This window comes from Polaromonas eurypsychrophila (assembly GCF_014641715.1).
GTDB lineage: Bacteria > Pseudomonadota > Gammaproteobacteria > Burkholderiales > Burkholderiaceae_C > Polaromonas > Polaromonas eurypsychrophila.
On the sequence record NZ_BMIG01000008.1, the window covers coordinates 56738 to 105000 of the forward strand.

Below are 48263 nucleotides of genomic sequence, written 5' to 3' on the forward strand. Positions count from 1 at the left end.
GGTTGCGGACAATCAAAACTTGTCGGGACGAACAATTTCGACGTCCTGGAGAAAAGCCACCATCGCATAATTGTCGTAATAGCGGATCAGGAAATCTTGCAACACCGTTTCCGCCAGCGCGCGCGTGCAAATGACCTCGATGCGGATGTTGGCGGCCTCTCCCCATGCCGCGTCACGTACGCCACGGCTGCCCTGCCCGCGGGCATCCAGAACGGTGTAGCCGCGTACACCCAGCTGCTTGAGGTCGCGCAGCATGGTTTTTTCCATGGCCGCTTCGGTGATCACGGTGAGTACGGTTCTCTTTTCCAGCTGCAGGGTCATGGTGCGGCTCCGACGATTTGGCTGGCCAGCCAGTGGTACAGCGGAATACCGGCCAGAATGTTGAAGGGAAAGCTAACCCCGAGCACGGCGGCCAGCGACAGGGTCGGATTGGCTTCTGGCAATGCGAGGCGCATCGCTGCTGGCACCGCGATGTAGGACGCACTCGCCGCCAGGGTGGCGAGCAGCGTCGCGCCTCCCACCGACAGCCCCAGCATCACGCCGCAGCCCAAGCCCAGCAGCGCCGACAACACGGGCATGAGCAGGCCAAAAGCGATCATAAATACGCCGCGCTGGCGGAAGCCGCTCAGCTGACTGCTCACAATCAGACCCATCTCCAGCAGGAACAGCGCCAGCGCACCTTTGAACAAATCGTAAAAAAGCGCCTTGACAGGCGCAAGCCCCTCAGGACCCGCTGCCCAGCCGATCGCCATGCCGCCCATCAGCAGGAACACCCCTTTGCCCAGAAACGTCTCATGGGCCAGTCCTTTCCAGTCGGTTTTTTTGCCCAGGCCGCGCGCCAGCAAGATGCCCACCATGATCCCAGGCACCTCCATGACGGTCAGGAAAACCGCAACTTGCGGCTCGTAACTGATGCCACGGGCCAGCAACCAGTTGGCGCCCACGGCAAAGGTGGCCACGCTCACCGAGCCGTAATGGGCGGCAATAGATGCGGCGTCTGTCCGAGGGAAGCGCCCCACGGTGCGCAGGATGGCGAAGGCGATCAGCGTCAGCGCCACACCCAGCAGCATCACGGCACCCAGCTGCGGTAGTAGCGGGCCGAGTGCCTGGGTTGCCAGACCCTCGCCGCCTTTGATGCCGATGGTCAGCAACAGGAAAATCGACAGGGTTTCATACAGGCTGGAAGGTAGTTTCAGCTCCGAGCGGACCAGGCCCGCGGCAAGGCCAAGCAGAAAAAAGAGGATGACGACGTCGTTCATGATGCGGGGTTGCCGTGGAGGGATGTCGTCATGAAAGGTATTCTCACCTGCCGCGCCCCGTTGATTTACATTGTTTCGGCAAACAACTCGCGACCGATCAGCATGCGGCGTATCTCGCTGGTGCCCGCACCAATCTCATACAGCTTCGCATCGCGCCAGAGCCGGCCCAGCGGGTAGTCGTTGATATAACCGTTGCCGCCAAAAATCTGCACACCTTCGCCAGCCATCCAGGTGGCTTTTTCAGCACACCAGAGAATGACCGAGGCGCAGTCCTTGCGCACTTGGCGCACGTGTTCGGTGCCCAACATGTCGAGGTTTTTGGCGACGGTGTAGGCAAACGAGCGGCCGGCCTGCAGCACGGTGTACATGTCGGCGACCTTGCCCTGGATCAACTGGAACTCGCCAATGCTGGTGCCGAACTGCTTGCGGTCGTGAATGTAGGGTATCACGTTGTCCATGACCGACTGCATGATGCCCAGCGGCCCGCCGGTGAGCACCGCGCGTTCGTAGTCGAGTCCACTCATCAGCACCTTGGCGCCGCTGTTGAGCCCGCCCAGAATGTTTTGCGCCGGCACCTCGACATTGCTGAACACCAGCTCGCCGGTGTGGGAACCGCGCATGCCCAGCTTGTCGAGCTTTTGCGCAACCGAAAAACCCTTCATGCCTTTTTCGACCAGGAAGGCGGTGATGCTGTGCGCGCCGCGGTTCGCCGACGGGCCGCCCCTAGGCGAACCAGCCCCCCCGGGGGGCAGCGAAGCGTGGGGGCCGTCATCCCCGGGCTCGGTCTTGGCGTAGACCACCAGGGTGTCGGCGTCGGGGCCGTTGGTGATCCACATCTTGCTGCCATTGAGCAGGTAATAACCGCCCTTGTCTTCAGCCTTGAGCTTCATGCTGATCACGTCGCTGCCGGCGCCGGGCTCACTCATGGCCAGCGCACCGACATGTTCGCCGCTGATCAGCTGGGGCAGGTATTTCGCGCGTTGGGCATCTGTGCCGTTACGCTTGATCTGGTTCACACACAAGTTGCTGTGCGCGCCGTAAGACAGCCCCACCGAAGCGCTGGCCCGGCTGATTTCTTCCATCGCGATCATGTGCGCGAGGTACCCCATGTTGGCGCCGCCGTATTCCTCGCTGACAGTGATGCCAAGCACGCCGAGGTCACCCATTTTTTGCCAGAGGTCTACGGGAAACTGGTCATTGCGGTCGATCTCGCTGGCGCGTGGCGCAATTTCGGCCTGCGCAAATTCGCGCACGGCATCGCGCAGTGCGTCGATGTCTTCACCGAGCTGGAAGTTGAGGCCTGGCAGGTTGTTCATGGAGTCTCCTTGAGATTCAATTCTTGACGTCGTCACGGCCGGTGATGGTCATCAGCGTGGCGCCCAGGGTGGCGACCAGCTTTTCACGCCCGTCGTCGATGGCGTATGCCCGGCCTTCGGTGACGGTGACGGTGCGGCCGGGCTTGATGACCTGTCCGACCATGCGAAAACGCTGGCCTTTGGCGGGCGCCAGCAGGTTGATCTTGAATTCGATGGTCAATACACCGGAGCCCTCTGGCATCAGCGTGAAGCCCGCATAACCGCAGGCCGAGTCCAGCGCCGTCGCCACCATGCCGGCATGCAAAAAGCCATGCTGCTGGGTCAGGCCGGCGGCCCAGGGCAGCTCGATCACCACACGCCCGGGTTCGATCGCACCCAGCGAAGCGCCAAGAGTGGCCATCGCACCCTGCAGCGCAAAGCTGTCCCGCACGCGGGCCGCGTAACCCTCGTCTTTTGGCTTGAAGTCAGGCTGATCCATGCGCGGTCTCGCTTTTTTTGGTTGACGTTTACGTAAACGTCAATTATGGCTTATTTTGCTTTTTTGCTGGTCTTGGACAGCAGCGCGCGGGCCTCCTTCTCGTGCACTTTCACTTCTTCCAGGTTCGCCTGCAGGTCGGCCATCTGCTCTTCGAGTTGTTTGCGGTGCTGGGCCAGCACAGCCAGGAACTTGGTCAGTTGCGGCCCGGTGTCACGCGGGCTGTCGTAGGTGTCGATGATTTCACGCGCCTCGGTCAGGCTCAGGCCCAGGCGCTTGGCACGCAAGGTCAATTTGAGCCGGGTGCGATCACGGGTGGTGTACACCCGGCTGCGCCCGCCCGGCCCTTCGCGCTGCGGCTGCAGCAGCCCCATGTCTTCATAAAACCGGATCGCGCGCGTGGTCAGGTCAAACTCTTTGGCCAGGTCGCTGATGGAATAGGTGGTGCTTGCCATGTGTGTGAAACCGGGGTGACAGGAAATCAGGTGTAATGGGTCCTCTGTTTACGTTAACGTAAACGTCAATGAATCGGTGATCTTACAAGATGAATGCACAGGAAGCGCAACTTCTCTACCCCTGGGGCGACGCCTTGCCGGCCGCCGGCAGCACGCTGGAGGTGGCGCCTGGCGTCAAATGGATGCGCATGGGTCTGCCGTTTGCGCTGGATCACATCAACCTGTGGCTGCTGCGCGACGAGCTTGACGGCCCGCAAGGCAGGCGGCAGGGCTGGACCGTGGTTGATTGCTGCGTCAGCCGGGACGAAGCGAAAGCCCAGTGGGAACAGATTTTTGCCTGCGAGCTTGAAGGCCTGCCGATCCTGCGCGTCATCGTGACACACATGCATCCTGACCACCTCGGGCTGGCGCACTGGCTGTGCGAACGCTGGAAAGCGCCGCTGTGGATCAGCGCCACCGACTACAACACGGCCAGTCTGAGCATTCGCGGCAGCACCGGTTTTGGCGGTGAAAATTCAGCCGGGTTTTTTGCCTCGCACGGCTTGACCAACGCCGACTACCTGGAGCAGATTCGTGGCCGCAGCAACTACTACCCCGGACTGGTGCCGGCCGTCCCCAGCAGTTTTCACCGCATGATGGATGGACAGGTGATTCGCATCAGCGGGCGCGATTGGACCTGCATCAGCGGCTACGGCCACGCGCCGGAACACATCGCGCTGACCTGCGAGGCGCTCAAGGTGCTGATATCGGGCGACATGGTGCTGCCGCGCATCTCGACCAACGTCAGCGTCTATGACGTGGAGCCCGAGTCCAACCCATTGACGCTGTTTCTCGAATCCATCGACAGGTTCAGACCCCTGGATGCCGACACGCTGGTGCTGCCGTCTCATGGCAAGCCTTTTCGCGGCCTGCATACGCGGATTGACCAGTTGCATGATCACCACCGCGACCGGCTGGCTGAAGTAATGCAGGCCTGCACAGCCAGTCCCTGCAGCGGCGCCGACATCTTGCCAGTGATGTTCAAACGCCCGCTGGACCTGCACCAGACCACCTTTGCCATGGGTGAGGCCGTGGCCCACCTGCATACGCTGTGGTTCGAGGGCAAGCTGCGACGTACGCTGAACAGCGACGGCATCTACCGGTTTGAGCCCGCCTAGAAATATTGCCCCCACGTTCGCTCTACCAGGGACCCTCTGCATAACTCCCGCCATGCGCGTTCGGGTCCACAACGGGATGATTTGCTTGCCAACACCGTGCAGCGTGTGCTGAAGCACACGCAAGGGGTTTGGTGAGGAAAGCGCCCGTTTTGGTCCGAACCCGAAGGGGCGCGGTTTTGCGGGCGATCCGCTTCGTTACAAAACCAGGCAAGGCAGAAAGCCTTGCCTTGGGTTTTGCGCCTCACGGCTCGTCCCGCAAAAGCCTCGCCGCGCGCGGCGCGAGTTATGCAGAGGGTCCCCGCGTGTAGCTCTCTGCCCCGCCGAGGGGGCTAATTTTCCTTGGGGCGGCCCGGCGGAAAATCCCGGCTACCCCCTTGCGGCAGCGACATAAAGAAACTGGCACCGCCGTTGTCTGCGGTGGTGGCCCAGACAGCGCCACCGTGACGCTCGGCCACCCGTTTGACGATGGCCAGGCCCAGACCACCGCCAGGAAAATCAGCGGACGAATGCAAACGCTGAAAGGCGGTGAACAGTTTGTCAGCATAGGCCGCATCGAAACCGGCCCCGTTGTCCGCCACCATCAGCACGCGGTCACCCAGGGATGCGCCAGCCACCAGCGCGACTTTGATCCAGCCCTGTTCTTTTTTGGCGGTGAACTTCCAGGCGTTTTCCATCAGACAGTCCACCGCCGTGACCAGCAGATTCTTGTCGCCAAACATCGGCAACGTCTGCGGGATCTCAAGCACCAGTTGACGCTGCGGCTCGCGCTTGCGCCAGTCCTCGATCAGCCGGTGGCACAACGGAGCCAGGTCCACCGGCTCGGGGTTGAGCATCACGCCCGGCAAATGGGCCAGCGTACGCAGGTCGTCGATGAGTTTGGCCAGTTGGCGGGTGCTGACGCGGATACGCGCAAGGTAATGACGGCCCTGTTCGTCGAGCGCGACCGAATAACGCTCCGCCAGCACGGCCGCGAAACCGCTGACGACATGCAGCGGCGCCTTCAGATACTCGGACATCGCTTGCGTGAAGGTGTGGAGCTCCTGGCGGCTGCGGTGCAGGTCGGTGCCGCATTGCGCGATACGCTGCTCCAGCGTGTCGTTGAGCTGGTGCAACTGGATGTCGGCAAAATGCCGCGCCCCGACATCCACCACGCTGACCAGTGCGGCTGGCCGCTCAAACCATTGCACGGTGCTGCAGGCCAGCTCCACCAGCACCAGTTCGCCATTCATCTTGCGCTGTGTGCAGACCCGCATCTGCTGCTGGAAGTCACCGCCAGGCAGGCTGGCCAGCCAGCGCACCGCCTCTCCGTCCGGAAAAAAGGCCTCGACCTTCGGCAGGGCCGTGGTGTCGACCGGCAGGCCGTAGAAAGCAGCCGCGGCCTTGTTGAGCGCCAGCACACGCCGGGAATCGGCATCCAGCAGCCACATGGCTTGGGTGTTGCCGTCGAAAAGACTCTGGTTGCACAACTCACTGCCCTGCAGCAGCAGCAAAGCCTGGCGGGTGTCGCTGACATCGCGCAGGTTGACCACGATGCCGCAGGCATGCGGCCTGAGGCCGTACTCGATCCACTGGTCCTCGAACGAATCGTGGACAACAAAGGCATGCGAAAAACCGCCTTGCAAAGCTTGCTCGGAAAGGCTGCGGTGGTTTTCCGCAACCAGATCCGGGACGGCTTCCCAGAACTCCATTCCGGGCAAGCTGGCGCCGGACGAATGAATCAACGTCTGCGCCTGGCTGTTGAGCGCCACGATTTTCCAGTCAGCGTCGAGCACGATGATGCCCTGACTGGCCAGTTCCAGACTGGCCTGAAAACCCTTGCCGTCGGCCGATTCGCTGCCGGCGAGGGTGTGAGCCCAGACCGGTCGAGGTCGGCCCGACCGGAGCGCTTGCAGCCACGCGCGGAACACGGCCAATGGAGACTGCACGGTAGCCGCTTTTTCCAGGCGCCGGTGCGCGTTAGTACTGCAACCCGGAAGTAGCGGAACATGATGAAAGTGATGGATTCGTGCCCAGGGCAAGGCGCAAGCCGCAGCGAAGGCTGTACGCCTTCGCAAGGGTTGCAACGCCGCCATGGGTGCGAAGAAGCGCTTTCATGTTTCGCTATTTTCGAGGTGCAGTACTGTGCTTCAACGCCACTTCCGGTTGGCCACCAACAGTGCTGTCACGTAGCCGTGCAGCCAATCGAAGTTGATGGGTTTTTCGAGGTGATGCGAATTGGGTGGAAGCCCGCCGCGCTCTGCCACCGCCTGCCGGGGCAGGCCACTGATCACCAGGATTTGCATAGCCACCAGTTGCTGGTTGCGCTTGAGCGCGCGCAACATCTCCATGCCATCGACACCGGGCATGTTCAGGTCCGTGATCAACAGGTCCGGCCGCATGGTGGCGATGTCCATCAGGGCTTCGAGCGCGGAGGGCAGGAAGCTGCAGTCCACCGCCATGTCCCACTCCTCGAAATGGGCCTTGTAGAGCTCGCGCGCGTCTTCGTCGTCCTCCACCACCAGAACGCTCAAGCGGCTGCGCGGATCGGGGTCTGCGGGCGCCAGTTGCGGACTGTGTTTTTGCAGGTAGGCGTTGATGGCACGCAATGACAGCCGGCGGTGACCGCCCAGTGTTTTCCAGGCCTCAATTTCGCCCTTTTCAACCAGGGCCTGCACGGTAGCGACCGACAAGCCCAGCAGCTTGGCGGCATAGGTGGTACCGCAGTAGTCGTCGCTGGAGAAATCATTGGCCGTGATGGCGCTCTCAAAAGTCTGGGGTTCACGTGGCATAGGACTGACCCAAAAAAGTTAGAAATTCTAATTTAATAGATTTATTGAATTTAATCAATCGAATTGATTTTTATCAATTTAACTTCTTGTGCTTGAGCTTGTGCTTGTGCTTGTGCTTGTGCTTGGGCTTGGGCTTGGGCTTGACATCAGGACAGCGGCAGGACCGAGGGCAAGGTGAAAAAGAAGGTCGCGCCTTTGCCCGGCTCGGATTCGGCCCACACCCGGCCGTGATGACGCCCAATGACCCGGCTGACTGTTGCCAACCCCACGCCGGTTCCAGGGAACTCACTGACCGCATGCAGACGCTGAAAGGTATTGAAAAGTTTGTCCGCATACGCCATGTCAAAGCCGGCGCCGTTGTCCTTGACAAAAAAAGCAGGCACACCCGCGGCATCTGCAGCGTGTCCCACCGTGATCAAAGCTTGCGACCGTTGGGAGGTAAATTTCCAGGCGTTGCCAAGCAGATTTTCCATCACCACGCGCAGCAGGCGCCCGTCGCCGCGTGCCTGCAAACCATGTTCAATGCTGATAACCGCCACGCGCTCAGGGTTGCGGCCCCGGCATTCCTCGGCGATCTCACGCGCGAATGCACTCAGGTCGACAGTTTCATCACGCATTTGCATGCGCGAAACCTGCGCGAGGGACAGCAGGTCCTCGATCAATCGCCCCATCTGCGCGACGCCGGCCTGGATACGCGACAAGTAATGCTGCACTTTTTCACTGGCGTTGCCAGCATCGAGCTGCTTGGCCAGCAGGCGGCTGAAACCGTCCACCGTGTTCAGCGGTGAGCGCAAGTCATGGGAGACGGAATAGGAAAATGCCTCCAGCTCCTGGTTGGACAGGCGCAAGGCTGTCTCTGTCGCCTTGATTTCGGTCACATCCGCATCAATGCCAACCCAGAACAACACGTCGCCCTTGTCATCGAACACAGGAGACGCCCGGTAAGACATAGTGTGGTACGTGCCATCCTGGGCAAGCATGCGGCGCAAGCCAACGTAGGGCGTGCGGGTCTCGTAAGCAGCCCGCCAGTTGGCGGTCATGTCGTCCAGGTCATCGGGATGAACAGCGGCCAGCCACTTGTTGCCCATCCAGTCATCGGGCGTGCCGCCCATCAATTCATACCACTTGCGATTGGCATAGGTCACGCGGCCTTCAGGTTCAGCGTTCCAGATAACCTGCGGCGCCTGCTCGGCCAGCACCCGGAACAGGGCTTCCTGCCGCGCCAGGGCGGCGGTCCGCTCGGCGACTTTTTCTTCCAGCCCGAGGTTGAGCTGGTGCACCTGCTCAAACAACCGGGCATTTTCAATCGCAATCGAGGCGAGCTGCGCGAGCTCGACCGCCACATACTGGTCCTGCACAGTGAACTCACCCTCGTATTTGTCGGTGAGCTGCAGCAGCCCCACGTTCTCGCCATCGCGCCCGGTCAAAGGCACGGCCAGCCAGCCCCGCATGGCCGGGGCTTGCTCCATATTGCCAGCGAACCCGCGCCAGCGTGGATGCGCCTCCAGCTCCGCCTGGCTCAGGCGCACCGGGCTGTTGGTTTCACAGACGATGAAAGTGATGCCGCTCCCATGCGACTGGCCGACAAAGTCACGGCAGTTGGCATATTTGTCCGAGAAAGACACGGCATTCATTGCTGACGCCGACTCGCCTCGTGCCACCAGGCTCACCACCGCCTGGTGTGCGCCGACGACGGCCCTGACCTGGTCCACGGTTTCCTGCAGGGTGGCGTCCAGCGTGCGACGGTTGGTGATGGCCTGGGTCGCTTCGGCGGCGCGCTGCAAGGTGAACAGGTAGGCCTGAATCTCGTTCTCGGCTCTTACCTGGGCGGTCACGTCCAGCCCGACCACAAACCGCGCCGGTCGGCCGTCGTAATGCACGAGGCGGGAAACAGTTTCGACATGGAACTCGCTGCCGTCCTTGCGCTGGTGCAAGCGGCGGTTGACGTCTTCCCGCTGCCCGCTGGCAATTTCAGCCCGCAGGCGCCGGCCTTCGATGTCCGATCGGATGTCAAAGATGTCCATGCCGAGGAACTCCTCGCGCGTGTAGCCGTAACGCCTGATACACGCTTCGTTGACCGCCATGAACGCCTGGCTCTTGACATCAACCACCCACATCGGCGCCGGCGCGGACTCAAAAAGCGCGGCGTAACGTTGCTCACTGTCCACCAGCGCCTGCTCGGCCAGCTTGCGTTTGGTGATGTCGCGCTCCACCGCCACGAAGTGTGTGAACTGGCCCTTGTCGTCAGCGAGGGGGACCACATCGATATCAAGCCAAAACTCCTCGCCATTTTTTCTGTAATTGATCAGCTCCGCGCGCACCGGCTTCATTTGCTTGAGCGCAGCGCTTATGCGGTCGAGTTCAGCGCGCTGCGTTTTCGGCCCCTGCAGGAAACGCGGCGACCAGCCCAACACTTCCTCACGGCTGTAGCCGGTGCGGCGCACAAACGCATCGTTGACAAACACGATGCGCGGACCTGGGTCCTTGAGCGGGCTGGCCTCGGTGATCATCACAATGTCATTCAAGCGGGAAATGCTGGTTCCCAGCAGCCGAAGCTGCTCCTGCGATTCGTGTTTTTCAGTGATGTCCTGCAGCGCGCCCACCACACGCACAACTTTCCCGTCTTGCATCAACGCCTGCCCCTGAGTGCGAACCCAGATGCGTCGACCTTTGGCCGTCACCATTGGAAGTTCCAGGTCCCAGGGTGTGCCGTGCTCCATCGCTGCCTGCGCGGCTGCATTCATCATGGGCAGCACCTCAGGCGAATAAAACGCCATGGCCTCAGCGACGCTAACGGGAGTATCTATCTCCACCTCGTGAATGCGGTACACCTGCTCGGACCATATCGCCTGCATGTCGCCCAAGATGACTTCCCATCCACCGATTTTTGCCATGTCACCGGTGCGCCTGAGCATGGCTGTGGTTCGCGCAGCAGCTTGCTGCGCAAGTTTTCGCGTCGTGATGTCCTGCACCACTCCGGCACGCAACCTGCCCGAACCCGCACCGTCGCTGTGCGGCTCGCCAATCTGGTGGATCCAGCGGCTCTGCCCGTCCGGCGTGGTGATGCGATATTCAACGTCGAGTGGCAGGCCGCCCCGCACGGCCTTCTCGCGCAGACGCCCATACTCAACACGATCGTCCGCATGAATCAGACCCATCACGGTGTCGGGCCTGCCGTCGAACTCCTCGCGCGCCAGTCCGTACAGCGCATACACCGCGTCCGACCACCAGAGCAAGCCGGTTGTCATGTCCAGTTCCCAGTTACCGATGCGCCCCAGGCGTTGGGCTTTAAGCAGCTTGCGTTGGACTTCGCGCAGTTGGTCGTAGCTGCGTGTCTGCTCCATCTGCAGCCGCTCAAGGTGTGTGATGTCGCTGAACACCATCAAGGCGCCGACGATGCCGTCAGGGCCGCGCATCGGCCGATAGCTGCAACTGATCAAACGCCCCCCAGTTTCGTGCTGGTTGTTCACAAGGATGTGCAGGGGCCCACCGCTGTCGCCCTGCAAAGCCCTGAACAAGGGGAGCTGCTCGAAGCTGAACAGCGTTTGCGTGCCCGGCACAAACAGGCCCTGACGCTCTGGCCAGCGCGGGGACAGGACCATGGACATCTCGTCGATAGCAAACAACCGGGATGCGGTTTCATTGATCAGCAGCGGCCGCCCGGTGGTGTCAATTGCCATCAGGCCTTCCTGCATGCTGTTGACGGTCAACTCCAGCGTCGCGTAGGCCTGCCGGCTGCGGGCCAACTCATTTTCCACATCCCGTTCACGCTGCTCAAGCGAATCGGCCATCAGGTTGAAGCCTGCGGCAATCCTCGAGAACTCTCCCTGAGGGGTGTTGTTGCGAAGCGGGATGCGGACATTGAGATGGCCCGCTTCCAGCTGGCGCGTCGCATCGAGGATCTGGCGCGTCGGCCCCACAATGGCCGCGCCGCCTATCATCCAGGCCACCCACCCGCCCAGAAAGGCGACCAGCGCCAGCACCGCCAGCTCCAGCCATAGCTGACTTCGGCCCGGACCCACAATCAGGTTACGGTCCAAGCTCACGGACACAAAGACCGCCGTCTCGGCGCGGGCGCTGCTGGGCATGAACGCCCACAGGCGCTCGCGTCCGGCGCCGTCCACGCCCTCGCGCACGCCGGCGCGCCAGGCTTTCACGGCCTCCCGCAGAACCGGGCTGCGAACCTTGTCACCGACCTTGATCGGCAGCTGGGGGGTCCCGGCGAGCAAAGCGCCTTCGCGGTCCTGAACACCGAGGGCGGCACCGACCGGCAGCTGGATGCTGGCAATCGTTCTGGCCATCTGGGCCAGGTCGTATGAGGCAAACACAACGCCCGTCACCTGGCCTTCGGTGTTGATGACGGGCTGGGCATAGGTGATCACCGGCTTGTTGACCAAACGCCCGACCGTGTAAGTGCCGATCACAAAGCGGCGCTGGGTGAGGGCATCGCGAAAATACGCGCGGTCGCCGAGAAACGCTTTGGTGTCGCCGCTCAGCGCATGACAGCGGGTCTGCCCGTCCAGACCAATGACACCCAGGTTGGCATATTCCGGAAGACTGCGGGTCAGGCCCGCGAAGTAGTGGTCACAACCAGAGCTGTCCGTATCCTGCATGCCCGGCAGCGAAGCGAGCAGCGTCAACACCTGGCGCGCCGAATCGGCCACACGCTCCTGACTGACCGCAGCCAGCGATGTGGCGAACTCGAGGTTGCCTTTGGCCCGTTCCACCTCGGCGGCGGCGTTGTGCAGCGCCTTGATGATGGACATGCCGAACAGCGGAACAATCGCCACGACAACCAGCATGACAATACGCGCCCGCAAACTGATCCTGGCCTTCATGGTGTTTCCAGCTGTGTTGATTGACCCGACTGTGAGTCACCCGGCTCAGGCAGCAAAGACAGCCCCGGCACAAGCGAGGCCGGGCAGCGCGACCGGCTGGAGGCCGCGCTCAAACCGTCGCGATGGACTCGTTGACGCGGAGCCAGTAGTGCTGAAGGCGGCTTAATTTTTCGGTGAAGTCGCCGAAATCAATGGGCTTGCGGACAAACCCGTTGGCACCGCTTTGGTAGCAGGCAATGATGTCGGACTGCTCGCTGGACGAGGTCAGCATGACCACCGGCACCAGGGCGGTGAGGGGGTTGGCGCGCACGCTGCGCAGAACGTCCAGCCCCGACAGTTTGGGCAGCTTCATGTCCAGCAGGATGAAGGCCGGCTGCTTGTGTGTGTCACGGCCCGCATGCGCGCCCTGGCCAAACAAATAGTCGAGCGCTTCAGCGCCATCGCGCGCCGTGACGATAGCGGTGTCCGCACCTTGCTCCTGCAGCGTCAGCACAGTCAGTTCCAAGTGGTCGGGGTTGTCTTCCACTACAAGAATCGGGTTGTCGTTCATAAGACTTTCACTGCACCGGTTGTTCGCTACTTACGCTGCCTGTCATTAACTGTCATTTTTGTGACCTTTAGCATGTTACAGAGGTTCACAAATTTGTCCAGCCGTAGTTGTGCTTAATAACTTTTTCTGCGTCGTTTTTCCGCCGCCAATTTGCCCAGTGCCACTTACCAGCGGGGCACAGCTTCATCCTTCAATTGGCTGCGTAACTCGGCATAGTCGGGCACCACGGTGCGCACTGTATCCCAGAAGCGGGGGCTGTGGTCCATCACACGTAAGTGGCTCAGTTCATGGACCACCACATAGTCGATCACCGACAGCTTGAAATGAATCAACCGCCAGTTCAGCCGTATCGCGCCGTCGGCGCTGGCACTGCCCCAGCGGGTGCCCGCGCTGCTCAGGCTGAGTTTGCGCCATTGCACACCCAGATGCGGAGCAAAGTGATTCAGACGCTCGGTAAAGATTTGTTTGGCCTGCCGCATCAACCAGGCTTGCACCGAGTCGCGTATCTGCTCGGCCGTGGCATCCTGCGCCAGGCCAATGTGCAAGGTTTTCTGCGGGGCTGCGGGGTCGCCGGCAAGTTCGGCGATCTTGAGTTCACCGCCGATGCTGCCGAAGGCGTGGCGCGGGTCGATCACCAGCGTAACGGGCTCGCCGAGGAAAGGCAGCGACGCGCCATCGCGCCAGTCGATGCGGGCGGCTTCAAGGCGGTCGTGCCGCGCGCGGGTTTCCTGCAACTTGGCCACGATCCAGCCAGTTTTTTCCTGCACGGCCTTGTCGATTTCATACAGCGGCACCCATTTGGGCGCACTGACCACCAGCCCTTCGGCGCCCACAGAAAAACCGATGGTGCGGCGCTTGCCACGCCGAAACTGATAAGCCACCACCATGTCACCGAGCAGCGCTTCACGCGTGGCCGCCGGGTGACGGTAGGTGGCCGGTGCCAGTACCTGCTGCAAGGTCTGCGCGGGTAGCAGATCTTCAGGGGTCAGAATTGCTATCTTTTCAGGAGCTGCTTGCTCATGCAGAACATGGGCCGGAGGCCGATTTGACTGTATTTTTCGGGGTCGGCGAGGGCGTGAACCGGCCGGGCTGGCTGGCGCACTGTCAAACAGATCAAGCGTGAACTGGAGAAGCCTTTGCATCATGACAGTTTAGCGCTGCAGTCCCGAATTCAAACCCTGGCGCCAGCAGTTTCTGGATAGGCTTGCGGATCCAGCCGCCGCATCTCGGCTTCAATCCAGGCCTGGACTTCCTGCATCAGTTCTTCGGGCTTGCGGCCGACGCTGCTTATTGGCTTGCCTATCGAGATGTCAACGATGCCCGGCTTCTTGATGAAAGCCTTTCGCGGCCAGCATTTGGCCGAGGTCACCGCGATCGGGATCACCGGCGCGCCGGTCTCGATGGCCAGCCGCGTGCCGCCGGTTTTGTAGACGCCCTGTTGCCCGCGTTCTATGCGCGTGCCTTCGGGGAACATGATGACCCAGACGCCCTGGCTCATGAGCCGGCGACCCTGATCGACCACCTTGTTGAAGGCCTGGGCGCGCTGGCTGCGGTCGATGTGGATCATGTCCATGCGCGACATGGCCCAGCCGAAAAACGGCACGTAAAGCAGCTCTTTCTTGAACACATAGGCCAGCGGGTGCGGCATCAGCGTCGGCATCGAAAAGGTTTCCCAGGTGCTCTGGTGCTTAAGCAGCAGCACGGCGGCGCTGGTCTCCCCGGTCGGCAGGTTTTCCATGCCGGTCACCCGGTTTTGAATGCCCAGGATGACCGTGCCGCCGCTGACGGCCAGACGCAGCCAGCCGGCGCACAGCCAGTAAATCTGCGTGCTGCTGCCGAACAGCGAAAAAATCAGGACGGCGAGGCCCCACGGAATCACGGTGACAGTCATCCACAAAAGATGCAGGATGGAGCGGATCAGTGGCATGGTTTGTCTTCTCAATCAAATTTATACGTTTCAGGGCTCTAGCCCTTGTTCAAAGGGGGTGGGCAGCTATTGTTCTTATAGCATCAGGTATTCGCAGCGCGACTCAGGACGAACTCCACGAAGGCGCCCAGGTCTGCATGCAGGCGCGTGCCTTCAGGCAGGCCCTCGGGCCGTCCGCCATCCTTGTAGGGCTCGGACTTGCCGGTCAGCACCAGATGCGGCTCGCAGCCGGCCGCGGCGCCGGCGAGCAGGTCGCGCACCGAGTCACCGGCGGTCGGCACACCCTTGAGTGGCACACCAAAGCGCGCGCCGATCTGCTCGAACAGGCCGGGCAGCGGCTTGCGGCAGGTACAGCTTTCTTCCGGGCTGTGCGGACAATAAAACACCGCGTCGATGCGTCCGCCCTGTGCAGCCAGCAACTTGTGCATCTTGGCGTGCATGGCGTTGAGCGAAGCCACGTCAAACAGGCCGCGGCCCAGCCCCGACTGGTTCGACGCAATCACCACGTGCCAGCCCGCGTGTGTGAGCCGGGCGATGGCTTCCAGCGCACCCGGCAAGGGCTCCCACTCTTCCGGCGCCTTGACGTAATCGTCGCTGTCGCGGTTGATGGTTCCGTCGCGGTCAAGGATGACAAGTTTCATGCGGGCTCCGCCATGGGTCTAAAAATGAAATTGTTGTAATAGTCCGTGGCGTCCCGGAAACGCTCGCCCGCCTGCTTCTGGTGCAGCGCCTCGCGAAACTCTGCCGCTGGCAACTCCCCGATGCCGGGCATGGCCAGCGTCGCGCTATAACCAAACGACTCCACCAGCATGATGAAGTCATGCACGGTTTTGCCAGCCGGCAGGTGGCGGCCTTCGCACTCGATCACCAGCAACGGCTTGTCACGCCGGATCACCGCCAGCGCGCCCTGCAGCACCGCCAGTTCATGGCCCTCCACATCAATCTTGATCACGCGCACCGGTGCATGCAATTTTTCTGCCGCATAGGCGTCAAGCGTCGTAACACGCACCGTTTCCGTATGGCAGTCGGTCTTCTCAGCAATGCTGGCCTTCAGCGACGCGCCCGGCGAATGGCTGTTGCCCGGCACAAACAGCTGAAGCTTGCCCTGCTGGTTGGACAGGGCCAGGTTTTCGATGGTGACATTGCGCAGGCCAGAACGCCGACAGGCCTCAGTCAGATAACTCGCCAGCCGGCTCTGCGGCTCAAAGGCCACCACTGGCGATGCGCCGGCCCAGCCCGCCATCGAGTACAGGTAGCTGCCCTTGTTGGCGCCTACATCCAGCGCCACGCGGCCATGATGCAGCGCTTCGCGAATCGCGCGCAACTCGAACACCTGATCCCGGTAGCGTGTTTTCCACGCCCGCCATGCCAGTTTCAGATCCGTCATGGTGATCCGATCAAGTGGCGAGGCGGGACAAATCGGCCACGCGGTTCATGGCGTGGTGCAGGGTGGCGAGCAGGCCGAGGCGGTTCAGCCGCAAATCGGCTTGTTCGGCATTGACCATCACACCTTCAAAAAATGCATCGACCGGCGCACGCAGCGCGGCCAGGGTTTGCAGCGAGGCGGCGTAGTCGCCGGCCTCAAACTGCGCACTGGCCTGCGGCGCCACCTGCTGCATCGCGGCATACAGGTTTTTTTCGCCCGGTTCCTGCAGCAGCAACTCACTGACGTGGGCGTCGACACCGTCGGTTTTCTTGAGAATGTTGCTGATGCGTTTGTTGGCAGCAGCCAGCGCCGGGGCCTCGGACAGGGCCGCGAAGGCGCGGACGGCAGCCAGACGCTTGGCCACGTCACCGAGGTACTGTGGACGCAGCGCAAGCACGGCATCAACTTCCTGCGCGCTGTAACCCTGCTCGCGCAGCGAGCCGGCTAAACGGTCGTAAATGAAGTCAACCAGCGCCGCCGAAGCGTCCTGGATCTTGTCGCCGAACACGGGCGTTGCACCCGCCACCAGGTCGGCAAGCCCCACACGCAAATCCCTTTCAACCAGCATGCGAATCACGCCCAGCGCATGGCGGCGCAGCGCAAACGGGTCCTTGTCGCCGGTCGGCAAATTGCCAATGCCGAACATCCCGACCAGGGTTTCGAGCTTGTCGGCCAGCGCCACAACCACGCCAACATCGTTGCGCGGCAGGTCGTCGCCGGCAAAACGCGGTTTGTAGTGATCTTCAATCGCATCGGCCACCTCGGCGCTGAGGCCGTCGTTGAGCGCGTAATAACGGCCCATCGTGCCTTGCAGTTCGGGAAACTCGCCGACCATGTCGGTCACCAGGTCGGTCTTGGCCAGTTGCGCGGCCTGATCGGCGTGCTGCGCCAGCGCGTCGCCGCCCAGTTGCTGGCCGATCGCCTTGGCAATCGCACGCACACGTTCGACACGCTCGCCCTGCGAACCCAGCTTGTTGTGATAAACGACCTTGTCCAGCCCCGCCACACGCGAGGCCAGTGTTTTCTTGCGGTCCTGGTCGAAAAAGAACTTGGCATCGGCCAGGCGCGGGCGCACCACACGTTCATTGCCCTGGATAACGGCGCTGGCGTCAAGCGGGCTGATGTTGCTGACCACCAGAAACTTGTTGCTGAGCTTGCCCGAAGCTTCAAGCAGCGGAAAATACTTCTGGTTGGCCTTCATCGTCAGGATCAGGCATTCCTGCGGCACGTCGAGAAATTCCTTTTCGAATTCGCAGACCAGCACATTGGGCCGTTCGACCAGCGCCGTCACTTCGTCAAGCAGCGCGTCATCGTCAATGGCTTTGACGCCGCCCCCGACTATGGCAGCGGCTGCCGCCAGCTGTTTGGCGATCTCGGCTTTGCGCTTCGAATAACTTGCAATCACCTTGCCTTGCTCGAGCATCTGAGCTTCGTAGCTGTCCGCCTCGCGAATGGCGAAGGCCTTGACGTCCGATTCAAATCGGTGGCCTTCGGTCATGTTGCTGGCTTCGAGCCCGAGAGCCTTGACGGTCAAGGTAGTCGCGCCATGTAATGCGATGAGGCGGTGTACAGGGCGCACAAACTTCACGTCGCTCCAGCCGTCGGCGAGCTGGTAGGTCATGACCTTGGGGATCGGCAATTTGGTAATCGCTTCCAGCAGCGCTTTTTGCAGGCCTTCGGTCAGCGTGGCGCCTTTCACGGTGCTGTCGTAGAACAACGCCTCGGCCTTGCCGTCGGGGGCGCGCTTGAGGCCTGCCACGGCCGATGCATCGGTGCCCAAGGCCTGTAGCTTCTTGAGTAGAGCAGGTGTGGCATTGCCGGAAGAATCCAGGCCGACTGCCACCGGCATCAGTTTTTGCGAGACGGCCTTGTCTGCGCCTTGCGCGGCAACAGCGGTGACGTGGGCAGCCAGACGCCGCGGCGAGGCAAACGAGGTCAGCACGGAGTCAGCAGCCGTCAGGCCGTAGGCCTTGAGCTGCTCGAACAACACGCCGGCAAACGCATCACCGAGTTTTTTGAGCGCCTTGGGCGGCAGCTCTTCCACAAACAATTCGACCAGAAGGTTCTTCGTTGTCATGTCTTATGCAGCCTTCTTCGTCATCTGTTCCACCCACTCGCGCGGCGCCATCGGGAAGCCCAGGCGTTCGCGGCTTTCGTAATAACTTTGCGCCACCGCGCGCGCCAGGTTACGAATGCGACCGATGTAGGCGGCGCGTTCGGTCACGCTGATTGCGCCGCGTGCGTCCAGCAGGTTGAAGCTGTGCGCGGCTTTGAGCACCTGCTCGTAGGCCGGCAGTGCCAGCTGTACTTCGATCAGGTGTTTGGCCTGTTTTTCGTGGGCAGTGAAGGCGGTGAACAAAAAGTCGGCGTCGCTGTGCTCGAAGTTGTAGGTCGACTGCTCAACCTCGTTCTGCTTGTAGACGTCGCCGTAACTGAGGCCGTCCGTCCAGGTGAGGTTGTAGACGTTGTCCACACCCTGCAGGTACATCGCCAGACGCTCCAGGCCGTAGGTGATCTCGCCCGTGATGGGTTTGCAGTCGATGCCGCCGACCTGCTGGAAGTAGGTGAACTGCGTGACCTCCATGCCGTTGAGCCAGACCTCCCAGCCCAGGCCCCAGGCGCCCAGCGTGGGGTTCTCCCAGTCGTCCTCGACAAAACGGATATCGTTCTTTTTCAAATCGAAACCCAGCGACTCCAGCGAACCGAGGTACAGCTCCAGGATGTTGGCGGGCGCGGGCTTGAGCACGACCTGGTACTGGTAGTAGTGCTGCAGGCGGTTCGGGTTCTCGCCGTAACGGCCATCCTTGGGCCGGCGGCTGGGCTGCACATAGGCGGCTTTCCAGGGCTCGGGGCCCAGCGCGCGTAAAAACGTGGCGGTGTGGGAGGTGCCGGCGCCGACTTCCATGTCATAGGGCTGCAAAAGCGCGCAGCCCTGGTCAGCCCAGTAGGACTGGAGCTTCAAGATGATTTGCTGAAAGGTCAACATAGATAGGGTGTGGGGGCGATGCAGGGCCAGACAGAAAGACGAGGCAGGCCTGAACCCGCGAAAACCCTTGATTTTACGGAGCTTTGTCCGGTTTACCCTCAAAGCGCAAGGAAAGTGCATGACAACACAACAACTGATCCTGACGCTGGTCCTCGCGACCATGGTTTTTTCGGTCGCGCTCGAACTGCGCATCGAGGACTTCAAACGCGTGGCGCAGACCCCTCGCGCGGTGATCTGCGGGCTGATTCCGCAGTTCATCCTGCTGCCGGTCGGCACCTGGGCCGCCACCTTGCTGCTGGACCTGCCACCCAACATCGAGGCCGCGATGATCCTGGTCGCGGCCTGCCCCGGCGGCAGCCTGAGCAATGTGATCACCCATCTGGGGCGCGGCAACACCGCGCTGTCGGTCAGCGTGTCGGCCGTGGCCAGCGTGATCGCGCTGGCGGCGACGCCTTTCAACTTCAGCTGGATGATTGCCACCAACCCGGCCACCGCAGCCTGGATGCGCGAACTCAGCATCGACCCCTCGGGCATCTGGTTGAGCCTGCTGCTCTTGCTGGCCGTGCCCATGACGCTGGGCCTGCTGTTTTCACACAAGCTGCCGATGCTGACGGCGCGCATCCGCAAGCCGCTGGGAAATTTTGCTGTGATCTGCCTGCTGCTGTTCATCGTGGCCGGCTTGGTCAAGGAGCGCCAGTTGCTGACGCTGGGCCTGCTGCCGACGCTGATGATCGTGGTGTTGCACAACGCCTGCGGCTTGTTTTTCGGCTGGATCACCAGTGTCGCCATGCGGGTCAGCGAGAAAGACCGCCGCGCCGTGATGATCGAGGGCGGCATGCAAAATTCGGGGCTGGCGCTGGGCATCATCGGGGTGCAGTTCAGCAGTGACCTGGGGATGGTCACGCTGGCCAGCCTGTGGGGCATCTGGCACATCGTGAGCGGCCTGTCCCTGGCGTATTGGTGGAGAAGAAAAGATGCTTGATCTGCTGATTCAGGGTGCCACCGTGGTCGACGGCGGCGGAGGCGAACCTTTTGTTGCCGACGTCGGCGTGAAGGGCGGCCGGATTGTCGAAGTTGGAAAAATCACCGAAGCTGCGAACGAGACCGTGAACGCCACCGGCCTCTGGCTCACCCCCGGTTTTGTCGACATCCACACCCACTACGACGGCCAGGTGACCTGGGACGCCAACTTCACGCCCAGTATTTACCACGGCGTGACGACGTTGGTGATGGGCAATTGCGGCGTCGGTTTTGCGCCGGTGCGGCCCGGTCACCAGGACGACCTGATCAAGCTGATGGAAGGCGTGGAAGACATTCCGGGCGCGGCGCTGCACGAGGGCATACGCTGGGACTGGGAAAGTTTTCCGCAGTACATGGACGCGCTGGAAAAAACCCCGCGCAGCCTGGACTACCTGGTGCAGGTGCCGCACGACCCGCTGCGCATGTATGTGATGGGTGAACGCGCGTTAGCCGAAGAGGTGGCGACGGCAGACGACATCGCCGCCATGCGCAAGCTGCTGCACGAAGCACTGCGGGTCGGCGCTGTCGGCTTCAGCACCGGCCGCAGCGACAACCACCGCACCTCCGAAGGCAAGGAAACCCCGGCCGCCGAAGCCACGGCGGCCGAACTGGTGGGCCTGGCCCGCGCGTTTGAAGGCATTCCGCACGGCGTGTTGCAGGTGGTCAGCGACTTCGACCTGATGCAGGGACCTCAAAGGTTTGATGCCGAGTTCGACCTGGTCGAACAGATGGCGCGTGCCAGCGGAAAACCTCTGTCCATGACCTGGCTGCAGCGCGACCCGGGCGGCGAGCAGTACGAGGCGATACGCGAGCGCGTCGATGCTGCCGTGGGCGCCGGCCTGCCTTTGTTTCTGCAGGCCGCCGTGCGCGGCATCGGCGTGATCAACGGGCTGGATGCCAGTTTCCACCCCTTCATGGGTTTCCCCGGCTACAAGGAAGTCGCCCACCTGCCGCTGGCCGAACGCGCCGCCGCGCTGCGCGAGCCAGCGCGCAAGGCGCGCATCCTGGCCGAGAAGTCGGAACGCCTGGCCGGCGACGGCACGGCGATCCCGCCGCTGGTAGACATCTTGCTGGCCCGCATAGACATGATCAGCGGGCGTATGTTTGCGCTGGACGACCAGCTCAACTACGAGCCATCGGTCATGCAGAGTTTCCTGGTGCAGGCCAAACAGCGTGGCGTCGCGCCGCTGGAGGCGCTGTACGACCACCTGGCCGGTAGCGACGGCAGCAATCTCATTTATTTCCCGATCTTCAACTACAACAGCGGCTCGCTGGACGCGGTGCGACAGATGCTGGACCATCCGCGCGTCTTGTCCAGCCTCAGCGATGCCGGCGCGCACGTCGGCACCGTCTGCGATGCCAGTTTCACCACCTTCATGCTGACGCACTGGGTGTTGGGCCGCGCAGAGGGCAAACTGCCGCTGGGGCGCGCGGTGGAGATGCTGGCGCGGCGCAATGCGCGTTATCTGGGCCTGATGGATCGTGGCGAGATCGCGCCCGGCCAACGCGCCGACCTGAACCTGATAGACCCGCAGCGCCTGAGCGTGGGCACGCCGGCGCTGGTGCGCGACCTGCCGGCTGGCGGCAAACGGTTTTTGCAGAAGGCCGGGGGGTATGTCGCGACCTGGGTCGCCGGTGTGGCCGTGCAGCGCGAGGGCGAGATCACGACAGAGCGGCCAGGGCGACTGGTTCGCATGGGCCAGCTTGCGCGCTGACGTTTAAAGCCAAATCGGCCTCCAACCCATAACCACCTGGCGTGAATAGCTCCTTTTTTTATAGCGTCTGCTGCGCGCTAGCGGCGTCGCCTCACCAGCCAGGCCAGCAGCACCAGCACGCCTGCACCGCCCCAGAAGGGCCAGAGCCCGAAGCGCGACACCCATTGCGCATAAGGCGTCATGCCGTTGCGGCCCTCAACCTCGCCGACCAGCGCGCCGCGGGTATGGCGCGGCAGTTCATGCGTGACCTTGCCGGTGTGGTCAATGATGACGGTGGCGCCGGTGTTGGTGGCGCGGATCATCGGGCGCTCAAACTCCAGCGCGCGCATGCGCGAGATGTTCAAATGCTGGTCAATCGCCACCGTGTTGCCGAACCAGCCGATGTTGCTGACGTTGACCAGAATGGTCGGTGCGGTCTTGGGGTCGGCAAAGGCCGCTGCCAGCTCTTCGCCAAACAGATCCTCGTAGCAGATGTTGGGCGCCAGCCGCTGGCCCTGCCACTCGAAAGACGGCTGGCCGAGCGGGCCGCGGCTGAAGTCACCCAGCGGAATATCCATCAGGTTGATGAACCAGCGAAAACCAGTCGGTACAAACTCGCCAAAGGGCACCAGGTGGTGTTTGTCGAAGTGGTAGCTTTGGGCCGCACCCGAGGTGGATGCCGGCTTGAGCCCAACCACCGAATTGGCATAACCGGCGCTGGTACTGCCCAGGGGGACGCCAATCAGCGCGGCCTGCCCGCCCGAGGCAAAGCGCGATTGCAGCGCGCCCCAATACCCTTCGGGCAGTTGCTGCGGCAACAGCGGTAGCGCGGTTTCGGGTGCGACCACCAGCGCGGTTTTAGCACCCTGCAACTGTTCACCGTACCAGCGCAGCGCCGTCGCCATGCCGCTACCGGGCTGGAATTTTTCGTTCTGGGGAATGTTGCCCTGCAGCAGCGTCACCGGCAGACTGCCTGCCGACGTGGAGGTGGGGCGACCCGCCAGCAGGGACACGCCGCTGATGGCCAGGGCCATCAGCGGAAATAGCAGCACCTGGCGCCGCGACTGGCCCCAGCCCGCGAGCCCCGCCGCCAGGAAGGCGGCCAGGAAGGTGATGCCATGAACCCCGATCCAGCGCGCGTAGTCGTCGAGCCAGCCGCTCAAATGGGCATACCCTGCCTCGCCCCAGGGAAAGCCGGTAAAAAACTCGACGCGCGCCAGCTCGGCTAGCAGCCACAGCGCCGCAAACACCAGCGCGCGGCGGGTGCGGCTGGCCGGCGCGAGGACCACAAACACGGCGCAGGCCAGCGCGTAATACGTGGCCAGGAAAACCGCCAGCCCGACCACCGCCAGCAGCGCCAGCGGCGCGGCCAGCCCGCCGTAGGTGTGCAGCGAGATGAACAGCCACCAGAACGTGCCGCAGAGCCAGGCGGTGGCAAACAACCAGCCGAGCGTCAGTCCCTGGAACAAGCTCCTGCATCGGTCCAGTTGCCAGGCCAGGCCGCCCAGCGCCAGCAATTGCAGCCACCAGACCGGCTGGCCCTGCAGCAGCCCGAAGGCGAACGGCCACGCAATGCTGGCCGCGTGTGCGCCGCCGGCCAGCAGCACCAGTGTCAGTTGCAACACCGACAGGCCCTTATTCTTCTGTCTGGGGTAACCAATATGTTCAAGCAGTGCCGGCAGAGTCGGCATCGATGACATCATGCTGTCGATGGATTGCCGTGCCATGCTGAGCGGTATTTATGGAGCCGGGGTGCTGGCCGTGGTGACCGGCGAGACCTTGAACCAACGCACGGCGCCGCCCTTGGTGTGCAGCACGGTGAACTGCAGGCTGGCCAGCACATAGACCTCGCCACGTTTGGGCACATGGCCCATCTCGTGCGCGACCAGGCCGCCTATGGTTTCAAAGTCGGCGTCCAGCAGCTTCACGCCGAATGCCTCGCTGACACGCTCGATCGAGGTGTCGCCGCTGACGCGGTAGGTCTGATCGGTCAGGCCGAAGATGTCGCCGTCGTCCTCGGCGATGTCAAACTCGTCCTCGATCTCGCCGACGATCTGTTCCAGCACATCTTCAATCGTGATCAGGCCGGCAACGCGGCCGAACTCGTCGATGACGATGGCCAGGTGGTTGCGGTTGCCGCGAAACTCGCGCAGCAGGTCGTTCAGGCCCTTGCTCTCGGGCACAAACACTGCCGGGCGCAGCAGCGCTCGGATATTGAGCTCGGGCGCGCGTTGCAGCTTGAGCAGGTCCTTCGCCATCAGGATGCCGATGATGTTTTCCTTTTCGTTTTCGTAAACGGGAAAACGCGAGTGGGCGGTGTCTATTACCAGGTGCAGCAACTCGTCAAAGGGCGCGTCGATGTTGACGGCGTCCATGCGCGGCGCGGCCACCATCACATCACCGGCCGTCATGTCGGCCATGCGGATCACGCCCTCCAGCATCTCGCGGCTTTGCGCGCCAATGACATCGTTGTCCTGAGCTTCGACCAGGGTCTCGATCAGTTCGTCTTTGGAATCCGGCCCCGGGTGGAGCATCTCCGCGAGCTTTTGCAGAAAGCCGCGTTTGTCTTCCGGTTTGGAAGATCTACTGGGGGGGTTGTCGGACACTGAGGTGCGCTGTAGTGGGTAAGCCGCAAGGATAACGTACTTCGATGACGCGACAGCGCGCGCGGCCGTGAAGGTATCTCGGTTCAAGCAGGGGCCGCGGGTCCGGCTTTGCCGGCCCGCAGGCGCAGCGCCCCCTCAGGGGGCAGCGATACGCGTAGCGATGAGCGTGGGGGCCCTTACATCGGCATGCGGTCGCGGCTGTCGCGCACGCCGCGCCGCACTTCCTGGACCATTGCCAGAATGCCCCAGAACTGCTGGGCCTGGACCTTGAGGCGGTAGTCGGTCTGGGCAATCTGCTCTTCCACCAATTCGGTCATGCGCGAGTCCAGATCAGCTGGGGGCAGCTTGAGGTAGGCCTCGCTCTCAGAGCCGTCGCGCTCGATCACCGCGCCAGCCTTGCGGGCGATGTTGAGCATGGCGGTGTTTTCGCTGAGCGCGTGGATGAACATCATGCTCACACCTTCATTGCGTGCGTGTATCACAGCGCGGTCAAACAGCCGTGCGCCGTAGCCGCGGCCGCGCGCATGCGGCAACACCGACACGCCGAACTCGGCGCAGCTTTTCAAGTCGGGGGCCACCGACAGCGCCAGGTGCGCCATGGCAATCAGCTCCAGCTTGCGGTTGTAAATTCCGAAGATTTCGTCACGTTCGAAGTTGAGGCTGGCGACGTAACGGCGAACCTGCTCGTCGCTGGCGACGTAACCGAAGCGCAGGTAGCGGTCGTGCGGTTCCAGCGCGAGCAAATGCTTTTCAATGCGCTCGCCGTGGCTCGGGCCCATCGAACGGATAGGCACCATCACGGGCGCTTTGTGCGGCGGACGTACGCTTTCATCCAGAGGCGGGCGGAAAAATTCTTTGCCTGCATTCAGGGAAGCTTTGAAAAGGGCGCCTGGAGTAACCATAGGTTGAATATAAGGGTTTTCCCTAGGAAGTCCAGCTTGCAGGGCCTCTGCGCAAAATAATTCCCGCATCAACTTCAAATACCAAGCAAAATTGGCCAAAAGCCCATGACCAATGGGCATTGTTCGCTATGAAATCAGGAGCAATCGACCGCTTGCAGGTCGCGTCGGAGTGGCATTGCGCAACGCCCAAACCGGTAGCTGCCCTTAATTCATCCCGGATTAAGCACCCAAGCATTGCCAAAAACAAGCCACGCGCAGCAGAGCTCAAACCGGCACAGCCGTCGTCGCCTTGACGCGGTCCAGCACAAAGCTGGTTTTGCAGTCCTGCACGCTGGGGTGTTTGAGTAGAGTGTCCATGATGAAGCGGCTGTAATGGCCCATGTCTGCCACCACCACCCGCAGCAGGTAGTCCATCTCGCCAGTCAGCGCCGCACACTCCACCACCTCGGGCCAGGTCTGCACACTGGCGCGGAACAGGTCCATCGGGTTGCGCTTGTGCGATTCGGTGTGTTTTTCCAGCCGCACATTGATGTAAGCGGTCAGCCCCAGACCGACCGCTTCGGGTTTGACCAGCGCCACATAGCGGTCGATGACGCCGCTTTCTTCCAGGCGTTTGACGCGGCGGAGCACCGCGCTGGGCGACAGGCTGACCTGTTCGGCGATCTGGTCGTAGGTGGCGCGTCCGTCCGCCTGAAGGCTGCGCAATATAAGTCTATCCAGCTTGTCCAATGCTTCCATCTCATATATTTTGCAGGTTTAATGCGTCGTTGCCAATATAGACGCCTCAATTTGCATAAAAAATGAGGCTTGCTGCCTTTACAGTGAGTCATCTGTATCCTTTAAACATGCTGCCTAGAGAGACCATGACTTCAACCGCCACCCCCGCAATCAAAACCGCCACCGCCCGTTGGGACAACCCCATGGGCACCGACGGTTTTGAATTCATCGAATACGCCGCGCCCGATCCGGCCGCCATGGGCGCGGTGTTCGAGCGCATGGGGTTCAAACCGATTGCGAAACACCGCCACAAAAACGTCACGCTGTACCGCCAGGGCGGCATCAATTTCATCATCAACGCCGAGCCGGACTCGTTTGCCCAGCGTTTTGCCCGCCAGCATGGCCCCAGCGTTTGCGCCATCGCCTTCCGGGTACAGGACGCCAAGGCCGCTTATGAGCGCGCGATCAGCCTGGGCGCCTGGGGTTACGCCCACACGGCAGGCCCGGGCGAACTGAACATCCCGGCCATCAAGGGCATTGGCGACTCCATCATTTATTTCATCGACCGCTGGCGCGGCAAGAACGGCGCGAAAGACGGCGACATCGGCAACATCGGCTTCTTCGATGTGGACTTTGAGCCTCTTTCCAATGGGTCGGGCGCCGGGCTGAACCCGGCCGGCCACGGCCTGACCTACATCGATCACCTGACCCACAACGTGCACCGCGGCCGGATGGCCGAGTGGTCGGGCTTTTACGAGCGCCTGTTCAACTTCCGCGAGGTGCGCTACTTCGACATCGAGGGCCAGACCACCGGCGTCAAGAGCAAGGCCATGACCAGCCCCTGCGGCAGGATCCGCATCCCGATCAACGAAGAGGGCAATGAAAAAGCCGGCCAGATTCAGGAGTACCTCGACAAATATCAGGGTGAAGGCATCCAGCACATTGCAATGGGCTCCGACGACCTGTATGCCACGGTGGACTCGCTGCAACTCAGCGGCATAAAGCTGCTCAGTACCGGTGACACCTATTACGAGCTGCTCGACAAACGCATCCCCGGCCATGGCGAAAACGTGGCCGACCTTCAGGCGCGCAACATTCTGGTGGACGGCACGCCGGGCGAGTTGCTGCTGCAGATCTTCAGCGAGAACCAGCTCGGTCCGATCTTCTTCGAGTTCATCCAGCGCAAGGGCAACCAGGGTTTCGGCGAAGGCAACTTCAAGGCGCTGTTTGAGAGCATTGAGCTTGACCAGATGCGCCGCGGCGTGCTCGAGAAAGCGTAAGCATCAATGACAATTGAAGTCTGTCATTGCGGGCTTGACCCGCAATCCATGCCTCGCAGGCCAGGACGGTGGTGCATGAAACATGGATCCCGGATCGGGCCTGCCCCGGACTTGATCCGGGGTCCGGGATGACGGACAAATCCGAATTTCGGGAGTTTCTGAATGGCCGTTGATCCTGTTGTTTATGGTGCCAGTGACCGCCAGCCACGCGGTGACTACACGCGTGCCGGCGCCGATTACACCTGCCCGCAAGACTACGACAGCTACACCGCCGTCGACCACGACACCTACCGGCGGCTGTACGCCCGCCAGGCCGCATTGCTGCCGGGCTTGGCCTGCGACGAATTCATCGCCGCCCTGCCCTCGCTGGGCGCGAGCGACCACATCCCGCGTTTCGAGGAGATCAACGATCGGCTACGCAAAGCCACCGGCTGGGAAATCGTCACCGTGCCGGGCCTGATTCCGGAAGTGCCATTTTTCACGTTGTTGGCGAACCGCAAATTCCCGGTGACCGACTGGATACGAAAACCCGAAGAGTTCGACTACATCGTTGAGCCCGACGTATTTCACGACCTGTTCGGTCATGTGCCCTTGCTGTTCAACCCGGTCTTTGCCGACCACATGCAGGAATACGGCAAGGGCGGGCTCAAGGCGCATGGCCTTGGCGCCTGCGAGCAGTTGAGCCGCCTCTACTGGTACACCATCGAATTCGGGCTGATCCAGCAACAAAACGGGCTGCGCGCTTACGGCGCCGGCATCCTGAGTTCATCGGGTGAACTGCAGCATTCGGTGCAAAGTCCCGAGCCGCAGCGCCTGCCGCTGGACATCGAGCGTGTTATGCGCACCCGCTACAAGATCGACAGCTTCCAGCAGACCTACTTCGTGATCAACAGCTTTCAGGAACTGTTCGACAAAACCGCGCCGGATTTCACGCCGGTTTACGAGCGACTACAGGGACTGCACGACATTGCGGCGGATGCGCGGCTGGCTGAAGAGGAAGCGATTCAGCACTAAAGCAACGCCTCCGGGGCAAGGCCTCCAACTCTGCTCACGCATTTCACCGAGACGGCCTCTCCTACAAAAGGAGGAGGTAAAATTTTGTTACGCCGTTTACGATTGAGCTCCCCTTGATTGAACTCCCGCCTTCCATGACAAGGAGCACGAAAGTGCTGTTGGTGATGGACGTGGTCGAGTCAGTCAGGATCATGGAGCAGGATCAAGATGACTTTGTACGGCGATGGCAGCAACTGGTGCAACATGCAGAGCAGCAAGTGCTGCCATTGCACGGTGGTCGCATTGTCAAAAGCCTCGGTGATGGCCTGATGCTTGAATTCGCCACCGCTCAAGGCTGCGTCAAGGCGGCGTTCGCCTTGCACCACTTCAGCGCCCATGCGAACGAAGACCAGCCGCCGGAGCATCATATGCATCTACGCATGGGCGCACATCTGGCTGAGTTTGTTACTGACAAGCATGACATCTACGGTACGGATGTCAACCTCACGGCCCGTATAGCGACACTTGCCGGACCTCGTGAATTTGTTGTTTCAGCTGGTTTGCGTGACCACTTGACTGCGGGGCTTGACGCAGACATTGAAGACCTGGGTGAATGCCATCTCAAGCATGTCAAGGAACCACTGCGGGCGTACCGCGTGGGGCACGCGGGTCATGCGCCTGTAGTGCAGCCCACCAACGCCGCACCGCCAGATTTTCGTCCCACCATTGCCGTCATTCCGTTTGAAGCTCGAAGCAACGAACCAGAGCATTTTGTGATTGGCGAATTGGTAGCCGATGGCATCATCGCTCAACTCTCTCGCAGCGCCGATATACGTGTCATCTCACGTTTATCGACCACCGCTTTTCGGGGTCGTCCAAACGCCATTGCAGAAATAGAATCCCGCCTAGCCGCGACTTTCGTTTTGTCTGGAAGTTATATCGCCAGCAGCGGCAAGATTCTCATCATGGCTGAGCTGGCCGATGCCCGGAATAACCAGATCATCTGGGCAGATCGCGTGTCGGGTGGCACGATGGATCTGCTTCAGGCACAAAGCGAAATACTCAATCGTATTTCTAATGCCGCAAGTAGGGCTCTGATCGACTCCGAAGTCCAGCAATCGCTAACGCAACCGCTTCCGCGATTGGATAGTGGCTCGCTCCTGTTGGGAGGTATTACTCTGATGCACCGCTCGTCCCTGCGGGATTTTGACCGCAGCCGGGAAGTACTCGAAACATTGCTGGAGCGCCACAACCGGGCACCAGCCCCACGCGCATGGCTGGCTAAGTGGTACACCATGCGGGTGATTCGGGGAATGAGTGACAAACCGGAAAAAGACACGCAACTCGCGCTTGAGCAAACACGCAGAGCACAAGATCTTTCTCCTGACGACGCTTTTGCCCTTGCCATTGAAGGGTACGCAAGGTGTCAGTTACTTGGTGATGCAGAAGTGGCGCATACCTGCATCGAGCGCGCGATTGAACTAAACCCAAACGAGCCGCTGGCATGGTTATACAAAAGCGTTTGGTCTTCGATGTGGGGTGGTGCAGGAGATGCGGTAACCGAGGCCGAACATGCCGCGCAATTGTCTCCGATAGATCCTTTGAAGTATTTTTTTGACGTGATATTAGCCGCCAGCTATTCAACGAATCGAGACTACGCGCGAGCGATCGAAGCAGCAAATCGATCTTTGAAAAACAACAAAAATCACCTTCCCACTTTACGCGTATTGCTGGGCGCTCAAGGGGAAGCTGGTTTCACAAATGACGCCAAGGCGACGCTTTCAGAGATTCTTCGGATCGTTCCAAACTTCACTGTTCAGGGCTACATAGCCATGGGCAGTTCAAATAGCCCGGTACGGCAACGTCAAGTTGCAGTACTCCGAGCATTAGGGGTACCTGAGACTTAACGTAATTTAAGGAGCATGCGATGTCTGAGTTTAGTGCGATGGGTGGTGGCTGGGGCGGTGGCTGGGGCGGTGGCTGGGGTGGTGGCTGGGGCGCCCCACCCAACGCTCTGCCGATGGATGCAGCAGCGCTTTCAATCAATCGTGGTGCACTCGTAGGCCCCTTTCAGGGCGCAACGATCCCTTTTGCCTTGCCAAGTCCTCTGGATAAGCCTGCGCGGCTGGCCGAATGGGCAGTGGGCCCGCGAATGTCCGTCTGCGAGCTCGAGCTGCTCGCTGGCCTGCATTTCAATGTCAATCAGAACAAGACTTCGATGACCCTCGGCTTTGTGGATCTAGACAAGAAACCCCTTAAAGACTTAGCCTTGGCCAGGTTGGTTCGCCCCACCGAGAAAATCTTCAAGCAACAACTTGACCTAGTCGCCAACTATTCCGAGCTGCGGGAAGATCGCGGCGCAGAGATTCTGGCGCAGATCAATGGGGGCGGAGCCTTCTTCTCGTCCGTCATTGGCTTGACCGCACATCGCCACAAATACACGGTTGAGTTGCTCGATTTAGCTATGTCCCTGGCGACCCATGTTGAGATGCGGTTCAAGCATGGTTTTGCATGCCAGCGCCCAGTGGAGCTATCACCTCAGATTCAGCCGGCGATCCCGACACCGGGTCACGCCAGTTGGCCCAGCGGGCATGCGACGGAAGCCTACCTCGCCTGCGCGCTGCTCCAGTCGCTGCTGCCGCACGGCTCCAAGTATCGGGAACAATTGGAACGGCTGGCGGCGCGCATCGCGGTCAACCGCACGGTTGCAGGTTTGCACTACCCGGTAGACAGCGCGGTCGGACGACTGTTGGGTACGGCGCTCAGCGACTTCATGGTAGCCCGCTGCACCGGGGCCAAGCTGCACGAACGGGGATTCGACGGCCGCAAGTTCCATGGTGCCCAAGGTACGGTGATCGATTTCGATCCACGGGTGTCGATGGCCGACAACCAAAGCCGCTATTACGAGCTGTCCTCTGGTTCTGCTGCTGTTGCGGCTTCGCCGCTGCTCCACTTCATGTGGAACAAAGCCGTTGCCGAATGGAAACCTATCCAATAGGTCGGCCATGTATTGGACTCCACTACCCAAAGGCAGTTTCACGGGAATTGACTGGGCGAAGCCGGGCGCGACATCCGGCTTTGATCCCTATCTGATCTGGGCTGAGGCAGACAACTTCGCCGGCTATGGCCTGGACAAACCTCCGAAGTGGCTGCCGCTGCTGATCGAGCTTAAGCCAGGCGTCAGCGTGGCGCAATTGAAAGCAGCCGCATCACCCAAGTGGTTCCATGTACCGCCGGTGTACACCTCCCCTGCCGCGCCCGCGGGGCTAAGCTACTGCACAGCGCGGGTCAGGCCAGCATTCTTCAAACACATCCGGGTTGGTGGGAGCTTGCATGCGCTCGTGCAACGGTTTGAACTTGGTTTATCCGCAGACCATCACGCGGATGACCCGCATGCGCCAGTTGTGCCCGGCCCCTCGGCGCCGCACACGCTGCTTCAGGGCAAGGTAGTGGGTTTGATTGACGGCGGCCTGGCTTTTGCCAATGCCAATTTCTTGCGCAACGGTAAAGCTCGAACCCGGTATTTCTGGCACCAGGACGAACAAGGCACAGGCCCTGCGCCGGCAGACCTGGGCTATGGCCATGAGTTAACCGCGGCTGATATCAACCAGGCGATGCAGCAAAATACCTTCGGTGGGTTGGTCGACGAAACTGCGGTGTACGACCAGTTCAAAATGGGTATGGAGTTGAACAAGCGACTAAACCATGGCACCCATGTGCTGGACATCGCTTGTGGCCCGCGCACCGTGTTGGCCCAAATCGCGGGCGTCCCACCCGCCCTAAACGCGCCACCCACCTGGGCATTAGCTGATGACGACGCGAGTAGCTGCGACATTGTTGCGGTGCAATTGGACTGGGACACGGTGGTGGACACATCAGGCGGATCGATGAACGTCCACATCATGGACGGCCTCATGTACATCCTTTCGCGATGCGCATCCAACGCAAAAGTAGCTGTCAACCTGAGCTGGGGCACGCTTGCAGGACCGCATGACGGAAGCTCGGTGTTAGAGGCGGCGATGGACCAACTGATTACCCTGAAAACTGGGCGCCTGCAAATTGTTCTGCCTGTCAGCAACAACTACCAGAGCCGCACGCACGCGAATCAAACGCTGTCAAAAGGGGAGAAATTTACCCTCAATTGGCGGGGGCAACCTGGCGATTCAAGTCAGAATTACCTTGAGCTCTGGCTCCCGCTTGGTGCGCAAGGCATTGAAGTGCAACTTACTCCGCCGGGCCAGGCTAGCCTGCCTGCTTTGGCCTGGGGCAAGTCAGGGACCTGGAACACGAGCAGCGGCAAACCTCTGTGCGCAATGATTTATCCCAAATCCGTGGCGACGGGTACCAACGGAACTTGTGCGCTGCTTGCAGTCGCACCCACATTCGGCTTTAAGAAGTCCGTTGCCACCGCGCCTAGCGGGGTCTGGGAAGTCAAAATAACCAACACCCAACCGGGGAAAGTCACGGTAGATGCGTATGTGGAGCGTGATGACGAGATCATTGGAGTCAAAACAGGTGCGCGTCAGTCTCACTTTGAAGACCAGTGGTATGACACCAGCGGCAACCCTGGCTCATTTATTGACCACCCAAACAATTCGTCACCCATTCGCCGCAGCGGCAATTTCAACAGCATTGCAACCGGGACTAAAACGATATCGGTGGGGGGTATTCGAGTGGAAGGCCCCATGTGGGCGAAGTATTCACCTCGCAAGCCGGACCCAGATGCCAGCCGACCGGAGAGGCCAGGTGTAGTGAAGGTGCCTGACACCCAGGCTTACAGCGACGAGAACCCCATACTGCTTGGACTCAAGGCTGCGGGTACGCGAAGCGGTGGCGTAGCGCGCCTGGTTGGCACCAGCGACGCTGCGCCGCAGATAACCCGAAAGATATTTAACGCGCTATAAAACCACCGGGCCGCTACCAGCGGCTCGGCAGTTTCTTAAGCAGCGTAATACGCCGGATACCCAGCTCGATATAGCCGCCTTTTTCGAGGTCTTTGAGCAGCCGACTGACCATCTCGCGCGAGGCTCCCACACGGTTGGCGATGTCCTGGTGGGTGATGGATTCCAGCGTCGCGCTGCTTCCCTCGCCCTCGGTAGCGCCTTCACGACGCTCTTCCAGCAAGGCCACCAGCCGGCCGTAAACATCGAGCAAGGCCATGTTTCGCGCGGTTTCCGTCGCGGCTCGGGCACGACGGATCACCTGAACCACCAAATTGATGGCAAATTCGGGCTCCTCGACCAGGTGCTCGCTCACGTCAGTGCGGCTCAACACGGCGCAAGTGCAGGGTTCCAACGTCATCACAGAGGCAGACCGGGGGCCGCCGTCGAGGGACATTTCACCGAAATAGTCACCAGCGTGGACGGTGCCATAGGTGATTTCACGTCCACTTTCGTCCATCGCGAACACCTTGACACTTCCCTTGAGAAGCACAAAGAGGCTGTCGCCAGACTCACCTTCGTTGATCAAGACTGCATTTTTTCGGTAGGTACGCTGCACGCCACGGTGCGCCAGCGACCGCAATTCGGGAACCAGCGATGTGTACAGGTCTTCAGCAGTAGGGGTTGACGTGCTCATGATGAGCCGTAATCTAGCACGTGGCGTGTCGCCAGTGTGGGCGTCAGCGCCCCTCGCTAGGAATTTTTAGTGGATTTGTACCAAGTGTAGGGGTGCAACCGGGGGCAAAGCGGCAACCCTGTTCACCAATTCGCGTACCCCGCTGGAGCCTGTTTTCGCGCAAAGACTGCGCACATGACTGCGCACCGTGGACACTGCGACCTTCATTTGAAGGGCAATCTCCGGCGTACTCAGCCCCCGGCACAAGATGATCAACACCTGCTCTTCAGTTTGGGTCAACCCATAACTGCGGGCGAAAAATCCGAACATTCCGGATTCACACACCTCAGCCCGCGAAAAAAACAGCGCAATACGGGTTTCCCTTGCGCCAATTTCAGGCTTGAGCGGAACCACCGCCAGCATCAGGCTCAGGCCGCCGCCGCTTAAGTTAACCAAGCTGCGCTTTCCACCCGCCGCCTTGATCAAGGCCATTTGCAAGGTTTTATCATCTGTCGATTTGATGGCATGGACTTCATCGCCGACCTTTCCGAGTACTCTGCAGCGGTTGAGTTCGACCCGGGCTGCCTGGTTGGCATGAATAAGCTGGCCGCGTCCCCCCACCACGATAACGCCATGCGCCAGAACATCGAGCAAGACACGGAGTTCATCTGCGCTCGAATCAGATAGTTCGGGAGCGGCAACAAGCGGAGCCCGGTCCGCAAATCCGGCATTCAACAGGGTAGTCATCTTCACGCGCCTTGTGACCGTTACAGTTTGTTAAGCGTATGAACCCTTTCCCAATCTGGATAGTGAATATGCCTCGTCATATGTGTGAACAATTTCACAAATATGGGCGAGTGGACACGGCAGGCGATTCTGAATAGTTAGCGTGTGCACACTGACATTAGTACCGATCCGCCACTTGTGAGCAAGCCGGGCTGGCGAACTCAAACCCAAGTACTCAAGATGACCTTGGTTTTCTCCCAATACGCCTGAAGTCTGTCGAATTGCTGCGCAGCGTTGAGGGGCACTCGGCCTTTTTTTGCCTCAAGCTCAAGTTCAACACAAACAGTCTGCATCGCCACAGCGCCTACATTGCTGGTCGCGCCCATGAGCGCATGTGCCGCCCAAGCCAGCGCAACAGGATCATCGGCACGAATGCTCTGGTCGATGGCCTTGAGCCGCTGGGAAGCGTCGGCAACAAACAAGCCAATCACCTCACGGGTCATGCTCAAGTTGTCGTCATCAAACTCCTTGAACTGCGCCAGGCGCTCGAAGTCCATCAACTTCACTTCCGGTCCAAAAGCCGCTTGGCGTCTTTCCAGCTGCGGCATGGCGTGCGAAGCGGGGCCGGCTGCCTGAGCGCGCGCGGGACCCGGCTTGACCGGTTTGCCAGAGCCCTCGGCGGCCGAGGCCATTCTGGGCAACCAGCGCTCGAGCGCGTGCGCCAACGCGGCCACATGCAAGGGCTTGGTCAAGTAGTCGTCCATGCCGGCGGCAGCACAACGGGCGCGATCTTGGGGTGATGCGGCTGCCGTCAAGGCAAGAATCGGTGGGGCTTTTTGACCCATCATGGCTTGAATCTGTTGTGTCGCCTGAAAGCCATTCATGCGCGGCATGTTCACATCCATCAAAACCGCGCCAAAACGCCAACCTGCACCATGCGCACGTGCCACAGCCTGCACGGCCTCCCTACCGTCAAGGGCGGTTTCGGCCTGATACCCCAATTTAGCCAACATCGCGCAGGCAACCTTGAGGTTGACGGAATTGTCGTCAACCACCAGCAAGGTCATGTTTTTCGCAATTGCCGTTGCGGCGCTGGCTTTGAGCTCGGCCGGATGCTTCTCGCTCCCATCGATCGACAAACAGCGAGCCAGCGCGTCGAACAGCTGCTTTTGACGCACGGGCTTGAGCAAGCGTGCTTTAAACAACTGTGCCGCCTCGTGACCAGGTGGCATGAAGCCTGAAGTGAGCAGCATCAGCGGCACATCTGCCAGGCCCGCCTTTGCCTTGATAACTCGCGCCAGCGTCACACCATCCATTTCAGGCATATGCATGTCGGTAATGATGATGTCGGGCCGCGCAGATTTTTCCTCCGCAAGGACTAGCAAGGCCTGCGCCGCGGATTCGGCGCTGCTGACCTGCATGCCCCACATCTGAAGTTGTCGCGTCAGGACGCGCACGTTGGTCAGGTGGTCATCAACGACCAGGACCTGCTTGCCATACAGGGCAGTGGCATCCACCGCGCCAAGGACGGCGGGCAATGTCGCTGACGGCGCCCGGATGGTAAACCAGAACGTCGAACCTTTGCCAGGCAGGCTATCCACGCCTATCTCGCCGTCCATCAACTCGACCAGGCGCTTGCAGATGGCCAACCCCAAACCGGTTCCTCCATACTTTCGGGTGGTCGAAGCATCGACTTGGGTAAACGCCTGAAACAGCGCATCGACCCGGCCTGGCGGTATGCCTATGCCAGAGTCAGTCACACGAAATTCAAGCAGCACGCGTGCTGCATCCATGGGATTGGGCAGCCGCCGAACGCTGACTGCCACCTCGCCCTTTTCAGTGAACTTGACGGCATTGCTGATGAGGTTGATCAACACCTGCCGGATACGTGTGATGTCTCCAGCGATGGCCACTGGCAGCTCTGGAAAGCCAGGACCTGCCGTTTCGGGTACATCGACTATCAACTCAAGATTTTTTTCGCGGGCCCGCGGAGCCACCATATCGCAGGCCTCTTCGATGGCGCTGCGCAGACTCAGGGGTTCAGATTCCAGGTCAAGCTTTCCCGATTCAATTTTTGAGAAGTCCAGGATGTCGTTGATGACCGCCAGCAATTGATCACTCGACAATCGGATGGTCTGGAGATAATCGATCTGCTCATCATCAAGCGAGGTTTCGGCCAGCAGGGTGCTCATCCCCACCACGCCATTGAGAGGCGTGCGGATTTCATGGCTCATGGTCGCCAGAAACGAAGCCTTGGCCCTGGCCGCCTGCAAGGCCTCCTCGCGCGAGGCCAGCAAATCAACAGTGCGCTGGGCGACACGCTGCTCCAGCATTTCGTTGGCCTCTTCGATGGCACGGGTCTTGGCTTGCACCTCCATCCGGTAAGTCCGCAACTGCTCTGCGCTGTCGTGCATGACCTGAGAAAGCTCCATTACCTCCCGCAAATGGGTGCGCCTGTCGATGCGCGGCACCTCGCCGCGACCCAGTTGTTGCGCTGCCACGCTCAGGCGGCGCAACCGGCGGCCAATGCGGTTCGCCACATACAGCGCGGCCAGTGCCCCCATAAGAACCAAGCCACCGATCAGCCCCAGGGACAATTTCCAGGCGCGGTCAATGTCGGCCGTGAAATCGCTTTCAGGCGCCGCAACCACCAGGGTCCAGCGCAAACCCAGCGACTCGCCAAACGGCCGCTGCACCATAATCAAGGTATCGCCCTGCATGGTCAGCCTCTGCAGCGTGGCGGTGCTGGCCACCGAATCCTCGCGCTTGCGGGCGCGCTCAAGCTGCAGCGCCGCAAAGCTTTCACGGATGACCGGATTGGCACTGTTTTCGGGGCTGCGCCGGATCTGCTGGCCTGACTGGTCCTGCAACAGGGCATCGCCCGCTGAGCCGGCGACCAGCATGCCAGACTCATCGACAATAAATGCAGCGCCCCGTGCGCTGATGCTTTGCGTTTGCAGCAGGTTGGACAGTTGTTGCAGGTGCAGGTCCACGCCGAACACACCCGCCGCACCTTCATCCGTGTCGTACACGGGCTGCGACAAGGTAACCAGCAGCTGCGGTTTTCCCGGAACCGCCTGGATGAGAGAAAAAACGCGCCCCTTGGCAATCAGGGCACCCTGATACCAGTTGCGGGTACGCGGCTCGAAACCTGGCTGTGCAACTGTCAGCGGCCTCGTCCTGTCACCGGGCCGCCGGGTCGAAAAAGCCTGCATCGCCGTATCGTTGGGTCCGCGCAGGTGGACCGTCGCTGCGCCGCCCGAGCTTTCGACAGAGAAATACTCGCCGCGACTGTTGCCAAAATACAGGTGCGGAACATCCGGGGATTGCCGGGTCAATGCAAAAGCAATGGACTCGAAAGCGGCGCCATGACGCAACCAGTCCCGCGCCTGTTCGGTTTGCGACGCATTCAAGCGCTCGGTAAAAAGTCCGTTCAGGACATTGTGTGCCTGAGCCAGGTGCGCCTGTGTACCAGCTTGGATCTTTGCCGCCACATTAAAAAGAATTTCTCCCGCCAGGTCCTGTACTGCCTGGGCACTGCTACGCGCCATAAGCCCAGCCACCAGCCCGGCCGGCACCAGCGCAAATAACAGAAGGCTTACGACCAGAGTGCGGCGCAATGAAAGCGTTTTTTGGGGCATGCGACCAGGTTGGGGGGCTTTGTTTGTTCGTCCGCTCGGGGGCGACGTCAGGTCTGCAACGCCAGACCCAGCAACTCGGCGGCGTCAAGCGCTGCCGTGCGGCCAGGCAATGAAATGAGCGCACGCGCGCCTGTATTTACCGCGCCGGTCACGCCGCGCAGCATGGCAACGCTTGCAGCAATTTTCCAGCCGGCCTTGCTGGCCTGTTTCTGCAGCAGCAAGGTAACGCTGACGGTGTCGCCTACCGGCAGAACATGTATGCCGCCATGCAGCGGATCTTCGAGCTTGGCCAGCGCGACGGGCCCACTGTTCAATGCCACGCTGACATCGAAGCGAGGAAGTCCATACGCGGGGAACTGGCTGTTGAGAAACTTCTGCACGCGCTTGGCCGCATCCACCAGCCCCAAGGCGGCACGGGCGGCACGCAGTCCATGATTGACGGAGGACGTGTCTGTGCTGTCGACAAATACAACCAGCAAACCTTCGCCCACGAACTGCATGTGGCGTGCACCGAACAAATGAACGGTATCTCCAGCGTTGTTGTAAAACTGGCGCACGACATCGCTGAGTTCTGTGCTGGACAGTTTTTCGGCGAGCCCCGCGTAATTGAGCACATCGACAAAAAGGACGCTGGCATTGGAGAATTTTTCGTCCTCACTCGCCGCGTCGGCTGCAGGCCATTTATCGCTCAACTCAGAGGCCAGTTTTTCCTCATAGAGGCGGGAGAGATGGTGTTTCTGGTCCACCAGGGCCGCTTGAACCGCCGCCTCCACCGCCATGGTTTGAAGGGCGGCCTGCATCTCGCGCTTGTTGAGCTGGGCAGCAGCCGCTTCGCGCAGCTCGCCGGGGCGGAAAGGCTTGGTAATGTAGTCGTCCGCGCCACTGGTCATGCCGATGCGCATGTGAGCGCGTTCCTGCAACGAGGTCAGCAAAATCACCGGGATGGTCATGATCGCCGGGTCCGCGCGCAAAGCCTGCAACATCGCAAAGCCATCCATCAGCGGCATCTGGACATCGCTGATCACCAGATCAGGCTTGTTTTGCCGCACCAACTCTAGCCCGGACACGCCGTTGTCGGCCGACAAAACTTCGTAACCATCTTTCCTGAGCACCGACGCAACCAGGGTACGCGTGGCAGCATCGTCTTCCATCAACACAATCAAAGGCATTATTTATTCCAAGCGGATACCCCAAACAGGGAGCTACGCCAGCATACACAATTTGTTACCGATCAACAAAACCGACTGGTACCAATGCGTACTTTTCCTTGAATCAATCATCCTTCAGCGCCAGGACTTCATCCATCACCTGTGGCAAAAAAGCCAGCTGGACGTGTGCAGCGCCTTGAACCAGTCGATTATTGGCCCCAGGCAAAGTGGCGGTGGCGCTTGGAAACACAATGTTGTCGCAGTTCGAATACCAGCAGGTAAACAAGGCGTGCCGATGCGAAGGCATGCCCACGTCAAGCGCCTGATGCCACTGACCTGATAACTGCATCTGGCGTCCGTTGGCAACTTGGCTGAAACGGGCCAACCAAGTCCCGCGATGCGGTGTTCCCAAGGTCACCACATGGTGAACGCGATCCTCCGCCTTCATGCACTTGAGCCAAGCCCGGGCAGCCAGACCGCCCATGCTGTGGCACACCAGCAGCGGGGGTCGGCCGGAAGCTTCCGACACCTGCCGGACGGCGGCTTCGATGAGCGGGGCATAGTCGTCGATAGAGGCAAACGGCGGCTCCAGATTGACCGCCACGTAGGCGTGACCGCTTCCCTGAAGGCGTTTCAGCCACGGCGCCCAAAAGCCGCGATTACAAAAAAATCCATGAATGAACACCACTCCACGGCGCCCTCGGACCACGGATTGCTCTGACAACTGGTCTGGAAACATGGAAGAGCGAAAAGGTTGCCGCCAACAAAACACTTGGGGTGCCGCCAATGTTTCGCCGAGCCAGGCCTTCGTGAGTTCTGTCCAGGACGGCTGCGGAACCGGGTCATCGCGATTGACGAATCGCAAAGCGAGAAATTCGATTGCAAGAAACCCGGAGTAGCCAAAGATCAAGGCGGCAAAACCGGCGAATGCCAGCACCGTGGAAATGTTCCAGAAAAAAACCAACCACGCAACTGCGGCAGCCAGCAGGGTGCAAGTGATTAGCCGTTGAAGACGTGCCAGCATGAGCCAGACTTAAGCCAACACAAGCTCTCGCCCGGTCAGTTTTTTGGCCAATCCCTGCGCCAGCCTGTTAACGACGCCGTAAATCGATAACTGGGGATTGGCACCTATGCTGGTCGGAAAAACAGAGCCGTCGTGAATCGACAAATTTTCAAGTTGCCAATGCACTCCGTCAGGACGGACCACCCCTGTCTTTTCTTGGCCAGCCAGGCCACATCCACCCATGACATGCGCGCTCACCACCTTGGTCAACATAGGTTTCATGGGCAAGGCGTTGACAGCATCGCGGGCCTGGCGCCATGTGGTGTAGGGTTCTGCCATTTCATGCAGTGGCAAGACTTGGCGCGCGCCAGCGGCGAACTGGATTTCCATCATCGACAGCAGGGCGCGGCGCGCACCGTCCATCACAAAATCCGTGAGCGGATAGGCCAGCACGGCCGACCCATCACCACGCAGCTTGACCTGTCCGCCAGGCGATTTCTCATGAAAACCGTCGCGCAGCAACGCAAGCAGGGTGTGATTGTGAGGGAAAGTCTTGAGCAGGTCGCGCTGGCTTCGGCCCATGCCCGGAACGGTCGATGCAAAAATTACCGGATGCAGTGGCGGCGCTTCAAGCTTGTAACCAATCGGTCCATCAATCGCGTGCGTGTCCAGAAAATGATCGGTGTAGATGGTTTGCGGCGCGCCGTTCCAGGCTTCCACTTTCTGCGAAAACACTGCCGAACTCATCACCACCGGATGAAGAAAAGTCCGGGCGCCCAGCACACCGTGCGGATCGGGTGCACCCGAGCGCAAAAGCACTGCTGGAGAGTTAATGGCGCCGCCTGCCAACACATAGTGTTTTGCTATTATTTTGGTAGCTACTTTCGCCCGCCCGATATGGGCTAGAGCCCCATTTGGCATCACACTTTGGCAATACAGAGCTGACACCTTGCCATTGGCCAATTCAAACTTTTCTACCCACATTTCAGTCAGCAACTGAGCCCCCAGGTCAAGCGCCGCCGGAATGGTGGTCACCAGCATTGATTGCTTGGCATTGGTTGGACAACCGAGTCCGCAGGACCCCAGATTCCAACAACCTTTGACATTGCGCGAAATCGCCGCTGCCTGAATATTGAGCTTGGCCGCACCGCGCCGCAGCAAGTCATTGTTTTCGTTTGGCGGCGTCAGCCAGGGCAGGATATTCAGCCGTCTTTCGGCCTGCTCAAAATAGGGGGCAAGTGCATCCACGCTGTAATCGGGCAGATCGAAATGGGTCTTCCAAAAGTTGAGCGTGGGTGCCGGGGTCCGAAAGGAACTGGTCCAGTTGACTGTGGTGGAGCCGCCCACGCAGCGCCCCTGCAAAATATTGATCGCCTTGTCTTCGGTTTTGCGCGCCGCACTTTCTTGATAGAGCTGCGGATAAGCCTCGGATTCCTTTTGGTTGAAATCGCTGCTGCTTTTGAGCGGGCCTTCTTCAATCACCACCACGTGCAGGCCAGCCCTGGTGAGCAATTCGGCGGTAATGCCGGCGCCGGCGCCAGAGCCGACGATGGCCACATCACAGACGATTTTTTCCGGCGCCGGGCCCAAGGCACCTCCGAAGACTTTCCAGCCGCGCTGAAGGCCGTCGCGGATCGGGTCTTGTAATTGACTCATGCAGTTTTCAATATTTTTAGAGTTTCGGCGGGCCAGGATAACCAAGCTGCGGCCAGGTTGATTCGTCCGTAAAGTAAGCAGCGGTCGTGATGTCATGCAGCGCCGCATAGGCCTGCTGCCGCAACGCCAAAGCTGAAAGCCGCATGCCCTGTAGCGCAAGTTGAATATCCGCATCGGAAGCCACTGGCCACGCCTGACTCAAACCGGCCATCAGGTGCCGCCCGGGCGCGCTCGCCAACAAAGACAACAACTGCGACAGTTCTTCCTGCGCATGGGTTGGCAATGCCAAGGTCAGTTCGTCGATCCGCCCAAGCAGATCATCAAGGGCGACCTGCCTGGCAGCATCGTCGGCCGGCAGGCTTCCCTGCAGCACCGCGCGGCCGACCGCCCGAAAGACCTCGCGGCCGGCCTCATCCAACTTGCCATTTCGTAGTCCGGCTTGCATCAGCGCAGCAACGCCTCCGCCCAGGGCGAACACCGCCGCTGAGGCGACGCCCAGCTTGAACAAGGTTCTTCTTTGCATCGGACAAGTTTCGCACGCGCTCCTCGAATTTCCATAGAGGGCAGCACCTAGATAAACTCCGTGTTTATATGGACCCTGCCGCATCCCGCATTCGTGAAGCCATGCAGGCTGTTTCACTGCTGCGCGCGAGCCGGGCGGGCCAGCCCTTACTCGAACAGGCCTGCCTGGAGGTCAAGCGTTTTCAGGCACAGCGCGTCAAGGCCACCTATTCCGACCTTTTGCACAACCTTCGTTACAAGGGCGCCGCAGGGTTTTTTCTGCATGAGCTGTATGGCGAGCAGGACTATGCACAGCGCGATCAGCAGTTCGCCCGTATCGCCAGCACCATTGCCCGCCTCTTTCCGCAAGCGGTTGTCGAAACGGCGGCCGCACTGGCTGAAGTGCATGCGCTGACAGAACAGCTCGACGACCTGATGGCCCGGCAATGGTTGGCGGCCCCCACAGGCAGTGCGCATGTCCGCTATATTCAATGCTGGCGGGCGGTCGCCGACCGACCTGCAAGGCTTCGCCAGGTGGAGGTTGTGCTGCAACTGGGGCGTGAGCTGAATCGCCTGACAAGCATGCGTGGCCTGCGCAGTCTGCTGAAAATGATGCGCGGACCCGCTGCTGCGGCTGGCCTGAGTTCATTGCAGGGTTTTCTAGAGAGCGGTTTCGACGCTTTCGGCAGCATGAGAGGCGCTTCAGAATTTTTGACGCTGATCAAATGGCGCGAATCAGACTGGATTGCCATCTTGTTTGACGAGGATGCTGTCACCTGCGAGACGAAATTGCTTCAACTCCTTGCCAGCGCAGACGTGGATTAGGGACAAGCCCCATACGCCAGCACTCAGCATGCTTTCACAATGGGGCATAAGGAGTTTTCATGGACAAGTTTTGGCTCAAGAGTTATCCCGAGGGTGTTCCGCATAGCGTTGACCCGGAGCAGTTTCGCTCACTGAACCAGTTGCTGGAGGACTCATTCAGGAAGAATGCATCGCGACCGTTTTCAGTCTGCATGGATCGCTGGATGTCATATGGAGAACTTGATGATTTGTCCTCCGCGATGGGGGTATGGCTGCAGGCCCAGGGGCTGGAGCCCGGCGCCCGGGTGGCCATTATGCTGCCCAACATTCCGCAGTTTGCTGTCACCATGGCCGGCATCCTGCGCGCTGGCTACACCTGCGTCAACGTCAATCCGCTCTACACAGCTCGTGAGCTGGAACACCAGCTCAAGGACTCAGGCGCGACAACCATCGTCATTCTCGAAAATTTCTCAACAACCCTTGAAGAAATCATCGACAGGACCTCGATCAGACGTGTGGTGGTTGCGTCCATGGGTGATTTGCTGGGCTTCTGGTACGGGCAATGGATCACATTTGCGGTACGTCATCTGGCCAAAATGGTCCCTGCCTATCAATTGCCACTGACCAACGGGCGCACCGTCACGCCCTTCAAGCGCGTGATAGCTGAGGGGATGGGCAAAGCCCTCAAGCCGTCTCAGACTAATCTGGATTCCATAGCTTTTTTGCAGTACACCGGCGGCACCACCGGTTTGTCCAAAGGCGCCGTGCTGACACACCGAAATATTGTTGCAGCCGTTCTGCAGGCAGAAGCCTGGTTCACGCCAGCCATGCGCCATATCGGTGATGTCAGCAAGACCAATGGCATCGCCGCTTTGCCTCTTTATCACATCTTCGCGCTGACGCTGTGCCTGCTGGCCATCCGCTGGGGCTCCCACCTCACCCTGATCCCGAACCCGCGCGACTTCGGCCAGTTCATCAAAGTTCTGAAAAAGCGACCCTTTCATATGCTGCCGGCTGTAAATACCCTCTTCAATGCCCTGCTGCTGCACCCTCAGATCAGGTCAGTGGACTTTTCCAGCCTCTGCGTCTCGCAGGCAGGCGGCATGGCGGCATCCGAGGGCACGGCGAGGCATTGGCTGGAAGTGACCGGTAGCCCCATGATCGAAGGCTGGGGCATGAGCGAGACCTGCGCAATCGGCACCAACAATCCGGTGCTGAATCGGGAGTTCACTGGTACGATTGGATTACCCTTGCCGGGAATAGACATCGCGATCAAGGACGATGATGGGCATTCGCTACCTTTGGGCGATCATGGGGAAATCTGCATCCGCGGGCCACAGGTCATGACGGGATATTATCGACAACCCGCAGAAAACGAGAAGGCATTCACGCCCGATGGCTTCATGCGTACGGGCGACATTGGAATCATGGATGACAAGGGATATACCAAAATCGTCGATCGTAAGAAGGACATGATCATTGTTTCCGGATTCAACGTATTTCCCAATGAACTGGAGAATGTCATTTCATTATGTCCAGGCGTTGTGGAATGTGCGGCCATTGGTATCGCTGATGAAAAGCAAGGTGAGGCGATCAAGGTTTTTGTCGTGAAGAACGATCCAACACTGACTGAAGAAGCTGTGGGCGAATACTGCAAACAAAATTTGACTGGTTACAAACGCCCGAAATATATCGAATTTCGTGATGATTTGCCTAAAACAAATGTCGGCAAGATCCTCAGGCGTGAATTGCGCTCCACGGCTTGATGGATCGACAAGCGACAGCCATGACTGGCGAGCGACTGCCGGCAGGTTTGCTGGTTTTTGAACGTGGATGGCTGTCATCCAACAATATTTTATTCCGGGGCACTGAATCCAGCGCTATCGTAGACAGCGGGTATGCGACGCATGCCGAACAAACTGTCGATCTTGTCGAAGTCGCATTGCAAGGGCGCAGTCTCGACACCCTTCTCAATACCCACTTGCACAGCGACCACTGCGGAGGTAATTCTGCTCTTCAGGCCGTGTACCCTGGGCTTCAAACGCTGATTCCGCCCGGGCAGGCGCATCTTGTTTCGCCTTGGGATCCCAGCGCGCTCACGTATGTTCCTACCGGGCAGTTATGCCCCCAGTATCAATTCACCGGCGTAATAACGCCAGGCTGCGAAATCGAACTCGCCGACAAACTTTGGCAAATTCATGCCGCACCAGGCCATGATCCTGATTCGGTCATTCTCTTTGAACCACAGTCCCGTACCCTGATTTCGGCCGACGCTTTGTGGGAAAGTGGTTTTGGCGTAGTCTTTCCCGAGCTCGAGGGAAGTAATGCTTTTGACGAAGTCGCGGCAACATTTGACCTGATCGAGAACTTGGCTCCGCGCACGGTTATACCCGGCCATGGCCCAGTGTTTGGCTACCGCCCCCAAGTGCTGGCATCTGCGCGTCAACGTTTGAATGCTTTTGTCAACAATCCGAGTCGGCATGCGCATCATGCGGCCAAAGTACTGCTTAAATTCAAGCTGCTTGAACAGCAGAAACTTCTGTTCGTGGACTTCCTCGAGTGGGCGAGGCGTACCAGCTACTTCCAGCAAATACGCGAGGCGTTTTTTGCATCTATTCCATTTGAAGATTGGGTCGCCCAACTAACCGCCGAACTGGAGCGCTCTGCCGTGGCCCGCCGGGATGGAGATCTGATTCTTAACGCATGATCAGAGGATGACATAGGCGCCGTTTTTTTTAAACATCCAAATCACCACGGTCAAGCGTTCGAAACTTGGCAGACATGACGCCCAAATCACCGTGCATTTCTTTCGCCCAAAAGAAAACGCCCAGTTGATTGAATCAACTGGGCGTTTCTTGCTGTAAGAGCCTGACGATGTCCTACTTTCACACGGGAATCCGCACTATCATCGGCGCTAAGTCGTTTCACTGTCCTGTTCGGGATGGGAAGGAGTGGTACCAACTTGCTATGGTCATCAGGCATAACTTTTTGATCGGCTGTCACAACGACAACCCATCGAATTTATAGAGTAAATCAGCTTTTATTTAATGTCTTGCGCTCTTGCGAGCACAGTATTTTGAATGCGTCACTTGGGCATAACAACCTTGAATCTAATCAAAGTTATAGGGTCAAGTCGCACGAGCAATTAGTATCAGTTAGCTTAACGCATTACTGCGCTTCCACACCTGACCTATCAACGTCCTGGTCTTGAACGACTCTTTAGGGGGCTCAAGGCCCCGGCAGATCTAATCTTGAAACGAGTTTCCCGCTTAGATGCTTTCAGCGGTTATCTCTTCCGAACTTAGCTACCCGGCAATGCCACTGGCGTGACAACCGGTACACCAGAGGTTCGTCCACTCCGGTCCTCTCGTACTAGGAGCAGGCTTCCTCAAATCTGCAGCGCCCACGGAAGATAGGGACCAAACTGTCTCACGACGTTTTAAACCCAGCTCACGTACCTCTTTAAATGGCGAACAGCCATACCCTTGGGACCGGCTACAGCCCCAGGATGAGATGAGCCGACATCGAGGTGCCAAACACCGCCGTCGATATGAACTCTTGGGCGGTATCAGCCTGTTATCCCCAGAGTACCTTTTATCCGTTGAGCGATGGCCCTTCCATACAGAACCACCGGATCACTATGTCCTGCTTTCGCATCTGCTCGACTTGTCAGTCTCGCAGTTAAGCACGCTTATGCCATTGCACTATTATCACGATGTCCGACCGTAACTAGCGTACCTTCGAACTCCTCCGTTACACTTTGGGAGGAGACCGCCCCAGTCAAACTGCCTACCATGCACTGTCCCCGATCCAGATAATGGACCTAGGTTAGAACCTCAAACACACCAGGGTGGTATTTCAACGTTGGCTCCACCGAGACTAGCGTCCCGGCTTCAAAGCCTCCCACCTATCCTACACAGATCTGTTCAAAGTCCAATACAAAGCTACAGTAAAGGTTCATGGGGTCTTTCCGTCTTTCCGCGGGGAGATTGCATCATCACAAACATTTCAACTTCGCTGAGTCTCAGGAGGAGACAGTGTGGCCATCATTACGCCATTCGTGCAGGTCGGAACTTACCCGACAAGGAATTTCGCTACCTTAGGACCGTTATAGTTACGGCCGCCGTTTACTGGGACTTCAATCAAGAGCTTGCACCCCATCATTTAATCTTCCAGCACCGGGCAGGCGTCACACCCTATACGTCGACTTTCGTCTTAGCAGAGTGCTGTGTTTTTAATAAACAGTTGCAGCCACCGATTTTTTGCAGCCTCATTGGGCTCCCCAAGTAAATGGTTCACCTACTAAAGGCACACCTTCTTCCGAAGTTACGGTGTCAATTTGCCGAGTTCCTTCTCCTGAGTTCTCTCAAGCGCCTTAGAATACTCATCTCGCGCACCAGTGTCGGTTTGCGGTACGGTCGTGTGTAGCTGAAGCTTAGTGGCTTTTCCTGGAAGCAGGGTATCACTCACTTCGTCTGCAAGCAGACTCGTTATCACCCCTCATCTAAGCCCGGCGGATTTACCTACCAGGCACGACTACAGGCTTGAACCAACATATCCAACAGTTGGCTGAGTTAACCTTCTCCGTCCCCACATCGCACTACACATCGGTACAGGAATATTGACCTGTTTCCCATCAGCTACGCATCTCTGCCTCGCCTTAGGGGCCGACTCACTCTACGCCGATGAACGTTGCGTAGAAAACCTTGCGCTTACGGCGAGGGGGCTTTTCACCCCCTTTAACGCTACTCATGTCAGCATTCGCACTTCTGATACCTCCAGCAGGGTTTACACCGCCACCTTCACAGGCCTACAGAACGCTCTCCTACCACGTGCAATAAATTGCACATCCGCAGCTT

At 59.8% G+C, this 48263-nt stretch carries 37 protein-coding genes and 2 rRNA genes (1 of these 39 cut by a window edge); 11 read left to right on the forward strand and 28 right to left on the reverse strand.

The window, feature by feature from the left end:
* Positions 1-12 precede the first annotated feature (12 nt).
* From IEX16_RS12145 to IEX16_RS12165, 5 genes are all read right to left on the reverse strand, one after another.
* Positions 13-321: a P-II family nitrogen regulator gene (locus IEX16_RS12145; protein ID WP_229676317.1), complete on the reverse strand. Its 309-nt coding sequence runs from the start codon at positions 319-321 to the stop codon at positions 13-15.
* Positions 318-1259, reverse strand: coding sequence for a sodium-dependent bicarbonate transport family permease (locus tag IEX16_RS12150; RefSeq protein WP_188708755.1), 942 nt, complete (start codon positions 1257-1259; stop codon positions 318-320). Before IEX16_RS12150 ends, IEX16_RS12145 begins: the two co-directional genes overlap by 4 nt.
* A gap of 65 nt (positions 1260-1324) precedes the next feature.
* Entirely contained in the window at positions 1325-2575 is a 1251-nt protein-coding gene (locus IEX16_RS12155; RefSeq protein ID WP_188708756.1) for an isovaleryl-CoA dehydrogenase, read from the reverse strand.
* 16 nt (positions 2576-2591) lie between these two features.
* Positions 2592-3053 (reverse strand): PaaI family thioesterase, encoded by a 462-nt coding sequence (locus tag IEX16_RS12160; protein WP_188708757.1) that lies wholly within the window; start codon positions 3051-3053, stop codon positions 2592-2594.
* 50 nt (positions 3054-3103) lie between these two features.
* Positions 3104-3505: a MerR family transcriptional regulator gene (locus IEX16_RS12165; protein ID WP_188708758.1), complete on the reverse strand. Its 402-nt coding sequence runs from the start codon at positions 3503-3505 to the stop codon at positions 3104-3106.
* An 89-nt stretch (positions 3506-3594) separates the two neighbouring features.
* Between IEX16_RS12165 and IEX16_RS12170 the strand changes: the two genes are divergently transcribed.
* Entirely contained in the window at positions 3595-4662 is a 1068-nt protein-coding gene (locus IEX16_RS12170) for an MBL fold metallo-hydrolase (RefSeq protein ID WP_188708759.1), read from the forward strand.
* Positions 4663-4991: 329 nt separating this feature from the next.
* Here IEX16_RS12170 and IEX16_RS12175 read toward each other — a convergent pair whose 3' ends face one another.
* The 10 genes from IEX16_RS12175 to glyQ form a co-directional block, all read right to left on the reverse strand.
* Complete coding sequence (locus IEX16_RS12175; RefSeq protein ID WP_188708760.1) at positions 4992-6587, reverse strand: PAS domain-containing sensor histidine kinase; 1596 nt, start codon at positions 6585-6587, stop codon at positions 4992-4994.
* Between the two features lie 201 nt (positions 6588-6788).
* Entirely contained in the window at positions 6789-7430 is a 642-nt protein-coding gene (locus IEX16_RS12180) for a response regulator (RefSeq protein WP_188708761.1), read from the reverse strand.
* 146 nt (positions 7431-7576) lie between these two features.
* Positions 7577-12268: a PAS domain S-box protein gene (locus tag IEX16_RS12185; protein ID WP_188708762.1), complete on the reverse strand. Its 4692-nt coding sequence runs from the start codon at positions 12266-12268 to the stop codon at positions 7577-7579.
* A 109-nt stretch (positions 12269-12377) separates the two neighbouring features.
* The gene (locus IEX16_RS12190) at positions 12378-12818 is read right to left on the reverse strand and encodes a response regulator (RefSeq protein ID WP_188708763.1); all 441 of its coding nucleotides are present in this window, start codon (positions 12816-12818) and stop codon (positions 12378-12380) included.
* A 164-nt stretch (positions 12819-12982) separates the two neighbouring features.
* Entirely contained in the window at positions 12983-13963 is a 981-nt protein-coding gene (locus IEX16_RS12195) for a M48 family metallopeptidase (RefSeq protein ID WP_188708764.1), read from the reverse strand.
* Between the two features lie 26 nt (positions 13964-13989).
* On the reverse strand, positions 13990-14745 hold the full coding sequence (locus IEX16_RS12200) for a lysophospholipid acyltransferase family protein (protein ID WP_188708765.1): 756 nt from the start codon (positions 14743-14745) through the stop codon (positions 13990-13992).
* 83 nt (positions 14746-14828) lie between these two features.
* The gene (gene gmhB / locus IEX16_RS12205) at positions 14829-15386 is read right to left on the reverse strand and encodes a D-glycero-beta-D-manno-heptose 1,7-bisphosphate 7-phosphatase (RefSeq protein WP_188708766.1); all 558 of its coding nucleotides are present in this window, start codon (positions 15384-15386) and stop codon (positions 14829-14831) included.
* A complete protein-coding gene (locus IEX16_RS12210) occupies positions 15383-16132 on the reverse strand; it encodes an FkbM family methyltransferase (protein ID WP_188708767.1) in 750 nt (249 codons plus the stop codon). Before IEX16_RS12210 ends, gmhB begins: the two co-directional genes overlap by 4 nt.
* Positions 16133-16142: 10 nt before the next feature.
* Complete coding sequence (gene glyS / locus IEX16_RS12215; protein WP_188708768.1) at positions 16143-18248, reverse strand: glycine--tRNA ligase subunit beta; 2106 nt, start codon at positions 18246-18248, stop codon at positions 16143-16145.
* A 3-nt stretch (positions 18249-18251) separates the two neighbouring features.
* Positions 18252-19157 carry a glycine--tRNA ligase subunit alpha gene (gene glyQ / locus IEX16_RS12220; RefSeq protein ID WP_188708769.1) on the reverse strand — a complete coding sequence of 302 codons (906 nt, stop codon included), beginning with the start codon at positions 19155-19157 and terminating at the stop codon, positions 18252-18254.
* 118 nt (positions 19158-19275) lie between these two features.
* Between glyQ and IEX16_RS12225 the strand changes: the two genes are divergently transcribed.
* The gene (locus IEX16_RS12225; protein ID WP_188708770.1) at positions 19276-20139 is read left to right on the forward strand and encodes a bile acid:sodium symporter family protein; all 864 of its coding nucleotides are present in this window, start codon (positions 19276-19278) and stop codon (positions 20137-20139) included.
* Positions 20132-21892: an N-acyl-D-amino-acid deacylase family protein gene (locus IEX16_RS12230; RefSeq protein ID WP_188708771.1), complete on the forward strand. Its 1761-nt coding sequence runs from the start codon at positions 20132-20134 to the stop codon at positions 21890-21892. The genes IEX16_RS12225 and IEX16_RS12230 overlap by 8 nt, the downstream gene beginning before the upstream one ends.
* A 77-nt stretch (positions 21893-21969) precedes the next feature.
* Here the strand turns inward: IEX16_RS12230 and lnt are convergent, their stop codons facing one another.
* From lnt to IEX16_RS12250, 4 genes are all read right to left on the reverse strand, one after another.
* Positions 21970-23598 carry an apolipoprotein N-acyltransferase gene (gene lnt, locus IEX16_RS12235; protein WP_188708772.1) on the reverse strand — a complete coding sequence of 543 codons (1629 nt, stop codon included), beginning with the start codon at positions 23596-23598 and terminating at the stop codon, positions 21970-21972.
* A 12-nt stretch (positions 23599-23610) separates the two neighbouring features.
* On the reverse strand, positions 23611-24477 hold the full coding sequence (locus tag IEX16_RS12240; protein WP_188708773.1) for a CorC family transporter: 867 nt from the start codon (positions 24475-24477) through the stop codon (positions 23611-23613).
* 176 nt (positions 24478-24653) lie between these two features.
* Positions 24654-25379: a GNAT family N-acetyltransferase gene (locus IEX16_RS12245; RefSeq protein WP_188708774.1), complete on the reverse strand. Its 726-nt coding sequence runs from the start codon at positions 25377-25379 to the stop codon at positions 24654-24656.
* A gap of 264 nt (positions 25380-25643) precedes the next feature.
* Complete coding sequence (locus IEX16_RS12250; protein ID WP_188708775.1) at positions 25644-26117, reverse strand: Lrp/AsnC family transcriptional regulator; 474 nt, start codon at positions 26115-26117, stop codon at positions 25644-25646.
* 125 nt (positions 26118-26242) lie between these two features.
* On the opposite strand from IEX16_RS12250, the gene hppD reads away from it, so the two are divergent.
* From hppD to IEX16_RS12275, 5 genes are all read left to right on the forward strand, one after another.
* Positions 26243-27376, forward strand: a complete 1134-nt coding sequence (gene hppD / locus IEX16_RS12255) for a 4-hydroxyphenylpyruvate dioxygenase (RefSeq protein ID WP_188708776.1) — start codon at positions 26243-26245, stop codon at positions 27374-27376.
* A 162-nt stretch (positions 27377-27538) separates the two neighbouring features.
* Complete coding sequence (gene phhA / locus IEX16_RS12260; RefSeq protein WP_188708777.1) at positions 27539-28390, forward strand: phenylalanine 4-monooxygenase; 852 nt, start codon at positions 27539-27541, stop codon at positions 28388-28390.
* Positions 28391-28503: 113 nt separating this feature from the next.
* On the forward strand, positions 28504-30276 hold the full coding sequence (locus tag IEX16_RS12265) for an adenylate/guanylate cyclase domain-containing protein (RefSeq protein ID WP_188708778.1): 1773 nt from the start codon (positions 28504-28506) through the stop codon (positions 30274-30276).
* Positions 30277-30296: 20 nt separating this feature from the next.
* Positions 30297-31367, forward strand: coding sequence for a phosphatase PAP2 family protein (locus tag IEX16_RS12270; RefSeq protein WP_188708779.1), 1071 nt, complete (start codon positions 30297-30299; stop codon positions 31365-31367).
* Positions 31368-31374: 7 nt separating this feature from the next.
* Entirely contained in the window at positions 31375-33273 is a 1899-nt protein-coding gene (locus IEX16_RS12275; protein ID WP_188708780.1) for a S8/S53 family peptidase, read from the forward strand.
* Between the two features lie 13 nt (positions 33274-33286).
* Here the strand turns inward: IEX16_RS12275 and IEX16_RS12280 are convergent, their stop codons facing one another.
* The 7 genes from IEX16_RS12280 to IEX16_RS12310 all read right to left on the reverse strand — a co-directional run bounded on the left by IEX16_RS12280 (position 33287) and on the right by IEX16_RS12310 (position 42622).
* Positions 33287-33946, reverse strand: coding sequence for a Crp/Fnr family transcriptional regulator (locus IEX16_RS12280; RefSeq protein ID WP_188708781.1), 660 nt, complete (start codon positions 33944-33946; stop codon positions 33287-33289).
* 66 nt (positions 33947-34012) lie between these two features.
* On the reverse strand, positions 34013-34672 hold the full coding sequence (locus IEX16_RS12285) for a helix-turn-helix transcriptional regulator (RefSeq protein ID WP_188708782.1): 660 nt from the start codon (positions 34670-34672) through the stop codon (positions 34013-34015).
* A 200-nt stretch (positions 34673-34872) separates the two neighbouring features.
* Complete coding sequence (locus tag IEX16_RS12290) at positions 34873-38292, reverse strand: response regulator (RefSeq protein WP_188708783.1); 3420 nt, start codon at positions 38290-38292, stop codon at positions 34873-34875.
* Between the two features lie 47 nt (positions 38293-38339).
* Complete coding sequence (locus tag IEX16_RS12295; RefSeq protein ID WP_188708784.1) at positions 38340-39461, reverse strand: response regulator; 1122 nt, start codon at positions 39459-39461, stop codon at positions 38340-38342.
* A gap of 103 nt (positions 39462-39564) precedes the next feature.
* Positions 39565-40464, reverse strand: a complete 900-nt coding sequence (locus tag IEX16_RS12300; RefSeq protein ID WP_188708785.1) for an esterase/lipase family protein — start codon at positions 40462-40464, stop codon at positions 39565-39567.
* Between the two features lie 9 nt (positions 40465-40473).
* Positions 40474-42099: a GMC family oxidoreductase gene (locus tag IEX16_RS12305; protein WP_188708786.1), complete on the reverse strand. Its 1626-nt coding sequence runs from the start codon at positions 42097-42099 to the stop codon at positions 40474-40476.
* A 16-nt stretch (positions 42100-42115) separates the two neighbouring features.
* Positions 42116-42622: a hypothetical protein gene (locus IEX16_RS12310; protein ID WP_188708787.1), complete on the reverse strand. Its 507-nt coding sequence runs from the start codon at positions 42620-42622 to the stop codon at positions 42116-42118.
* A gap of 101 nt (positions 42623-42723) precedes the next feature.
* Here IEX16_RS12310 and IEX16_RS12315 point away from each other — a divergent pair, with 101 nt between their 5' ends.
* The 3 genes from IEX16_RS12315 to IEX16_RS12325 are packed head-to-tail and all read left to right on the forward strand — an operon-like array spanning position 42724 to position 46111.
* A complete protein-coding gene (locus IEX16_RS12315) occupies positions 42724-43425 on the forward strand; it encodes a DUF8198 family protein (protein WP_229676318.1) in 702 nt (233 codons plus the stop codon).
* A 59-nt stretch (positions 43426-43484) separates the two neighbouring features.
* Positions 43485-45170 (forward strand): AMP-binding protein, encoded by a 1686-nt coding sequence (locus IEX16_RS12320; protein ID WP_188708789.1) that lies wholly within the window; start codon positions 43485-43487, stop codon positions 45168-45170.
* Between the two features lie 20 nt (positions 45171-45190).
* Positions 45191-46111: an MBL fold metallo-hydrolase gene (locus IEX16_RS12325; RefSeq protein WP_188708790.1), complete on the forward strand. Its 921-nt coding sequence runs from the start codon at positions 45191-45193 to the stop codon at positions 46109-46111.
* A gap of 159 nt (positions 46112-46270) precedes the next feature.
* Here IEX16_RS12325 and rrf read toward each other — a convergent pair.
* Positions 46271-46383 (reverse strand): 5S ribosomal RNA (gene rrf / locus IEX16_RS12330).
* Positions 46384-46528: 145 nt separating this feature from the next.
* Positions 46529-48263, reverse strand: a 23S ribosomal RNA gene (locus IEX16_RS12335); it runs 1146 nt beyond the window's last position.

Coding starts and splice junctions, on each gene's coding strand:
- IEX16_RS12145 (WP_229676317.1), bottom strand. CDS start 321: ATGACCCTGCAGCTGGAAAAGAGAACCGTACTCACCGTGATCACCGAA.
- IEX16_RS12150 (WP_188708755.1), bottom strand. CDS start 1,259: ATGAACGACGTCGTCATCCTCTTTTTTCTGCTTGGCCTTGCCGCGGGC.
- IEX16_RS12155 (WP_188708756.1), bottom strand. CDS start 2,575: ATGAACAACCTGCCAGGCCTCAACTTCCAGCTCGGTGAAGACATCGAC.
- IEX16_RS12160 (WP_188708757.1), bottom strand. CDS start 3,053: ATGGATCAGCCTGACTTCAAGCCAAAAGACGAGGGTTACGCGGCCCGC.
- IEX16_RS12165 (WP_188708758.1), bottom strand. CDS start 3,505: ATGGCAAGCACCACCTATTCCATCAGCGACCTGGCCAAAGAGTTTGAC.
- IEX16_RS12170 (WP_188708759.1), top strand. CDS start 3,595: ATGAATGCACAGGAAGCGCAACTTCTCTACCCCTGGGGCGACGCCTTG.
- IEX16_RS12180 (WP_188708761.1), bottom strand. CDS start 7,430: ATGCCACGTGAACCCCAGACTTTTGAGAGCGCCATCACGGCCAATGAT.
- IEX16_RS12185 (WP_188708762.1), bottom strand. CDS start 12,268: ATGAAGGCCAGGATCAGTTTGCGGGCGCGTATTGTCATGCTGGTTGTC.
- IEX16_RS12190 (WP_188708763.1), bottom strand. CDS start 12,818: ATGAACGACAACCCGATTCTTGTAGTGGAAGACAACCCCGACCACTTG.
- IEX16_RS12195 (WP_188708764.1), bottom strand. CDS start 13,963: ATGATGCAAAGGCTTCTCCAGTTCACGCTTGATCTGTTTGACAGTGCG.
- IEX16_RS12200 (WP_188708765.1), bottom strand. CDS start 14,745: ATGCCACTGATCCGCTCCATCCTGCATCTTTTGTGGATGACTGTCACC.
- gmhB (WP_188708766.1), bottom strand. CDS start 15,386: ATGAAACTTGTCATCCTTGACCGCGACGGAACCATCAACCGCGACAGC.
- IEX16_RS12210 (WP_188708767.1), bottom strand. CDS start 16,132: ATGACGGATCTGAAACTGGCATGGCGGGCGTGGAAAACACGCTACCGG.
- glyS (WP_188708768.1), bottom strand. CDS start 18,248: ATGACAACGAAGAACCTTCTGGTCGAATTGTTTGTGGAAGAGCTGCCG.
- glyQ (WP_188708769.1), bottom strand. CDS start 19,157: ATGTTGACCTTTCAGCAAATCATCTTGAAGCTCCAGTCCTACTGGGCT.
- IEX16_RS12225 (WP_188708770.1), top strand. CDS start 19,276: ATGACAACACAACAACTGATCCTGACGCTGGTCCTCGCGACCATGGTT.
- IEX16_RS12230 (WP_188708771.1), top strand. CDS start 20,132: ATGCTTGATCTGCTGATTCAGGGTGCCACCGTGGTCGACGGCGGCGGA.
- lnt (WP_188708772.1), bottom strand. CDS start 23,598: ATGGCACGGCAATCCATCGACAGCATGATGTCATCGATGCCGACTCTG.
- IEX16_RS12245 (WP_188708774.1), bottom strand. CDS start 25,379: ATGGTTACTCCAGGCGCCCTTTTCAAAGCTTCCCTGAATGCAGGCAAA.
- IEX16_RS12250 (WP_188708775.1), bottom strand. CDS start 26,117: ATGGAAGCATTGGACAAGCTGGATAGACTTATATTGCGCAGCCTTCAG.
- hppD (WP_188708776.1), top strand. CDS start 26,243: ATGACTTCAACCGCCACCCCCGCAATCAAAACCGCCACCGCCCGTTGG.
- phhA (WP_188708777.1), top strand. CDS start 27,539: ATGGCCGTTGATCCTGTTGTTTATGGTGCCAGTGACCGCCAGCCACGC.
- IEX16_RS12270 (WP_188708779.1), top strand. CDS start 30,297: ATGTCTGAGTTTAGTGCGATGGGTGGTGGCTGGGGCGGTGGCTGGGGC.
- IEX16_RS12275 (WP_188708780.1), top strand. CDS start 31,375: ATGTATTGGACTCCACTACCCAAAGGCAGTTTCACGGGAATTGACTGG.
- IEX16_RS12280 (WP_188708781.1), bottom strand. CDS start 33,946: ATGAGCACGTCAACCCCTACTGCTGAAGACCTGTACACATCGCTGGTT.
- IEX16_RS12285 (WP_188708782.1), bottom strand. CDS start 34,672: ATGACTACCCTGTTGAATGCCGGATTTGCGGACCGGGCTCCGCTTGTT.
- IEX16_RS12290 (WP_188708783.1), bottom strand. CDS start 38,292: ATGCCCCAAAAAACGCTTTCATTGCGCCGCACTCTGGTCGTAAGCCTT.
- IEX16_RS12295 (WP_188708784.1), bottom strand. CDS start 39,461: ATGCCTTTGATTGTGTTGATGGAAGACGATGCTGCCACGCGTACCCTG.
- IEX16_RS12300 (WP_188708785.1), bottom strand. CDS start 40,464: ATGCTGGCACGTCTTCAACGGCTAATCACTTGCACCCTGCTGGCTGCC.
- IEX16_RS12305 (WP_188708786.1), bottom strand. CDS start 42,099: ATGAGTCAATTACAAGACCCGATCCGCGACGGCCTTCAGCGCGGCTGG.
- IEX16_RS12310 (WP_188708787.1), bottom strand. CDS start 42,622: ATGCAAAGAAGAACCTTGTTCAAGCTGGGCGTCGCCTCAGCGGCGGTG.
- IEX16_RS12315 (WP_229676318.1), top strand. CDS start 42,724: ATGCAGGCTGTTTCACTGCTGCGCGCGAGCCGGGCGGGCCAGCCCTTA.
- IEX16_RS12320 (WP_188708789.1), top strand. CDS start 43,485: ATGGACAAGTTTTGGCTCAAGAGTTATCCCGAGGGTGTTCCGCATAGC.
- IEX16_RS12325 (WP_188708790.1), top strand. CDS start 45,191: ATGACTGGCGAGCGACTGCCGGCAGGTTTGCTGGTTTTTGAACGTGGA.